54 protein-coding genes (1 of these 54 cut by a window edge) are annotated in these 56488 nt (G+C 66.2%); 19 read left to right on the forward strand and 35 right to left on the reverse strand.

Annotated features, from left to right (window positions below; genetic code table 11):
• From selD to VH499_RS21300, 4 genes are all read right to left on the reverse strand, one after another.
• Positions 1-353, reverse strand: a 353-nt coding sequence (gene selD, locus VH499_RS21285) for a selenide, water dikinase SelD (protein ID WP_332054768.1), incomplete at its 3' end; no start/stop codon positions are given.
• A 94-nt stretch (positions 354-447) separates the two neighbouring features.
• On the reverse strand, positions 448-1251 hold the full coding sequence (locus tag VH499_RS21290; protein WP_332054769.1) for an N-acyl homoserine lactonase family protein: 804 nt from the start codon (positions 1249-1251) through the stop codon (positions 448-450).
• 59 nt (positions 1252-1310) lie between these two features.
• Positions 1311-1691, reverse strand: a complete 381-nt coding sequence (locus VH499_RS21295) for a hypothetical protein (RefSeq protein ID WP_332054770.1) — start codon at positions 1689-1691, stop codon at positions 1311-1313.
• Positions 1692-1712: 21 nt separating this feature from the next.
• Positions 1713-1940 (reverse strand): hypothetical protein, encoded by a 228-nt coding sequence (locus VH499_RS21300; protein ID WP_332054771.1) that lies wholly within the window; start codon positions 1938-1940, stop codon positions 1713-1715.
• A gap of 319 nt (positions 1941-2259) precedes the next feature.
• Between VH499_RS21300 and VH499_RS21305 the strand changes: the two genes are divergently transcribed.
• From VH499_RS21305 to VH499_RS21340, 8 genes are all read left to right on the forward strand, one after another.
• Entirely contained in the window at positions 2260-3336 is a 1077-nt protein-coding gene (locus VH499_RS21305; RefSeq protein WP_332054772.1) for an ABC transporter ATP-binding protein, read from the forward strand.
• A 23-nt stretch (positions 3337-3359) separates the two neighbouring features.
• A complete protein-coding gene (locus VH499_RS21310) occupies positions 3360-4442 on the forward strand; it encodes an ABC transporter substrate-binding protein (protein ID WP_332054773.1) in 1083 nt (360 codons plus the stop codon).
• Between the two features lie 61 nt (positions 4443-4503).
• A complete protein-coding gene (locus tag VH499_RS21315; protein WP_332054774.1) occupies positions 4504-5337 on the forward strand; it encodes an ABC transporter permease in 834 nt (277 codons plus the stop codon).
• Between the two features lie 13 nt (positions 5338-5350).
• The gene (locus tag VH499_RS21320) at positions 5351-6139 is read left to right on the forward strand and encodes an ABC transporter permease (RefSeq protein WP_332054775.1); all 789 of its coding nucleotides are present in this window, start codon (positions 5351-5353) and stop codon (positions 6137-6139) included.
• Positions 6139-7743, forward strand: a complete 1605-nt coding sequence (locus VH499_RS21325; protein ID WP_332054776.1) for an amidohydrolase — start codon at positions 6139-6141, stop codon at positions 7741-7743. Before VH499_RS21320 ends, VH499_RS21325 begins: the two co-directional genes overlap by 1 nt.
• Entirely contained in the window at positions 7743-8750 is a 1008-nt protein-coding gene (locus VH499_RS21330) for a dimethylarginine dimethylaminohydrolase family protein (protein WP_332054777.1), read from the forward strand. The genes VH499_RS21325 and VH499_RS21330 overlap by 1 nt, the downstream gene beginning before the upstream one ends.
• Positions 8751-8924: 174 nt before the next feature.
• Positions 8925-9827 carry an ABC transporter substrate-binding protein gene (locus tag VH499_RS21335; RefSeq protein ID WP_332054778.1) on the forward strand — a complete coding sequence of 301 codons (903 nt, stop codon included), beginning with the start codon at positions 8925-8927 and terminating at the stop codon, positions 9825-9827.
• A gap of 62 nt (positions 9828-9889) precedes the next feature.
• Complete coding sequence (locus VH499_RS21340) at positions 9890-10627, forward strand: class II aldolase/adducin family protein (RefSeq protein WP_332054779.1); 738 nt, start codon at positions 9890-9892, stop codon at positions 10625-10627.
• 7 nt (positions 10628-10634) lie between these two features.
• Here VH499_RS21340 and VH499_RS21345 read toward each other — a convergent pair whose 3' ends face one another.
• The 9 genes from VH499_RS21345 to VH499_RS21385 form a co-directional block, all read right to left on the reverse strand.
• A complete protein-coding gene (locus tag VH499_RS21345; protein ID WP_332054780.1) occupies positions 10635-11117 on the reverse strand; it encodes a nuclear transport factor 2 family protein in 483 nt (160 codons plus the stop codon).
• 124 nt (positions 11118-11241) lie between these two features.
• A complete protein-coding gene (locus VH499_RS21350; RefSeq protein WP_332054781.1) occupies positions 11242-11373 on the reverse strand; it encodes a hypothetical protein in 132 nt (43 codons plus the stop codon).
• Positions 11374-11577: 204 nt separating this feature from the next.
• Entirely contained in the window at positions 11578-11808 is a 231-nt protein-coding gene (locus VH499_RS21355) for a hypothetical protein (RefSeq protein ID WP_332054782.1), read from the reverse strand.
• Positions 11809-11847: 39 nt separating this feature from the next.
• Positions 11848-12459, reverse strand: coding sequence for a TPM domain-containing protein (locus VH499_RS21360; RefSeq protein ID WP_332054783.1), 612 nt, complete (start codon positions 12457-12459; stop codon positions 11848-11850).
• Complete coding sequence (locus VH499_RS21365; RefSeq protein ID WP_414709822.1) at positions 12459-13220, reverse strand: TPM domain-containing protein; 762 nt, start codon at positions 13218-13220, stop codon at positions 12459-12461. Before VH499_RS21365 ends, VH499_RS21360 begins: the two co-directional genes overlap by 1 nt.
• Before the next feature lie 84 nt (positions 13221-13304).
• Positions 13305-13904: a LemA family protein gene (locus tag VH499_RS21370; RefSeq protein ID WP_332054785.1), complete on the reverse strand. Its 600-nt coding sequence runs from the start codon at positions 13902-13904 to the stop codon at positions 13305-13307.
• A gap of 60 nt (positions 13905-13964) precedes the next feature.
• Complete coding sequence (locus tag VH499_RS21375) at positions 13965-14828, reverse strand: TauD/TfdA family dioxygenase (RefSeq protein WP_332054786.1); 864 nt, start codon at positions 14826-14828, stop codon at positions 13965-13967.
• Between the two features lie 143 nt (positions 14829-14971).
• Entirely contained in the window at positions 14972-15232 is a 261-nt protein-coding gene (locus VH499_RS21380) for a hypothetical protein (RefSeq protein WP_332054787.1), read from the reverse strand.
• A 216-nt stretch (positions 15233-15448) separates the two neighbouring features.
• Positions 15449-15724 carry a hypothetical protein gene (locus VH499_RS21385; RefSeq protein ID WP_332054788.1) on the reverse strand — a complete coding sequence of 92 codons (276 nt, stop codon included), beginning with the start codon at positions 15722-15724 and terminating at the stop codon, positions 15449-15451.
• Positions 15725-15917: 193 nt separating this feature from the next.
• On the opposite strand from VH499_RS21385, the gene VH499_RS21390 reads away from it, so the two are divergent.
• From VH499_RS21390 to VH499_RS21400, 3 genes are read left to right on the forward strand one after another with little or no spacing between them, the layout of a single operon-like run.
• Complete coding sequence (locus tag VH499_RS21390; protein WP_332054789.1) at positions 15918-18110, forward strand: penicillin acylase family protein; 2193 nt, start codon at positions 15918-15920, stop codon at positions 18108-18110.
• Positions 18107-19642, forward strand: coding sequence for a GH3 family domain-containing protein (locus VH499_RS21395; RefSeq protein WP_332054790.1), 1536 nt, complete (start codon positions 18107-18109; stop codon positions 19640-19642). Before VH499_RS21390 ends, VH499_RS21395 begins: the two co-directional genes overlap by 4 nt.
• A 33-nt stretch (positions 19643-19675) precedes the next feature.
• Positions 19676-20218 carry a sugar O-acetyltransferase gene (locus VH499_RS21400; RefSeq protein ID WP_332054791.1) on the forward strand — a complete coding sequence of 181 codons (543 nt, stop codon included), beginning with the start codon at positions 19676-19678 and terminating at the stop codon, positions 20216-20218.
• A gap of 576 nt (positions 20219-20794) precedes the next feature.
• On the opposite strand, the gene VH499_RS21405 is transcribed toward VH499_RS21400, so the two are convergent.
• The 8 genes from VH499_RS21405 to VH499_RS21440 all read right to left on the reverse strand — a co-directional run bounded on the left by VH499_RS21405 (position 20795) and on the right by VH499_RS21440 (position 31210).
• Entirely contained in the window at positions 20795-21883 is a 1089-nt protein-coding gene (locus tag VH499_RS21405) for a serine/threonine-protein kinase (RefSeq protein WP_332054792.1), read from the reverse strand.
• A 154-nt stretch (positions 21884-22037) separates the two neighbouring features.
• On the reverse strand, positions 22038-23522 hold the full coding sequence (locus tag VH499_RS21410; protein ID WP_332054793.1) for a hypothetical protein: 1485 nt from the start codon (positions 23520-23522) through the stop codon (positions 22038-22040).
• A 206-nt stretch (positions 23523-23728) separates the two neighbouring features.
• Positions 23729-24067, reverse strand: coding sequence for a hypothetical protein (locus tag VH499_RS21415; RefSeq protein WP_332054794.1), 339 nt, complete (start codon positions 24065-24067; stop codon positions 23729-23731).
• A 135-nt stretch (positions 24068-24202) separates the two neighbouring features.
• Positions 24203-26587 carry a peptidoglycan-binding protein gene (locus VH499_RS21420; RefSeq protein ID WP_332054795.1) on the reverse strand — a complete coding sequence of 795 codons (2385 nt, stop codon included), beginning with the start codon at positions 26585-26587 and terminating at the stop codon, positions 24203-24205.
• A gap of 102 nt (positions 26588-26689) precedes the next feature.
• Positions 26690-28636: a serine/threonine-protein kinase gene (locus VH499_RS21425; RefSeq protein WP_332054796.1), complete on the reverse strand. Its 1947-nt coding sequence runs from the start codon at positions 28634-28636 to the stop codon at positions 26690-26692.
• A gap of 169 nt (positions 28637-28805) precedes the next feature.
• Positions 28806-29747 (reverse strand): hypothetical protein, encoded by a 942-nt coding sequence (locus VH499_RS21430; protein ID WP_332054797.1) that lies wholly within the window; start codon positions 29745-29747, stop codon positions 28806-28808.
• Positions 29748-29997: 250 nt separating this feature from the next.
• Positions 29998-30222, reverse strand: coding sequence for a hypothetical protein (locus tag VH499_RS21435; RefSeq protein ID WP_332054798.1), 225 nt, complete (start codon positions 30220-30222; stop codon positions 29998-30000).
• Positions 30223-30361: 139 nt separating this feature from the next.
• The gene (locus VH499_RS21440; protein ID WP_332054799.1) at positions 30362-31210 is read right to left on the reverse strand and encodes a TauD/TfdA family dioxygenase; all 849 of its coding nucleotides are present in this window, start codon (positions 31208-31210) and stop codon (positions 30362-30364) included.
• A 262-nt stretch (positions 31211-31472) separates the two neighbouring features.
• Here VH499_RS21440 and VH499_RS21445 point away from each other — a divergent pair, with 262 nt between their 5' ends.
• The gene (locus VH499_RS21445; protein ID WP_332054800.1) at positions 31473-32111 is read left to right on the forward strand and encodes a hypothetical protein; all 639 of its coding nucleotides are present in this window, start codon (positions 31473-31475) and stop codon (positions 32109-32111) included.
• Between the two features lie 157 nt (positions 32112-32268).
• Here the strand turns inward: VH499_RS21445 and VH499_RS21450 are convergent, their stop codons facing one another.
• The 4 genes from VH499_RS21450 to VH499_RS21465 form a co-directional block, all read right to left on the reverse strand.
• Complete coding sequence (locus VH499_RS21450) at positions 32269-32652, reverse strand: DUF1330 domain-containing protein (RefSeq protein ID WP_332054801.1); 384 nt, start codon at positions 32650-32652, stop codon at positions 32269-32271.
• Positions 32653-33042: 390 nt separating this feature from the next.
• Positions 33043-33816, reverse strand: a complete 774-nt coding sequence (locus tag VH499_RS21455) for an ABC transporter ATP-binding protein (protein WP_332054802.1) — start codon at positions 33814-33816, stop codon at positions 33043-33045.
• The gene (locus tag VH499_RS21460) at positions 33806-34675 is read right to left on the reverse strand and encodes an ABC transporter permease (RefSeq protein WP_332054803.1); all 870 of its coding nucleotides are present in this window, start codon (positions 34673-34675) and stop codon (positions 33806-33808) included. The genes VH499_RS21455 and VH499_RS21460 overlap by 11 nt, the downstream gene beginning before the upstream one ends.
• Positions 34676-34757: 82 nt before the next feature.
• Positions 34758-35837, reverse strand: coding sequence for an LLM class flavin-dependent oxidoreductase (locus VH499_RS21465; protein ID WP_332054804.1), 1080 nt, complete (start codon positions 35835-35837; stop codon positions 34758-34760).
• 135 nt (positions 35838-35972) lie between these two features.
• On the opposite strand from VH499_RS21465, the gene VH499_RS21470 reads away from it, so the two are divergent.
• Both VH499_RS21470 and VH499_RS21475 read left to right on the forward strand, forming a co-directional pair.
• The gene (locus VH499_RS21470; RefSeq protein WP_332054805.1) at positions 35973-36677 is read left to right on the forward strand and encodes a phosphatase PAP2 family protein; all 705 of its coding nucleotides are present in this window, start codon (positions 35973-35975) and stop codon (positions 36675-36677) included.
• 58 nt (positions 36678-36735) lie between these two features.
• A complete protein-coding gene (locus VH499_RS21475) occupies positions 36736-37488 on the forward strand; it encodes an FkbM family methyltransferase (protein WP_332054806.1) in 753 nt (250 codons plus the stop codon).
• Here VH499_RS21475 and VH499_RS21480 read toward each other — a convergent pair.
• Positions 37466-38689 (reverse strand): hypothetical protein, encoded by a 1224-nt coding sequence (locus VH499_RS21480; protein ID WP_332054807.1) that lies wholly within the window; start codon positions 38687-38689, stop codon positions 37466-37468. The two genes, VH499_RS21475 and VH499_RS21480, sit on opposite strands and share 23 nt — an antisense overlap.
• A gap of 109 nt (positions 38690-38798) precedes the next feature.
• On the opposite strand from VH499_RS21480, the gene VH499_RS21485 reads away from it, so the two are divergent.
• Genes VH499_RS21485 through VH499_RS21500 form a run of 4 tightly spaced genes read left to right on the forward strand, consistent with a single transcriptional unit; the run spans position 38799 to position 43517 of the window.
• Complete coding sequence (locus tag VH499_RS21485) at positions 38799-39986, forward strand: glycosyltransferase family 4 protein (RefSeq protein WP_332054808.1); 1188 nt, start codon at positions 38799-38801, stop codon at positions 39984-39986.
• Between the two features lie 19 nt (positions 39987-40005).
• The gene (gmd, locus tag VH499_RS21490; protein WP_332054809.1) at positions 40006-41097 is read left to right on the forward strand and encodes a GDP-mannose 4,6-dehydratase; all 1092 of its coding nucleotides are present in this window, start codon (positions 40006-40008) and stop codon (positions 41095-41097) included.
• Positions 41069-42031, forward strand: a complete 963-nt coding sequence (locus VH499_RS21495; RefSeq protein ID WP_332054810.1) for a GDP-L-fucose synthase — start codon at positions 41069-41071, stop codon at positions 42029-42031. Before gmd ends, VH499_RS21495 begins: the two co-directional genes overlap by 29 nt.
• Entirely contained in the window at positions 42000-43517 is a 1518-nt protein-coding gene (locus tag VH499_RS21500; protein ID WP_332054811.1) for a lipopolysaccharide biosynthesis protein, read from the forward strand. Before VH499_RS21495 ends, VH499_RS21500 begins: the two co-directional genes overlap by 32 nt.
• A 13-nt stretch (positions 43518-43530) precedes the next feature.
• On the opposite strand, the gene VH499_RS21505 is transcribed toward VH499_RS21500, so the two are convergent.
• Together VH499_RS21505 and VH499_RS21510 are read right to left on the reverse strand one after the other, a co-directional pair.
• Positions 43531-44382, reverse strand: coding sequence for an FkbM family methyltransferase (locus VH499_RS21505; protein WP_332054812.1), 852 nt, complete (start codon positions 44380-44382; stop codon positions 43531-43533).
• Between the two features lie 170 nt (positions 44383-44552).
• Positions 44553-45575, reverse strand: coding sequence for an acyltransferase (locus VH499_RS21510; protein WP_332054813.1), 1023 nt, complete (start codon positions 45573-45575; stop codon positions 44553-44555).
• A gap of 340 nt (positions 45576-45915) precedes the next feature.
• Here VH499_RS21510 and VH499_RS21515 point away from each other — a divergent pair, with 340 nt between their 5' ends.
• Positions 45916-47067 carry a hypothetical protein gene (locus VH499_RS21515; protein WP_332054814.1) on the forward strand — a complete coding sequence of 384 codons (1152 nt, stop codon included), beginning with the start codon at positions 45916-45918 and terminating at the stop codon, positions 47065-47067.
• Positions 47068-47116: 49 nt separating this feature from the next.
• Here the strand turns inward: VH499_RS21515 and VH499_RS21520 are convergent, their stop codons facing one another.
• From VH499_RS21520 to VH499_RS21550, 7 genes are all read right to left on the reverse strand, one after another.
• Positions 47117-48448: a glycosyltransferase family 4 protein gene (locus VH499_RS21520; protein WP_332054815.1), complete on the reverse strand. Its 1332-nt coding sequence runs from the start codon at positions 48446-48448 to the stop codon at positions 47117-47119.
• Between the two features lie 19 nt (positions 48449-48467).
• Entirely contained in the window at positions 48468-49829 is a 1362-nt protein-coding gene (locus VH499_RS21525) for a hypothetical protein (RefSeq protein WP_332054816.1), read from the reverse strand.
• Positions 49826-51022, reverse strand: coding sequence for a glycosyltransferase (locus tag VH499_RS21530; RefSeq protein ID WP_332054817.1), 1197 nt, complete (start codon positions 51020-51022; stop codon positions 49826-49828). The genes VH499_RS21525 and VH499_RS21530 overlap by 4 nt, the downstream gene beginning before the upstream one ends.
• Positions 51023-51041: 19 nt before the next feature.
• Positions 51042-52454: an undecaprenyl-phosphate glucose phosphotransferase gene (locus VH499_RS21535; RefSeq protein ID WP_332054818.1), complete on the reverse strand. Its 1413-nt coding sequence runs from the start codon at positions 52452-52454 to the stop codon at positions 51042-51044.
• A gap of 80 nt (positions 52455-52534) precedes the next feature.
• The gene (locus tag VH499_RS21540) at positions 52535-53770 is read right to left on the reverse strand and encodes a glycosyltransferase (protein WP_332054819.1); all 1236 of its coding nucleotides are present in this window, start codon (positions 53768-53770) and stop codon (positions 52535-52537) included.
• Positions 53771-53943: 173 nt separating this feature from the next.
• Positions 53944-56253 carry a polysaccharide biosynthesis tyrosine autokinase gene (locus VH499_RS21545; RefSeq protein WP_332054820.1) on the reverse strand — a complete coding sequence of 770 codons (2310 nt, stop codon included), beginning with the start codon at positions 56251-56253 and terminating at the stop codon, positions 53944-53946.
• Between the two features lie 11 nt (positions 56254-56264).
• Positions 56265-56488, reverse strand: partial view of a polysaccharide biosynthesis/export family protein gene (locus VH499_RS21550; protein WP_332054821.1) — the 3' end only. The gene runs 412 nt beyond the window's last position; the window shows 224 of its 636 coding nt (coding positions 413-636); its start codon lies off the right edge, out of view; the stop codon is at positions 56265-56267.

The raw sequence follows: 56488 nt of genomic DNA on the forward strand, positions 1-56488 counted from the left end.
ACCATCTCAGCGGGAATCTTGTCGACCGGCATTCCGAGAATTGCCAGCGCCATGATCGGCGAGCCGCCCATGGCATAGATGTCGGACAGCGCATTGGTCGCCGCGATGCGCCCGAAGTCGAATGGATCGTCCACCATCGGCATGAAGAAGTCGGTGGTCGCGATCACGCAGGTGCCGTCATCGAGTTGCCAGACGGCGGCATCGTCCGCGGTCTCGGTGCCGACCAGAAGCTGCCGGAACGGCGCGGCCGCCGGAGCGTCGGCCAGCAATTGCTGCAGCACCGCCGGCGCCAGCTTGCAGCCGCAGCCGCCGCCATGGGCGAGGCTCGTGAGCCGGACCTTGTAGGTGTTCATGACATTCACTCCCGTTCGCCCGCGAGCATAGCACCGGATGATGGCAATGACGTCAGGTCAGCCCGGCGCTGCCAGCCACGGGCGACAAGGGCGACTACTCGTAGAATTGGGGCGAATGCTTCACGCTTTCGAAAGTCGGCAGATCGTGGTTGATCCAGAGCAACGCCTTCTTGTCCGCGACGACCTTGGCAAGTCTTGCATGCGAGGCATGCGTCTGTTCGGCGCTGGTGTTCAGCGATGGCACGCGGTCATTGTCCCAGTTGTCCTTGAAGTGCGCGGCGTCGCCGGTCAGCACCACCCAGCCGGTCCTGGCCAGGTGCACCAGCAGCGACTGATGCCCGGGCGTATGGCCCGGGGTGGAGAGGATGGTGACGCTGCCGTCGCCGAACACATCGAGATCGCCGGAGAGCTCGCGCATTGGCCGGTCCCTCTTGAAGGGCGCGGGCTTGCCCGGCGCGAATGCCCAATCGAGCTCGGCCTTCTGGATCAGGAGCGTCGAGGTCGGAAACATGTCGACATTGCCGATATGGTCGCCGTGCGTGTGCGAGATCGCGACGAAGCTGATGTCGGCCGGCTTCACCTTCACCTCGTCGAGCTGCGCCGCAAGCTTCTTCGCCCGTGTCGCCGTACCGAGAGCGTTGGTTACGGGCTTGTCAGCGAGCGCGTCGGGAAAACCCGTGTCCCACAGGAACCACTGTGTGCCGTGATGAATGAGATAGCAGTTGTCGGAGAATTCGATCGGCTTGCCGACATTGACGCCAGGTGACCAACGCGACTGATCGAGCGCGGAATTGTGGCCGCAATCCATGACGTAAAGCCGGTCGGCGGTCTGCGCCGCCGCCGGCAGGCTGATGGCCATGATGATCGCGACGCCAAGAAACAGCGGTTGCAGGCGCATTTAATTCCTCTCCCATGCCGGCTGGCCGAAAGCCTAACGGACGCGCAACGGTCCGGTATTCACTTTTGCGGGATCGGCTGGGCGTCGAGCCAGCGCCGCGCCGCGTGCATCTCGCGGAAGATCGCGAGCGGGCGGCGGACCTGCGCTGCGTCGGCGAAGATCTGCGCCTGGGCATAGCTCTCGTCGGTGGCCGCCACGATCGCGACCGGTCCGATCTGGCCATGCTGTGCATAGTACGAGATACGTGCGCCCAGCGCCTTCAGGCTCTCCTCGTTGAGCGCCATCGGCGTGTGCGTGATCTCGAAGATCTTGCGATAGGAGATGCCGCCCTCGGCGGTCACGCCCGTGAAATACTGCTCGATATCCGCGACGGTGACCTCATCCCGGGCGACCGCGACGACCAGTCGGGAGGGGTGGGAAATGGTCCAGTGAACCGGCATCCGCTCCGCGGATCTGCACGCTCAGGCCGCAGGCGCGCGCGGCGGAGCGGCGGGCGTCTCGACACGGCAACGCTGCTGGCCCAGCGCCGTCAGGCGGATGCGGCCGTCGCTCTCCTCGACAAGGGCCAGTTGCTTCAACCGTTCAACCGAACTCGAGCGCAGGTGCTTGGGCTTGGTGATTCCGTTCGCCACGCGCTGAAGCGCCGTCTGTTCGTTCGGGCTGAGCGGGGCGAGCAAGCCGCGTTCCATTGGCACCTCCTGCTCATCGGGAAGGCATCAAAGCGCGTCGCTGCGGAAGTGGCAATAGACTCAATATGAAGAGACTGTGGCATGTGAAGCGACTGTGGCGCTGGCAACCGACGTCGTCGATTGCTGGCGACAGAGGGTCGACGTCCTGTTCACTTGTTGCCTCGCAGGTGCAACAATGAATGGCTGCGACTCGGGGGCATGCTTGTCGTTTGCGACTTGCGCGCGGTCTTTTTTCTGTCGAGTGGGAAGTGGAACAGGCATGATGCCTTCGGGGGACATGGGCACCGTGGAAGTGGGCATCGTGAAGCGGAAAATCTGAATGGCGGGGTTGCGGGCTCTGTCACTCGACAGGGTGTCGAAACACTATGGCCCGGCCAGGGCGCTGGACGACGTATCGCTCACTGTCGCAGGCGGCGAGTTCCTGACGCTCCTGGGCCCGTCCGGCTCGGGCAAGACGACTCTGCTGATGTCGATCGCGGGATTTGTGGCACCGACCGGCGGCCGCATCCTGCTGAATGGCCAGCCGATCCAGCACCTGCCGCCGGAAAGGCGCAATTTCGGCATGGTGTTTCAGGGTTATGCACTGTTTCCCCATCTCAGCGTGGCGCGCAACGTTGCCTTTCCGCTCGAGGTACGCGGCACACCGCGCGCCGAGATCGCGAACAAGGTGAAGGAGGCGCTCGAGCTGGTGCGGCTTGGTGGCTTCGCCGATCGTCTGCCACGGCAACTCTCGGGCGGCCAGCAGCAGCGCGTCGCGCTCGCCCGTGCACTGGTCTTCGCGCCGCATCTCCTGCTGCTCGACGAGCCTCTGAGCGCGCTCGACCGCAAGCTGCGCGCCGACATGCAGATCGAGCTGAAATCCTTCCACCGCCAGATCGGCCTCACCTTCATCTATGTGACGCACGATCAGGAGGAGGCCCTCAGCATGTCCGACCGCGTCGCCATTCTGCGCGAGGGCAAGGTGCTGCAGCTCGGAGCGCCAACCGATCTCTACGAGCGGCCCGCCACGCGTTTCGTTGCGGAGTTTCTCGGTAAGAGCAATTTCCTGTCGGGAACGGTCGAGCGGCGCTCGGGCGAGAGCTTCGCATTCCGCTGCAATGGGCTGCTCTTCGAGCAGCAGGGCGGAGAATCACCCGTGGGCGCGTCGGTGCTGGTCGCCCTTCGTCCCGAGCGCCTCCGCGTGGTGGGCGACGGCAGCCAGCCGCGCAACCAGGTGGAAGGCACGACCGCGGAATTCAGCTATCTGGGTACCTCGTTCCACCTCCTGGCGGACACTGCCATCGGGCGCCTCGCCGTCACCATCCCCACCTGGCGCCATGGCGCATCGCCCGTGGTTGGAGGCAAGATCACATTGGGCTGGGATCCGGACGCATCGATCCGGGTCGAGGACGACTGACGTCGCGAGAAGGGAGACATCACATGAGCAGGCTGCAGACATTCGCGGAGGATCAGGCGGAGATCCTGGCGGCATCGCGCCGCACTCTGTTGAAGGGCGGCTTGGCGCTCGGCGCCGCGGCTGCGGGATTCGGCGGACCGGCGCAAGCGGCGCCCAAGGAAGTGGTGCTGGCCAATTTCGGCGGCGATGCGGTGAAGGCGATGACCGAGGCTTTCGTCGTGCCCTACGAGAAGGCGACCGGCGGCAAGATGGTGATCGACGGCTCCGGTCCGTCGAACGGCAAGATGAAGACCATGGTGCTGGCCAAGAACGTCACGTGGGACGTTGTCGATTCCGGGCTGGGCGGCACCGGCGAGCTGGGCCCGGCGGGCCTCCTCGAGGAGATCGACTATTCGGTCGTCGACAAGGCGAAGGTGACACCGGGCTTCGCCTACAAGTACGGCGTCTGCAACTACATGTTCTCGACCGTGCAGGCATGGGACACGAGCAAGGTGAAGGAGAAGCCCACGCTCGCCGACTTCTTCGATACCGGGAAGTATCCGGGCAAGCGGCTGATGCGCAAGGACAGCCAGGCCATGCTCGAGCTCGCGCTGATGGCCGACGGCGTGCCGGCCGACAAGCTCTATCCGCTGGACGTGCCGCGTGCGATGAAGAAGGTCGCGGCGATCAAGAAGGACCTCCTGTTCTGGTCGACGGGCGCCGAGAGCCAGACCATGCTGCGTGAGGGCGAGGTGGTGATGGGCTGGCTGTGGCACACGCGCGCCGTGCTCCTGCAGAAGGACACCAACAAGAAGGTGACGTTCTCCTTCGACGGCGGCCTCCTGCAGCCCGGTCTGTGGGTGGTGCCCAAGGGCAACCCCGCCGGCAAGCAGGCAATGACCGCCATTGCCTCCATGCAGGCGCCGGAGGGCCAGGTGAAGCTCCTGGCCGCCATGGGCAACGGGCCCGCCAATCCTGCCGCTGCGTCGCTCGTGCCGTCCGAGCTCAACGCGATCAATCCCGGTGCGGCGGAGAACGTGAAGGTGCAGGCCAAGATCGATGCCGACTGGTACGAGAAGAACTACGCCAAGGTGCGCCAGGGCTTCCTCGACATGATCGCGTCGTGATCGCTCGTCGGACCGCGGGCTTCCGCCTCGTGCACGGGTGCACCGGCAGCACGCGGTTCGGATGATTTCCGACCGCCGCACCTCCTGGCTGATGATTGCGCCGGCGCTGGCGCTGGTCACGGTGCTGTTCTTCGCGCCGCTCTTGCGCGTGCTGGTGATCAGCGTCACCGAGCCGTCGTTCGGCCTCGGCAATTATGCTCTGCTGCTCACCAGCGCTTCGATCCAGCGCACATTGCTCACGACCTTGCGCATATGCGTCTTCACCACCGCGATTACCCTGGTGCTGGCTTATCTCGTGGCCTATGTGCTGACCCATGCGCGGCCGGCGGCGCAGCGCCTGATGCTGCTCGGCGTGTTGCTGCCGCTCTGGATGTCGGTGCTGGTGCGGGCTTTCGCCTGGGTGACGCTGTTGCGTCGCGAGGGGCTGATCAACAAGGCACTGGAGGCGCTGGGCCTGATCGACCACCCGCTGTCGCTGATGTGGAACGAGACCGGCGTCACCATCGGCATGGTCCACTACATGCTACCGCTTGGCATTCTGCCGCTGTGGTCCGCCATGCGCGCCATCGACGGCCGCGTAGTGGCCGCCGCGCGCGGCCTGGGCGCAGGACCTGCGCAGGCCTTCTTGCGCATCTTCCTGCCGCTCAGCCTGCCGGGCGTGATCGGCGCCGGCCTGCTCGTCTTCATTTTCTCCCTCGGCTTTTTCATCACTCCGGCGATCCTGGGCGGTGGCAAGATCATCATGGTCGCCGAATATATCGACGGCCAGATTCAGGAGACGCTGCGCTGGGGCGTCGGCACCATGGTCGCCTCGACCTTGATCGCCACCATCTTCCTTCTGATGGTCGTGCTCGGCCGCATCGTCGACTTGCGCACGCTGTTCGGGGCCAAGTGACGGAGCGGCCGTGATGGAGCGCATGCTGCAACCCGGCCGTTCGGTCCGCACGCTGGGCTGGAGCGTGATCTGCTTTCTGCTGCTGCCGGTCCTCGTGATCTTCCCGATCTCGGTCACCGACCGGCGCTTCCTGTCGATGCCGCAGCACGGCATCTCCTTCGAGCACTATGCCAATCTCTTCACCAGCCCCGACTGGCTGGGCAGCATCGGCCAGAGCCTGGTGATCGGCATCGTTTCCTCGGCGATCGCGGTCACGGCCGGCACTCTGTGCGCCATCGGCTGCTGGCGACTCTCGTCGCGTGCCGGTGAGATCGTGCGCGGCCTGATGCTGGTTCCGATCGTCGTCCCGACCATTGTCTACGCGATCGGCATCTACCGCTTCTGGGTCGATCTCAGGCTGCTCGATACCTATACCGGCGTGATCCTGGTGCATGCCGTCACGGGCGTTCCGTATGTCGTAATCACCGTGTCGACGGCGCTGGCGGGTTTCGATCAGCGGCTGGAGCAGGCAGCGCGCAATCTCGGCGCCTCCATGCCGCAGACCTTGTGGCGGGTCGTGCTGCCCTCCATCCTGCCGGGCGTGGTCTCCGGTGCGATCTTTGCCTTCATCCAGAGCTGGGACGAGCTGGTCATCGTGCTGTTCATCGCCAGCCGTGCCATCTTCACGCTGCCGCGGCGCATCTGGGACGGCATCAACGAGCACCTCGACCCGACCATGGCGGCGGTCGCAGCGATCTTGATCCTGCTGTCGGCGCTGCTGCTGGTCGTCGACCTCAGCATTCGGCGAAAAAGAGAAGGGTGATGGAGAGCAAGACGAGCGCGATCGGATGGGTGGACGACAATCTCGAGCGGCTGTCGAACGACCATCTCACGATCTGGAACTACCACGAGCCGTCGTGGCGCGAATACAAGTCGGCCAGGTGGTACGTCGAGCGACTGCGCGCCGAGGGGTTCGCGGTGGAAGAGGGCTCGGGCGAGATGCCGACGGCGTTCTGCGCGAAGTGGTCGAACAAGGCCAATGGCGGGAAGGCTGGTCCCGTGATCGGCGGCTATGCCGAATACGACGCCATTCCCGGCCGCAGCCAGGCCGCAGTGCCCTACCGAAAGCCGCGGGCAGGCGTGAGCAAATACGCCGCCGGCCACACCGATCCGCATTCCGGCCTGGGCATCGGCGCCCTGGCCGGCTTCCTTGCCGCCAAGTACGCGATGGAGAAGCACGGCATCGCCGGGACGCTCGTATTCCTGGGCGAGCCGGCGGAGAAGATGTGCGGCTCGAAACCGGTGCACGCGGCCAAGGGCTACTACGACGAGCTCGATGCAGCCATCAGCTTCCACCCGCATTCCTTCCAGGCGCTCTCCAACGGCTGCTTCTGGGACACGCATTCGGCCCCGTACTGGAGCCGGATCTACACCTTCGAATGCAACGAACCCGAGACCTGGCAGAGCCAGCAATCGGCGGCAGCAGTGGCGCATCTGCACTCTGCCGCCCGCGCGCCCGGTGCGATCGATGCGGTGTGCCTGATGTACACCTCCTCGAAGTACCTCAAGGAGGCGATGCTGCCTCACACGGGCTCGTGGAGCCTGAACGAGTTCATCCCGATCGCGGGTCTCGCAGCGGCGGACAACATCGCGCCGGTCCTGTCGCAGATCCAGTACTCCCTGCGCGCGCCCGATATCGAGATGTGCGAGCGCGTGTTCGCCGTGCTCGACAACAATGCCGCGCATTGTGCCGCCATGACCCACTGCAGCATGGAGAGCGCCTGGATCACCAAGACGCGGGCCGGGTTGCCCAATCATGCGATGGCCGAGCTGACCTTCCGGAACTTCGAGCTGGTCGGACCGCCGAGGTGGAACGACGAGGCGCGTACCTTCGCGCGGGAGATCCAGAAGAACCTCGGGATCGCGCCGATGGATGATCCTTTCGCGCCCGAGACGCAACGTCTTTCGCCGCCATGGGAAGCGGAGAAATCGTTCCGCGCGCAACTGCCGCCCTGGCAGAAGAACCTCGCGGCCGACGATTACGTCGAATACACCTGGCATGCGCCGACGGTGCGGCTCTATGTGAGCCGGCCGACATTGGTGCCGCCAAATCCCGGCTACCGCTACCCCGACTGGTGCCGATACGCCATGATGGGCACCCCGGCCTGCATCGATCCCATGTGGTCGACGGCGGGCAAGGTGATCGGCGCCACCATCCTCGACCTCGTGACGGACAGGACCGGGTTGGAGCGCGCCCGGGCCGAGTTCAGGGAGCGCACCGGCGGCGGCGTCGGCGGCTCGAGATGGGTGTCGCCGCTCTTGCCCAGGGATTTCCGGCCGCCGATCCATTACCGCTGGCCCGAGTACGTCAGCACCGTACGCGGCGAGGAATGGACCATACCGACGGAGAAGAAAGGAACTGCGTAATGGGGATCATCTCCGAGGCGGAATACCGCTACAACATGCTGATCAAGACCTTCGCCTCGCGGCCCGAGCCCGCCTTCGAGACGGCAAGCGAGCAGACCGGCGTCTGGGGCCAGCAATGGGGCTGCAACAGCGACGTCGGCAATCTGCGCAAGGTGATGATGCACCGGCCCGGCGACGAGCTGCAAGTCGTCGATCCGGCCAAGAAGCTGCCCGACATCGGTGCCTACGGCGATCCCGAGACCGGCTGGTATTGGCGCGGCGATACGGTGCCCGACCTCGAGTCGATGCAGGCGCAGCATGACGGGCTCGTCGAGGCACTGCGCGAGGAGCAGGTCGAGGTCGTGTTCCTCGACGAATGCGCACCGGGCAAAATGAAGTCGGTCTACACGCGTGACTCGGTGATCGCGGTGAATGGCGGCGCGATCGTGACCCGTATGGGACCGCCGGTACGGCGCGGCGAGGAGCTGCCGGTGACGCGCACGCTGGCGAAAATGGGCATGCCGATCCTGCGCACGATCCATGGTACCGGCATCCTTGAAGGCGGCAGCTTCGCCTTCATCACTCCCAAGGTCGCGGTGGTCGGCATCTCGAGCCGCGTCAACGAAGAGGGCGCCCGCCAGCTCGAGGAGGTGCTGAAGGTGCAGGGCATCGAGCTCCTGCGCGTGCATCTCACCGGCTATCGCCTCCATATCGACGGCAACTTCGTGATGATCGATGTCGACACGGCGCTCATCAATCCCACGCAGCTTCCCTTCACGTTCCTGGAGAAGCTGAAGGAACTCAAGGTCCGCACGATCGAGGTCTGCCCCGAGGATCCGATCTGGACGATCAACTGCCTGGCGGTACGGCCGGGTCGCATCCTGATCGCCGACCAGGTCAGCAACCGCACGCTCGACAAGCTGAACGACGCCGGCGTCTCGATCAGGCTGGTGCCCTACGACAAGGTCTACCTCGGCGGTGGCGGCATCCACTGCTCGACAGGACCGCTGGTGCGCGATCCGATCTGAGAGCGGGCGACGGCAAGCGGACAGGTTCACATACGCGCGGCCAGCACATAATATCCGCGGGTGGCCATCGGTAGGCGCGTAGAGTCCTGAGCTGGGGGGCCCGCTTTGAAACGCCGTGATCTGTGGCCGTTGGCCGTCTGTGCAATGTCCAGCCGTGCCTGGGCGCAATCGCCGATGCCCGCTATCGGCTTTCTCAACCCGACATCGCCCGACACCTACGCCTTCACTGCCATAGCCTTCCGGACCGGACTGAAGGAAGCGGGCTACGTCAACGGAGAGAATTGCAGGATCGTCTATCGCTGGGGCCGCGGCGCCTACGATCGCCTTCCTGTCCTCGCCGCGGAGCTCGTCAATGAGAAGGTGGCAGTGATCGCGGCGACGGGCGACGTCGCTTCGGCCAGGGCGGCTCAGGCGGCCACAGGCACCATACCGATCGTGTTCACCATCGGCGCGGATCCCGTCCGGTTCGGGTTGGTGGCCAGCATGGCCCGGCCGGGCGGCAACACGACCGGAATCAGCCTGCTTTCGGCGATCCTGAGTGCGAAGCGCATCCAGATTCTGAAGGAACTCGCGCCGCGTATCGACCGGATCGGGCTGCTGATGAATCCCGACAACTATACGGCAGAGGCCGAGCAGCGGGACGCCGAGGTGGCGGCCGCGAGTCTGGCATCGACAACGCTCGCGATCCCTGTCCGGACAGCGCAGGACATCGACAAGGCATTCGGGCGTTTCGCGCAGGAAGGTATGCAGGGCTTCGTGGTCGCCACCGATCCCTTTCTGATCAATCGGCGCATGCAGATCGTCGAACTGGCCGCGCAGAGTCGAATGGCGGGAATCTATCCCGTGCGCCAGTTCGTCGATAGTGGGGGGCTCGTGAGCTACGGCCCCAGTCTCAGCTGGATGTACCGTCAGGCCGGCCGCTACGTCGGCCAGATTCTCCGCGGTGCCCGACCGGCCGAGATGCCGGTTCTGCAGCCGACCGAATTCGAGCTGGCCATAAACGTCAAAGCGGCCGAAAGTCTGGATATCGGTGTGCCTCCGGCCATGGCAGTCTTGGCGGAGCTGGTCGCCGAGTGAGGAAAACCGGCGGCGATTTGGTCCACATTTCGGCCAGCTGTGCTGTGCGGCAGGAGGCAGGCATGCGCAACATCGATCCGCAGGAGTGGGAGATCCGCTGCGATCTCGCGGCGGCCTATCGACTGATCGCCCATTTCGGCATGGACGATCTCATCTTCACGCATCTCAGCGCGCGCCTGCCCGGCAAGGAGCATCGCTTCCTGCTCAATCCCTACGGGCTGATGTTCGACGAGATCACGGCCTCGAGCCTCGTCGTGGTCGATCCCGAGGGCCATGCGGTCGAGAAGGAGGAGGAGTCGAGGATCAACAATGCGGGCTTCACGATCCACTCGGCCGTGCACATGAGCCGCGACGATGCGCAGTGCGTGATGCACACCCACACCACGGCCGGCATGGCTGTGGCAGCGCAGGAGGAGGGGCTGCTGCCGCTCAATCAGATGTCGATGGAATTCTACGGCCGCGTCTCCTACCACGACTACGAGGGCGTGGCGCTCGACCTCGACGAGCGCGACCGGCTGGTACGCGACCTCGCCGACAACGACGTGATGATCCTGAAGCATCACGGCCTGTTGACGACGGGGCGCACCGTCGCCGAGGCCTTCTACAACATGTACTACGTGGAGCAGGCCTGCCGCATCCAGATCGCCGCTACGCAGGGCGGTCAAAAGATCGCGTTGCCGCCGCCCAGGGTCGCCGAGCACACGGCCCGGCAGTTCGAGAATTTCGACGGCAAGGGCGAGCGACCCTGGAAGGCGCTGCGCCGCATGCTCGACCGCGACAGTCCGGCCTACGCGAGCTAAACGCCAATCAAGCCTTGAAGCCCTGTCTCGCCAACAGCTTCCAGCTCGATCCCTGCTTCTGCCAGACCTGCAGAACGCTGATCTTGGACATGGTCCAGTTGCTGTCGCCGCTGCCGCTTTCGCTCATCCAGGCATGGCGCACGATGGCGTCGGTTCCGGCGATGGCGACGGTCTGCTTGGAAAGCTCGATCGACTTGTAGACTGTTTTCTTGCTGACGATCACGTCGACGAAGGCGGCTTTGTCCTGCACCGCGCCACTCGAATGGCCGTAGCTCAACTGATCGGCGACCAGCGATTCGAGCTTGGCCTTGTCGGCGGAGAGCATCGCCTTCGTGAGCTCGATGACGGCATCGCTGACGGCGGCGAGGGCTTCCTTGTCTTTGTCCTTCTCTTTTTCCTTTTCCTTGTCCTGGGCGCGCACCTGGGGAACCGTCGCGACGCCGGAGGCCAGCAATGCGGTAATGGCCAGAGTGCGGCGGCTGATCGTCATCACGTCCTCCAGAGGCTTGCCGACTTCGGGCGACCGGTCGCGACGTTAGCACAGGACAAAGCTGTCAGACCCCGTGAATGTTCGTGCGGTCCGGAGACTGCCGCATGTCGACGATGCGCCGCTATCAGGGCGAACCGCGATTGTTCTGGCCGTGGTCGTGGGTGGCATATCGACCGTCGGCGCCCGGCAAGTCCTTGCAACCGGCGGAGAAAGCGACCGCGAACAGAGCAAGCGCGACGACGGCCAGTGTTCTCATCCCCCACCTCCTTGGTAAGGCCATGTAACGTCGATGTCGGCACAGGCCAGATCTCCCGAGGCGAGGCGTGCGCGACCACCGGGCAAGCTGTCTCGCTACCGAGCCTTCGCCGTGAACGGGACATGCCGCGTGTCTACCGCTGTCCCGGTCGCGCCGGTCGATCAATTCTCGTTGATTGGCATGGTCGGCGGGCAAGGCCGGTGGTCAGTGTGCGAGGAGAATGTAGGCGAGCCAGGCGATGGGGAGGGCGGCGTAGAACGCCAGCAATCCCCAGAACAGGACAGGCTGCCGCACGCGGTCGATGACGTGCCGTCCACGCAGGTCCATCTGCCCGCGCCGCAGGGCACGCACAATCAGCCAGCCGCAGAGTGCGGCGAGCGCGACCAGGACGATGAAGGCATCGCCTGACAGGGTGTCATCGACCGGCAGGGCCATGGCAGATCAAGGGGGCACGGTTCAAATCAGGTAGAGGGGTCAAATCAAATAGATGCGGTCGGGGAGCTCGTCCTGGTGCTCCTCGGTCCGCGGGAAGTGCACGGCAAGCACGTTGGCGCAGCGGTCGATCGCGGCGACGAAGCCGTCGGCGATGCGGCCCTCGCGCATATGTACGATCAGCGCGTCGACAGCCTGCTGCCATTCCGCTTGCGACACCCGGGCGGCGATCCCGTCGTCGGCGATGATGCGTGCGTAGCGCTCCGCCAGCGACACGAAGATCAGGATGGCGGTGCGGTCCCTGGTCCGCGTGATGCCGCGCAGGACGAACTGCTCCATGGCGACACGATGCGCGATGGCGCGGCGCGTGGCGGGCGGCAGGAGGAGGGCTCGTATGCGCGGCTGGCAGAGCAGCAGCGTCAGGGCGACGAAGACGGCCGCCTGCACCAGCAGGATCTGCTGCACGGCGAGCGGCGTCCACTGCACGAGGAGCCAGGGCAGCGCCAGCGCGGCCACGGCCGCGATGAAGACCGGCAGCGCGGTCGCGTCGGCCGATCTTCGCGCCAGCACGCAGACGATCTCGCCAGAGGTCTGCGCCTCCGCGGCATGGATGGCGGCCGAGATGCGCGCGCGATCTTCCGGCAGGAAGGCCATCACCAGCTCCCCGATGCGCCGCCGCCGCCCGACGACCCGCCTCCGCCGGAGAAGCCTCCGCCCGAGAACCCGCCGCCCGAGAAGCCGCCGCCGGTGGAAAACGTGCCGCCCCGGCCGGAGGAGCGGCCCGAACTGATCATGCTGGACAGCAGGACATTGAAGAAGAAGAAGCGAAAGCCGGGCGAGACGACGAGCAGGACGACAAGGCCGATCAGGCCCGCCACGACGATCCAGCTCAGCGGGCCCGGTTCATCCTGGCGATCGAGCCGCAGCGAGGGCCGTTTCTGCCACTCCGAAGCGTCGGTGGTGAGGACGGTGATGATGTCGTCGACACCCCGGACGATGCCGTCGCCGAAATCGCCGGCCTTGAAGCGCGGCGCGATGGCGTTGGTGATGATCACCTTCGACAGGGCGTCGGTCAGCGTGCCTTCGAGGCCGTAGCCGACCTCGATGCGCACGCGCCGCTCGTTGGGGGCGACCAGCAGCAGCACGCCGTTGTTCTTCGCCTTCTCGCCCAGCTTCCAGGTACGGAACAGGTCGTTGGCATAGGGCTCGATCTCCAGGCCGTCGAGCGACTTGACCGTGGCGACCACGAGCTGGATGCCCGATTTGGTCTCGAGATCGGCGAGCTTGGCGTCGAGCGCACGGCGGGTCTGCGGCGGGATGATGCCGGCCTGGTCGACGACCCGGCCGGTGAGCGGCGGGAAGTTCGCGGCCAGCGCCGCCATCGCGAGGCACAGCAGTACCACAAGCGACGCCATGACGGCCGGCGTCGAGCCCGCCCGTCCGGCTGGGCAGGAGACGGCGCGGCCGGCGCTCATGTCGGGGCTGTCACGATGCGTCGATCAGAACTTCACTTGCGGCGGCTTCTGCGCCTCGTCGCCCGCCGTGAACTCAGCCATCGGCTTGGCCGAGCGAAAGAAGATCGCCGCCCACAGCATCCCGGGGAAGGTCTTGAGTTCGGTATTGTAGGCGCGCACCGCCTCGATGTAGTCGCGCCGCGCAACGGCGATGCGGTTCTCGGTCCCTTCGAGCTGGGACTGCAAGGCCAGGAAGTTCTGGTTCGACTTGAGGTCGGGATAGTTCTCGCTGACCACCAGCAGCCGCCCGAGTGCGCCGGTGAGCTGGTTTTGTGCATCCTGGAACTGCTTCATCTTCTCCGGATCGGTGAGCTGCGAGGCGTCGACTTTCACCTGTGTCGCCTTGGCTCGTGCCTCGACCACCGCCGTCAGCACGTCCTTCTCCTGCTTGGCGTAGCCCTGCACGGTCGCCACGAGATTGGGGATGAGATCGGCGCGGCGTTGATAGTTGTTCTGCACATCCGCCCAGCGCGCCTTGGCCTGTTCCTCGAGTGTCGGGATGGTGTTGTAGCCGCAAGAGGCGACGGTGAAGAGAGCGAGCACCGCCGCAAGAACGGTGCCGATGCGGCTCTGCGACGAGGTCATGGAAGCTCCTGCTCGATTTTGGAGTCGAAAACGTGCGTTCCCGCCTCGCCTGGGCGCGACTCACGCCGCGAGTGCGGCCTCGCTCAGCGGATCGCCGGCAATGCGACTGTGCCACATCACGCGCGGCTGCGTCATATCCCACGGCGTGGCCTGATGCAGGAGACAGCGATTGTCCCACACCACCGCGTCGCCCGGCCGCCAGTCGTGATGATAGACGCGCGGCGGCTGGCAGGCGAAGGCGACCAGCCTCTCGAGGAAGCGCTCCGATTCGGCCTTATCCATGCCGGGAATGTCGTGGGCGTGCCGGCCGATCAGCAGCGACTTGCGGCCGGTCTCGGGGTGCACCTTCACCAGCGGACGCAGCGGCACTGGACCGTCATGCAGGCCGTAGCCGCTATATTCGCCGTCGGCCCTGCGCGTCTGGTGGCCGAGCTTGGACTGGCTGTAGTGCAGCGAGTGATGGGCGGAGAGCCCGTCGACCTTGGCGCGGGTCGCCGCGTCGAGGGCATCGTAGGCCGCGCGCATGTCGGCCCAGCCGGTGTGGCCGCCGACCGTCGGCACCACCTCGGCGGTGAACACCGCGCCCTTGGCCTGCACCGGCATGTAGGTCGAATCGGCGTGCCAGCCCATGTTGCCCTTCAGGATCTTCATCATGTCGTCGTTGTCTTTCTCGAGTCTCAGCGTGCCGTCTGCCTTCACGTTGCTGAGGGCCGCCATTTCGAACTCGAGCGGGCCGAAGCGCCTGGCGAACGCGATCTGCTCGTCGCGCTTCAGGAACTGGCCGGGAAAGATCAGCAGCGCATAGTCGAGCCACGCGGCATGCAAATCCTGCCACGTCGCCTCGTCGAGCTCGGTGATGCGAAAGCCGGTGACGATGGCGCCGAAGGTCGCGTGCAGCGGCTGGATCGAGAGGCCCTGGGGCATGTTCTGTCCTCCGCACTTTCCTGCTTCAAGTATAGCAGGCCCGCCACAGGCCGCACCCGGCCCGGCGGCGACGCGGATCGCGAACTTGCCCCTGCGCCCTGCGCCCACCGGCCCGAAAGGCGGGTGCGTCGAGACAGCCGGCGCTAGCCGCTCTGCGCCGAGCCGCGGAGCACGAAGCCGACGATCATCGCGAGGCTGCCCGCCACGCCAAGCAGGAATGCGATCAACGGTGAGTCACCGAGGAAGGCCAGGGCAAGGCAGGCCAGCACCAGAGCGATGTGCAGCACGGCGAACAGCACGAGGCGCTCGAAAGTAAGATAGGAGCGGCGATGGGCGCGCATCTCCTCGGGAGGGACTCTGGAATCGGCGGCCAGGTCGCCGGGAAACGCAGTGACATCAGCCATGATATGACCTCGTTGCGGCAATTGCCTCGGACACTCATTCAACGCCGCCTGTCGCGCCGGGTTTCCGGCCGGCCATCTCACAAGGCGCAAGCCACTCCGATGACGAACAGGCAGGCACCGACGATCACCATCCAGCGCGGGCCCGAATGGTCGATTGAACGGTGATCGGACGGGCCGAACTCGCGATCGCCCGGCATCGCCATTCTCCTGCCGGGGTCATCGACCGTTGAGCGGGCCGCTCGCCGCCGGCAGTCCGGGCGGTGTGGGGTTGCTCCAGTCGGGGAGCTGGCCGCCCGCGACGGCATTGGGCGTGTTCACCGTGCTGCTTCCGGTGCCGGCATTGTTGGGCGCCGGCGGCAGATACGCCGTCGTTCTGGGCCCGGGACTTCGATCGCTGGGCAATGCCCGGTCATGTCCGGCGGGCCGGTCGCAGGCACCTGCCGTGCAGACGGCGAGAGCGGCGAGCACCAGGCCGGCGGACCTCACGACCATCCTCCCGATGATACGTTCGCGCGGCACGCGGCGGCCGCGAGCCTCTTCGTCATGACCTTCTCCTCTCGATTCCGGTGAGACTTCAACTCGGCGCCGTGAGACAAGGTTGCGCGGCGGAGAGCCCACCGGGGCGCTCGAGCGGCGGCAATGGGACGTCAGCAACGGCAGGAGGGCCGCATCGTTGGCTCGGCGAATGGATTGGCGCATGGTCCTCGGCGCGCTGCGGTTCGCCGCCTGGCTCGGCATCGCGGCGCCGCGCCCGTCCAGGCCGGGAACGATCGGCCTTGCCGACCGCCTTGCTGCCCTGCCATTGCAGGATGCGCCACTGCGACAGCCGGCGGCGGTTCGCTGGAATGACTATGCCGTGCCGTTCATCGAAGCCGGTCATGACGACGATCTTCCTGTCCTGATCGGCATGGTGCATGCCCATCTGCGTCTTGGACAAATGGAGCTGTTCCGTCGCGTCTCGGCCGGCCGGATGAGCGAGATGGTGGGTGTCGCCGCCCTCGAGCTCGATCGCACGGTGCGGATCATCGGTTTCACGCAGGCGGTGCCTGAAATGATGAGCGCCCTGCCGCCGGCGACGCGTGCCTGGGTCGAGGCCTATGTGCGCGGCATCAACCACGTGTTGACGAAGGCGCGGCCGCCGCTCGAGTTCGAGCTGTTCGCTCTCGAGCGCGAACCGTGGAGCGTGGCGGACGTCCTGACGCTGGGGCGCCTCTATGCTTTCGACAACGCCTGGCTCGTCTGGCGGCGGCTGCTCGGCGTCTACGGCAGCCCGGGGTGGGAAGCGCTGTGGGACCGGATCTCGGCGCATACCGCGCCGCCGGGCGAGCAAGTGCTTGGTGTCAACAACCGCGCCGGCAGCAACGCGCTCGCGATCACGGCCGAGCGCGCCGGCAAGCCCTGGATCGCGGCCGATCCGCATCTCGGCCTGTCGTTGCCCAACAACTGGCTGATTGCGGGCTATCGCGCGCCGAGCCACCGTGCCCTCGGCCTGATGATTCCGGGCATGCCTTTCATGGCAACCGGCCGCAACGACTGGATCGGCTGGGCCGGCACGAGCCTGCATGCCCATGCGAGCGAGCTGTGTGACGTCTCGGGACTGGCAAAAGAGCGGATCGAGGTCCGATCCGAGACCATCCGCGTGCGCTGGGGCAGGCCGCGCACGATCGCCGTGCGCACCTGCGCCGTCGGCCCGATCCTGTCGGACTCGCGTCTCTTCCGGACGGCGGACGCACGCACGCTGGCGCTGCGCTGGGTGGGGCATGCGGCAAGCGACGAGATGACGGCGATGCTGCAGGTCGAGCGTGCGCACAATTGGCGGGCCTTCCGTGCGGCGCTGCGGAGTTTCGCCGTGCCCGGCCTGAACATGATCTATGGCGATTCGGGCGGCCATGTCGGCCACCAGCTCGCGGCGTGGATTCCGAAGGAGCTGCGGCCAGGCGATCTGATCGCATCCTGCGATGCTCCCTGGACGGATTTCGCCAAGAGCGACACGCTGTCGAGCTGGTTCGATCCCGAGCGTGGCTTCGTGGTCTCCGCGAACGACCGGCCGAACAGCGAGCGGATCATCGGCCGCTTCTTCTCGCCGTCCGGCCGGGCCGACCGCCTGGCGGCGCTGATCGAGGGAATGCGACGGTGCGATCCGGCCGCGCTCGCCGGGTTGCAGCAGGACGTGCGATCGACCTCGGCGCAACGCCTGGCGCAGCTTCTGTGCCGGGCGCTGCGTGCGTCCGGCAGGCTTCCAGCCTCCCTGGAACGCAGCGCTGCCCGCCTCGCCGCCTGGGATGGCGGCTACGAGACGACCTCGAAGGCCGCGGCGCTGTTCGAGCGCTTGCTGTTCCATGTCGCGCGACGGTTCTATCGCAACGACGTGCTCGCCGCCTACGGCGCCTCCTGGGCCTTGCGCGATCTCATCCTGAACGATCTGGAGGCGAGTACGCCCGAGCAACTCGCACCACTGGTGCGCCAGGCCCTGCAACGGAGTGTCCGGCATTCCGGCAATGCGGCGTGGGGAGACCTGCATCGGCTGCGCCTCGATCATCCTCTGGGTGGCATTCCCGTGGTCGGCCGGCGCTATCGCTTTCTCGATCTGCCCGCCGCCGGCACCAGCGACACGGTGATGAAGACCTCGAACCCGCTGGTGAAGGGACGCCACGCCGTGCGCTTCGGCTCCAACGCGCGCTTCGTGGCCGATCTTTCGGTCCTCGAGGCAAACCATGTCGTGCTGCTGGGCGGCCAGGACGGCTGGTTCGGCAGCGCCAACTTCATCGATCAGGTCGAGCTTTGGCGGCGCGGTGCCTATATCCGCCTGCCGCTCACGGACGAAGGCGTGCGGCGGGAATTCCCGCTGGTCACGACCTTCGTCCCGGCGAAGGAATGATCGCCTTGCTCGACGGCACACCCTTCCTGCGAATCCATGCCCGCTGGCGGGGGGCCGAGCTTGCGCGACTGGATCCGGTTGCCGCGCAGGAGAAGGTCCTGCGGGACCTGCTTCGGCGCGCGAGCGGCACTCGTTTCCATCGCGATCATCGCCTGGCGAAGGCGATCGGCGTTGCCGACTATCAAAGCGCCGTGCCGCTGCGACACTACGAGGATTTCTGGAACGAGTACTGGGGCGGGCGTTATCCGGTGCTGGACGATGTGACCTGGCGCGGCCGGATCCCGTTATTCGCAAATTCCTCGGGCACCAGCACGGGCAGGACCAAGCACATTCCCGTCTCGACGGCGATGGCCGCCGCCAATCGCCGGGCCGCGATCGACCTCCTGGTGCATCATGTCGCAAACCGGCCCGCGAGCCGCATACTCGCCGGCCGCAACTTCATGCTCGGGGGCAGCACGGCGCTCGAACGCGTCGCCTCCGGCGTGGCTGCGGGCGACCTGAGCGGCATCGCTGCGGCGGGCGTGCCGTGGTGGGCGAGGCCCTACTTCTTTCCCTCGGGCGCGCTCGGCGCGATCGCCGACTGGGAGGAGAAGACACAGCGTCTCGCCGAGCAGTCGCTTGCGGCGAACGTCCGCAGCCTGTCGGGCACGCCGAGCTGGCTGCTGCCCTTCTTCGACCGGTTGCGGGCGCTGCGGCCGGGCAGCTCCCGCCTGTTCGACTGGTATCCGGACATGGAGATGATCGCCCATGGCGGCATTTCCTTTGCGCCCTATCACGCGCACTTTTCCGAGCTGATGAAAGGCGGCCATGCCGAGACGCGCGAGGTCTATCCGGCGAGCGAGGGTTTCGTCGCCCTGGCCGATGCCGGGCCGGACGATGGGCTGAGGCTGCTGGTCGACAACGGCCTGTTCTTCGAGTTCGTGCCGCTCGACGAACTGTCGGCGGCAAGCCCGACGCGGCATTGGCTCGACACCGCCGAGATCGGCGTCAACTACGCGCTGGTGCTGACGACTTGTGCGGGTCTCTGGTCTTACATCCTCGGCGACACGGTGCGCCTCGTGAGTCGCAACCCGCCGCGGCTGGTGGTGACCGGCCGTATCTCCTGGGGTCTTTCCGCTTTCGGCGAGCATCTGATCGGCGAGGAGATTGACAAGGCCGTCGCGGCCGCGGCGGCGGAGGTGAAGGCCGGTGTCGCCGACTTCACCGTCGGGCCGGTCCATTCCATCGACTCGGGCCGCAGCGGCCATCACCTCTATGTCGTCGAGTTCGTGCGGCGACTGACGGAGGGCGAATGTTGCCGCTTCGCCCGGGCGATCGATCGCGAACTTGCCGCCCTTAACAAGGACTATGCCGAGCATCGCGCCGGCGACTTCGGCATGAGGCCACCGGAGGTGCGCGCGGTGGCTGCCGGCAGCTTCGCCCGCTGGATGAAGGCGCGCGGCAAGCTCGGCGGCCAGAATAAGGTCCCGCGCGTCATCGCCGACGCCTCCGCGTTCCAGGCGGCCGTGGCCGCGATCGACTGCCGCGACTGAAGTCCGACTTTTCATTCGTGCGAGGGACCGTGCATGACGCAAAAACAGAAGATGCTGGCCGGCCAGCTCTACAACGCCGCCGATCCCGAGTTGCAAGCCGATCAGGCACGCGCGCGAGCGTGGATGGCGCGCTACGGCGCGGCGCTCGCCATGACCGATGCCGAGAGACTCGCGCTGCTTCGCGAGCTTCTTGCCGAGGCGGGTGAGGGAACGGTGATCCGTCCGCCGTTCCACTGTGACTACGGCTTCAACATCCGGCTGGGTGGCGGAGTCTTCCTGAACTTCGGGTGCGTGATCCTCGATGTCGTGGCCGTGACGATCGGCGCCGGCACGCAGATCGGTCCGGCGGTGCAGATCTACACCGCCGACCATCCGCGCGACGCGGCACTGCGCAAGTCCGGAGTCGAGTTCGGTCGTCCGGTTTCGATCGGTCGCAACGCGTGGATCGGCGGCGGCGCGATCCTGCTGCCCGGCACGACGATCGGCGACGACGCGATTGTGGGTGCCGGCAGTGTCGTCACTCGCGGCGTCGCGGCGGGCGCGATGGTCCATGGCAATCCTGCGCGCCCGCGCTGACCTCGTACCGTTTGGGTCGGCCAAGAATGCGGACATACTATCCGCATGCAAATCCTGCCGGTGGTTGTGCATAAGTCCGGACGCCACGAGCCGTGCCGTAGCCCGGCCATTGCACGCTGAAGCGCGGTCGAGCATCGTTTTACGCAGGGGCAGCGCAAGAAGCTGGTGGGAGCGCGGGTGCTGATCATCGATGACAACTTCCTCATCGCCGAAAGGTTGAGTCGTCTCGTTCGCAGTGAGGATGGTCTGGGTGTGGAACCAGCCACGACATGGCAAGGGGCCTGCGCGTTCATTCGCAGCAGGCCGGCCCTCGCCGGTCCCGCGGCTGCTCGAGGAGAGGCATGTCCCATTCCTCGTCGTGCGCTGGCCACGCTCGGTTCGGAGGCTTTCGGCACCGCCTGACGCAACGGGACGGAGCAAGCAGTTTTGGGGTGGGAAGGTGAAGGCGCCGGCGACAGGTCAGTATGTCGCCGGCGCCGCTGCCGACACAAGGTTGGGGTGTGTGCCGGCAACGCCCGCAAGGTATCTCGGCGGCGCGCGATGGCCAGTGACCAAATGAAGAAGCACGGGCTCACCCTATGGTTCGTGAACTCGCTGTCCCGCGCCGTTCATTTGTGCGCCGTCGGCCTGCGCGTCGGCCGATCGTGATGGTTGCGGCGCAGGCGAAGCCGGCGGCTCGATGCTGCTGGACGGCACGGCAACCAGCACCGCGGCGGCCGCCGCCGTCCATAGGCGGATTGAAAGAGCCTTCCACGCGGGCGGCCGTGCTGGCGCTCTCGGCCTGAGCAGCGCGCGCAAAACACTTATCGTCTGCGGCCGGTCGCCGGGATGGAGCGCCAACGCCCTGTCGATGCCCGCCAGAAGCTCGCGCGCCAAGCCTGCGGGGGCGAGGCCGATCAAGGGTTCGTATCGATCGGCGCGCAGGCGTTCGACGGCATCGGGCGGCGCGCGCCCGGTGATGGCGTAGTAGATCGTGGCGGCCAGCGCATAGATATCGGTGGCGGTGTCAGGCTTCTCGCCGCGCACAAGCTCGGGCGCGGCATAACCCGGCACCCGCAGCGATGCCGCCGTCTCGGGCAGCCGCGATGCCATGGCCGCCCTCGCGTTGGCGAAGCCGATCAGGGTTGGCCGGCCGATCAGGTCAAGCATCACGTTGGCGGGGCGGATGTCGCCGTGGAGCAGGCCTTCGTCGTGCAAGTGCGCCAGGGCCTCGACCAAGGCACTCACCAGACGTTGCACGGTCGCCGGACGCAGTGCGCCTCCGGTGCGCACGCGCATGTCGAGGCTGATGCCGGACACCAGATCGAAGACCGCGCAGGACGTGCCATTGGCGTCGAACAGGTCGATTGCCCGGACGACGGACGGCGCCGGCGGGATCTCGCGGAGTCGCATGGACTCCTCGACGAAGCGCGCGCGAATGAAGTCGAGATCGGGGGCCAGGGTCGCGGGCTGCGCGACGACGTTCGTGCCATCCAGCCGCAACGCCAGCGTCCAGGGCAGGAATTCCTTGATCACGACGTTGCGGCCGAGCGTGGGATCGCGCGCGCGATAGGTAGGCCCGAGCACACCGCAGCCGAGCAGAGACATCACCTCGTACCGGCCGATCATGTCGCCCGGCCAGAGCGTCACGAAGGCGGCATCGCTCAGATGCCGTGCCTGGCCCATCGGCAAAGTCTCCGCACTCCGGGACGAGTCGGATGATCTGGCGGCGGGAACGAGGACCATTCGATGCGACCTTAAGAGCCGATGGCATTGCCGACGGTGACAAAGTTGAGCCTTAATCGGGGCGCGGCGCCAATGATGGGTCTGCAAATGGCCGTCAATGCGCCGCCGGCTTCCAGGGCGGCTCGCGACGTTCCGGCCGACGCGCACGACGCCCCGGCGGACGTTTGCGCAGTGGAGAGATGATGCCCTCCAGGCGGACCCGGAGGTCCGGAAGCCGGGCGTAGCGCAGGCGCGCGGGCTCGAGGGCCGCCCGCTGATGCAGCACGGCTGCGCCGCCGCAGAGGAACATGACCGCCCAGCAGGTCGGACCGACATAGGCGCCGGAGGCCTGACCCAGGATCGCCCACGCCATCCAGCAGAAGGCGGCGCTCGGAATGCCGAGGGCGAACAGCCAGGTCGTGAGGGCCGCGGTGATGACGATGCCGAAGAACAGGCCGAGATAGATCCAGTGCAGCCAGAAGTAGTTGATCAGGAGCTCGGTCGCCGGCGAGACGATCTGCCAGGCGGTCGAGTAGGCGGGCGACTGCACGTAAATGTTGGTGACGCGGGCTTCGATGAAGGGCTCGCCCGTGAGCCCGGCGCCGGTGATCGGGTAGTCGCGCAGTATCTCCCTTGCGGCGATCGCCGGTCCCTGCACCCGGTAGAAGAAACTGGGATCGTTGCCCGCAGCCACCTGCTCGATCCGATTGTGAAATACCGACAGGCCGACCACGACGAATGCCACCAGGAAGAACACCGCGACGATTGCGACCTTGAACAGCCTGAGGAAGCTCAGACGTCCGTTGTGACGGCTGGCAAGGAAGAGCAGGTAAGGCAGGATCAGGACCAGCATCAGCAGCAGCGTCGGGCCCGGCATGGCGAACAGACCGAGCGCCACCAGCGCCACGTAGAGGACGAGTTTCCAGCGCCAGCGGCTCACCACGAACCAGACGAAGGTGAACAGCGAGAAGCAGAAGGTGACGCTTGCCGGCTCGGAGGCGAAGAACTTCGGCCGCACACGATGGTACAGGACCATGTCCCGCAGGTCGTTCTCGTAGACGCCGCGCTGATAGATGGCCTGGCGGACATGGTCGCTGATGTCGCGCAGGCCGGTATAGTCCTCGAGCAGGCAACCGATCACGATGACGAGGGCGATCGCCAGGAACAGGCCGGCGATCTGGGTTCGACGCGCCTGCACGACGGTGAGGAAGAGCGCGTAGCCGATGGTGAGCGAATAGACGAGCTGGACGAGCCCATTCAGTCGGCGCGACAGGAACGACACGTTCGGCGCCACGAGGATGGAGACGAGGTAGAGGAAGAGGATGAAGAGATAGCCGATGAACGCCTTCTCCGAGATCTGCTGCCGGCGCCGCCACAACAGGGTCAGCCCGGCAATGCCCGATGGCACCGACGGGAACGGCACCTTGGCCGAGATCATGATGGTGTAGTGGGTATAGAGGCCGATCAGAAAGACCAGGATGAGCGCCATGTCGGCGCCGCTGATGCCGGCGCCTTGTCGAATCCGGGCGGCGTTGGTCCTCGTCGCTCCGAACCAGTCCAGGTGGGAAACGCTTCGCCGGTAGTCCAGCGCATGAGCCATCGTCTGAATCCCTTCAGACCCCCGAGTTTCCTCCTCTCTGGTATTTTGTCGTCGAGCCCGGCCCGCCGAACGGCGCTCTGCTGACACCGGGATGGCGCGATATGGCCGACGACTAGCACCCGGCGCGGCAGGTGGCCCGTGTCATCGGTGTGGCGCCGGCACGAGGCAGGACGCGCAGGGAACGCGCAACTTTTTCGCAGGCGCGGCTACGGCTCGTGAGTCAGTGTAGGACGCTCCGGGGCAGGATGATGCGCGCGAAGGACGGCCAGCCGTGCCTGCAAATCGCGCGGCAATTCCGGCACCGGCCGCCGCTCGGGTTCGGTCGCCTCGGCGCGCTGGTGCAGGACGGCCGCGGCCGGCGAGCGCACATGGAGATCGACGACGCGCCCTTCGATGTAGGGCGCGCCGGTGAGGCCGGCGCCGGCGACCGGCAAGTTGACGATCGAATCAAGTCCGGCGATCGCCGGTCCCTGCACGCGGTAGAAGAAGCTGGGATCGTTGCCGCGCGAAATCTCGTTCAGCCGCGCCGCTTGCGCCCATATCACTCGTCTACCACCGCGACAGCGCTGGCGTGCGTGATCTCGAGGTGGCGGCAGGCTGTCATCCTTGTGATCCTGCACAGCAAGACGCGACCCCGATGGCGTGAGCATCACGCGCCAGCCGCGTGCTGGCGGCGTCGGTCAGCGCGTGGTGTCGGGTTGAGCGAGGGAGGCATCGGCCGGCGGGCCGTCATCGCGCCCTTTGGCGGTCGCCGTCTTCCTGGCGCTGTCGAACCTGGCAAGCGCCGCGGCCGCCTCGTCGAGAAGCGTCCGCACCTGGCGCTGAGTCAGGAAGCCGCTCGCCGGCTCGTCGTGCGCCTTCTGCCAGGCCGCGATCATCTGCCGCGTGCGCGGCCCGAACCGGCTGTCGGTGCCCAGGGTATCGAAGCCCTGCGCGGTCAGCGCGACCTGCAGACGCTGACGGTCGAGCGGCGACAGGTTGAGCGCGACCTCGCGCGCCTCGGCGCGCGTCGGCTCCAGCGTGTCGTCGTAGGTGGCGATCGCCGCCGCGCCGTCCTTCGCCAGCGCCTGCAATTGGATCGAGGTAAGAAAGCCGGTCGGCGCGTCGTTACGGGTGATTTGCCAGGTCGCGATCATCTGCCGCGTGCGCGGCCCGAAGATGCTGTCGATGTCGCCCGGGTCGAAGCCGAGCGACGCGAGCGCGACCTGCACGTGCTGGCGGTCGAGCGGGCTGAGACGTAGCGCCACCTCGTTCGCTTCGGCGCGGCGGGGATCCTGCAGGGCGTCGAAATCGGCGATGGCTTCCTGAGGCGCGTCCCTCAGCATGGTCTCGATCTGTGCCGAGGTCAGGAAGCCGGTCGGCGGCTCCTTGTGGCGGCGCTGCCAGTCGGCGATCGTCCGCCGCATCTGCGTACTGAACGAGCCGTCGAGATTGCCTACATCGAAGCCGAGGGCGTTGAGCGCCACCTGAACATGCTGACGGTCGAGCCTCGACAGGCGGAGCGCACTCTCCCTGGCCTCGGCTGCCTTGAGGTCGAGGGTGTCGGCCTGCTGTTTGGCTTCCGCCTCGGCGAGGCGCTTGGCTTCGGCTTCCGTGTCGGCGCGGCGCTTGGCTTCCGCCGCGGCGTCGGCCTGCCGCTTGGCCTCCGCCTCGGCCTCGAGCTTCTTCAGGATGGCCTGCTCTTCTTCCTGTCGGCGGCGCAGAGCGGCGGCCGTGGCGTCGGCCTCGGCCTGCTTGCGTGCAGCCTCCTGCTGGCGCATCTCCGCCTCGACGGCGTCGAGAGCCGCCCTTTCGGCCGCCCGATTGCGGCGAATCTCGTCGAGCGCCGCCTGGTGCGCCATCGCTTCGGTATGCTCCAGGGCAAGCCTGGTGCGTTCGTCCGTGCCGGCAGGGCGGACCGACTTCGGTGGCGGCGAGAAGGCATCGAGGAGAAGTTGCGTTCCTCCGAGCTCGTGAAATCCGCCCGCTGCGGCGACACCGATCGAGACGGCGGCCGCCGCGGCGATCCAGAAGGCGGGGCGGCGGCCACTCGACACGCGTCGTGGCTCGGGAGGGAGCACCCCCACCTGCGAGGGCAGCGCCGCCATCACCGCACGCGGCCCGCTGGCGGGCCATAGCATGGCCTGCCATTCGGCCACCGATTGCGGCCGGTCGTCGTGAGCGAGCTCGAGGCCTCTGTCGATGCCGGCCAGCAGGGCGGGCGCGAAGCCGCTCGGCGCCAGCGTCGTCAGCCGCCGATAGCTGTCCGAATGTGCACGTGCTGCAGGGCCGGGCGGAGGGTGTCCGGCGATTGCGCAATGGAAGGTGGCGGCAAGGCTGTAGATGTCGGTCCATGGCCCGGGCGTGTCGTCGTCGACTTGCTCCGGCGCCGCATACTCTGCGCGCGAAAGCGCCGCCAGGGCCGGCATCCGGACGGCGCTCGCGAGCCGCGCGCCACCGACGTTGACCAGGGTCGGCCGGCCCGACATGTCGAGCATGATGTTGGCCGGGTTGATGTCGCCGTGCAGGAGACCGGCGTCGTGCAGCTGCAGCAGCGCCTCGAGCAGTGCGCGCAGCAAGCGGTCGACTTCCCCGGGACGCAGACACTTGCCGCCATGCAGCCGGTCCTCGAGCGATATCCCGGCGACGAGATCGAGGACCACGTAGAAGGTGTCGTTGGCGTCGACCAGATCGACCACGCGGGCGAGGAAGGGTGCGCCCTGCAGCGTCGAGAGATTGCGCGCCTCCTCGATGAACCGCTCGCGGGCACGGTCGAGGTCGGCAGCAAGTTCGGGCGAGCGCGGGGTCATCCTGGCGCCCGCGGATCGCGTCGCCAGTGCCGGCGGCAGGAACTCCTTGATCATGACCTCGCGGCCCAGCTCGCGGTCGCGTCCGCGATAGGACGGACCGAGCGAGCCTTGACCCAGGAGGGCCACGATCTCGTAACGACCGACCGTCTCGCCGGGCGACAGGGGCGCACATTCCGCCTCGGCGACTGCATGCACCATGGCCGGTTCGGGCTGTGGATGCCCGTCGTCGCCGGACGGGCTGGCGCCCGGCATCGATAAGTCGTCGGAAAGCGGCATGGCGACGCAAGTGTAGGGATACGGCGTTGCGCCGTTCCAGCAACCCGTCCGTGACAAAGCTAAGGCCGCGCGGTGGCCGGCCGTCGCGTCGCGGGATTGGTCCTATTCCTGCCGCGTCAGCGTCAGCCCGCCCGCCGGGTCACCATTGCCGCCGAACGTGAACTGAACCGTGTTGCTCGCCATCTGGCCATCGTAGTGCTGGCTGAGCGGCTCGCACTGCAGGTTGTAGCCCTTGAGGTCCAGTCCGACAGCGCCGTCGGGCGTAATCGAAAGCGTGAATGTTGCCGTCCCGCAACCGCTGACCTTCCACCGGCCCGAACCCTTGCCGCCAACCACGCGCAGGGAAACGGGCTGGTCGCCGGTCGACACGTTGACGGCGCCGGCGTAGTCGCCGTCAAACGGGTTGTTCTCCTTGGCGGCTGCCTCGGCTGCCTTCTTCTGCTGATCGTCGAACGCGGCGATCGTCTTGGCGCCCTCCTTGAACAGGGCATCCTTCTCTCGTGCGGTCAGGAAGGTGGTCGGCGGGTCGTTGCGGTTCTTCTGCCATGCCGCGATCGCCTGACGGGTGCGCGGACCGAACGCGCCGTCGATGCCGCGCGTGTCGAAGCCGAGCCCGCTCAGGGCCGCCTGGACGTGCTGGCGATCGAGTTGCGTGAGCTTGAGCGCCGCCTCTGCCGCCTGGGCGACCTTGGGATCGGCCGCCTCGGCCTTGCGCCTCGCCTCGGCCGCCGCCTCCTGCTTTCTGTGGAATTCGGCTTCGATTTCCCGGCGGAGGGCGGCCTTCTCGGCCTCGATCCGCTGCCGCTCCGCTTCTTCCTGTTGGCGCTTGGCTGCGGCCGTGGCTTCGGCGATGGCCTTCGCCTGCGCGGCAGCCTGCTCGGCGCGACGGTGCTCGAGATCGACCGCATGCTGGCCGTTGACGGGCGCCGTCGCCTCGGTGGGCACAGCCGAGGGAATGGCGAAAAGGAAGTAGGTCAGGCCGCCCAGTGCGAGCGCTGACGCTGCCGCGACGCCGAGCCAACCGGCGCGTCTGTGGGTCCGCGTCGCGTGGTGCGGGATGTCCGAGTCGGCAGTCTCGGCCGGGGGCCGTGTGCGCGGCGCCCGGAACGCCTGCGCCGGTGCCGTCGTCGTCGTGTCGGTCTGCGACGCAGCGGCTGATGCGCCGAATTTTCCGGTCCGCCAGAGGATTGATCGCCACTGGGCAATCGATTGCGGCCGGTCGGCCATGCGCAACGCAAGTCCCGTGTCGATTCCCTCGAGCATCGCCGGCGAAAAACCTGCCGGCTTGAGCACACTCAGGGGCTGGCAGCTGTCCTCCGGCAAGCGATCGCGCACGCTGGGAGGCGGATGACCGATCAGCGCGTGATAGAAGGTCGCTGCAAGGCCATAGATGTCGGTCCACGGCCCCTGCTTGCCGCCGCCCATCTGCTCCGGCGCGGCGTAACCCGGCGTGACGGCAGCAGCCGACGGCGTGCGGGCAGTGCCGACGTCGATCAGCGTCGGCTTGCCGACCGCGTCGAGCACGATGTTGGCCGGATTGATGTCGCCATGAAAAAAGCCACGGCTGTGAACCCGCTCCAGGCTCTCGAGCAGCGGCCACAGCAAGCGATCGAGCTCGGCGGGCGACAGGCGATTGCCTTCTCTCAGCCGGCGCTCGAGCGTGACGCCCTGGACCTGCTCCATGACGATATAGGCGGTCTCGTTGGCCTCGATGCAGTCGAGCACCCGCACCACGCAGGGAGCGAGCTGAAGCGAGGCCAGCATGCGGCCCTCGTTCAGGAAATGCCGGCGGCCGCGGACGAATTCGTCAGCCGTCTTGTTGGAGCGCGGCACCACGGTCGCGTTCGCCTCGCGCATTGCCAGCGCCGGCGGCAGGAATTCCTTGATCATGACCTCGCGCCCCAGCCGCATGTCGCGGGCGCGATAGGTCAAGCCGACGGCCCCTCCCGCGAGGAGCGCCTCGATCCTGTAACGGCCAATCGCCTGCCCCGGCCGCAGCACGACGTCGGCGTCGCGCGGGCCCGGCCCCATCTCATCTGGAGGAGTCATTGCTGGCGCGAGTGTAGTTACCGAGCGCCGGGGTACCAGTGGCGTTGCCCGATATCCCGTGACAAAGTTGGGTCCATCGGTCGAAACGTGCTGAATTGCCGTGCTAAAGGGTCGCGGCGTGCGGCAATCCGGCTCCTCCGGCCGGGCGGTGTTGCGTGATCAAGTCCCTCTATGCAGCCGACCCGGCTTCGCTCTCGTCATCCCACGTGTTCAGCACGCCGAGCTGCTGCAATGGCTCGAACAGGCGCAGCAGGCTCGTATAGTTGAACTCCAGCAGGGTCATGATCTCCGGCTGCTGGACGTAGGCGGTGGCGACGATCACGCCACCCCTGCGCTTGAGGCAGCGGCCTTCGCGTACCAGGCGGGTCAGCCGGCGGCTGACCGTCGATTCACCCAGACCCAGAACCGCCGCGATCGTGGCAGCGTTGGTCGGAACCTTGAGTTCGTCCGGCATCAATCCGTTGCTCACGACGACGGACGGCAGGTCGGCCGTGTGCTCGGAATTCTCGCGCAGCGTCGCCAGCAGGATCAAGGCGGTGGTGAGGTCGCCAATGGCGCGCACGAGGCCCGCGACCATCCGCAGGAAGTGGCTGAAGGCGAGGCGGGTCACGGCCCGGACAGGTGGCGCGCCGCTGGCGGCGGGAACATGCCTGTGCGCGAGCTCTCCGAGGCAACCGTTCGCCTTGAGCCGCCGATAGAGCGTGCGCGTCAGCTCGTAGGTCCGCTTGACCACGGCCTCGTGTTCGGCGCGGGCGATCACGCGTGACGGGATGCGGATGCCCTCGTCGCTGAGCTCGCACAATCCTTCGGCCACGAGACGCCGGATGCGGCGGCGCACCGTTTCGAAGGCCACGCCTGTCCTGGCCGCTACGGCGCTGATGCTCACGGGACGGCGCAGCTCATCGGGCGGCAAGGCTTCGAGCGTGCCGTAGCGGCAGAGCAGGCCGGCGTCCGTGGCCAACGCCTCGACGTTGGCCTGGGCCACCGCGGCCAGGATGATGCGGTCGAGCGGATCCTCGCCCGAGGTGATCTCGGCGAGCAGGTCGAGCAACAGGGCATTGGACGCGCGCATCGCCGCTGCGATCGTCGACAAGGGGACGGCAGTCGTCATCGGTAGAGCCGAGGATTCCGCATATCGGACGGTCACGCCCTCCACCATGCTTCAACGATGTCGATGCGGCCAGAGTATCACGGATCGCGTGTGGAAGCCTCGGGCGATCAACCGTCACGCTGTCGAAAGTGGCGCGTGGTGGTGAACGTCCTGACGGTGCTGGTGCCGGACCGTCATGTCACGAGCTGCCAGCCCGGCGAAGCCGGGAAGCGTGCGCAGCGTGTCGAAAGTTCGTCGAGGTCGGTGACCTTTACGCGTTGCTGGCGCCATGATCCTCGAGGAAGGCCCGGCCGCGCGCCGTCAGTTCCACCATCCGTCCCTTGCGTGCGACGAGGCCGTGGTCGGTCGCCTCCTCCCACACCGGCAGGCGCGGGCAGGAGGTGCGCCAGCCGTCGATGACCTCGGCGTGCGTGCGCGGTTGCTTGGCGATCCATTCGAGCAGGTCGCGGATCAGCGGTGTGAGGGTGTCGGCCATAGCAGCCTCCGGTCGCGGTCGCCCGCCATAATGCGCCGGCTCGCGAGGTTGTTCCAATATATCGGATCGACCTCGGCCATATGCCGAACATCTGTCGGGAGCTGATGGGCCTCGCCCTGCCCGGATCGGTCCCCGGGCATCAGCATGGCACGTCGCCTTGCAGCATGACGCGGTAGAGATAGCGCGTCTCGCTCATGTCGTAGTCGCCGTTGGCTTTGTGCAACAGGCAGCGATTATCCCAGATCACGAGGTCGCCGGGCCGCCAGACATGGCGGTACTGGAAGCGCTCCGCGGTCGCGTGCTCGAGCAATTCGTCGAGCAGCGGCAGGGCCTCCCTGTGATCGAGGCCCAGGATGCCTTCGATGCGGATCGGGTTGATGTAGATCGACTTCTTCCCGCTCTCGGGATGAGTGCGCGTGATCGGATGCAACACCGCGTTCGGCACGCGCTCCATGCCGGCCTGCGGCAGCGCCATGAGTTTCCGCGCGCTGTGGCTGCTCTGGTAGACGTGGATCGCCACAAGCCCGGCGATCCGCCGCTTGGTTTGTTGCGGCAGCGCCTCGTAGGCCGCCGCCATGTTGGCGAATTGGGTGTCGCCGCCGCGCTCGGGCAGGGCAACGGCATGGAGCGCCGTCGCCTTCGGCGGGCGGCTGTCGTTGGAGTGATCGGTGTGCCAGCCCTCGCCGGGAACGTAGCGCCGTCCGTCGGGGAAGCGGTCCTGGTTGGAGAGGTAGTGGATCTGCGGACAGTCGGGCAGGGCGAAGCGCGTATTGTGTTGCTGGAACACCGACCCGAAGATCTTGACGGCCTCGAGCATTTCCCGGGGCGCGAGCTTCTGATCGCGGATCACGAGCACGCCATGCTCGACGAATACCCGGTTGAGGCGGGCTTTGTCCTCGGCGCCCATCGGCTGCGAGAGCTTGACGCCGGACACCTCGACCCCCGTGCGGTGGCAGGCCCCGGGCTTCGTCAGAGGGTTGATCTCCATGGGAGCGTCTATTCACATCGAATGCAATATCGCGATGCAAAGCGAGACAGATTGCATTCTTCTTGCGATATGATACAGATGGCCGCAGATTCTGGCCCAAGTTAAGGCATCATTGCCTGAATCGGGGCGATCTGGTATGATTTTTCTGTGACCTTTATTGGTAGTTTCGCGACCCACGAATTTTTCCAAGTCTCGTGAATTTCAAGCTCAGGCGGGTTTTCGCCTCTGTCGATCAAATTGATTCATCGGAAGGTTATTTTTCATGAAGCGCGATATTTTGCTGATTGAGAGCGACGACGGGCAGCGCGTCGCCCTGGTGCAGGCCCTGTTGAAGGAAGCCTACCGCGTCACGGTGTGCAGTTCCCTGGAAGAAGCTGACGAAGTCCTGCGCTACGTCGATTGCGACGAGGCGGCGCCCGATACGGTGCTGTTCGGCAACAGGCTCGGCAACCGCGCTGCGGCCCGGTTCGAGCGGGCGCTGATCGATCGGTTCTGCGACACCAAGGTGATCCGCCTGCCGCGGCGATGCGAGCCCGAGTCATTGGTCGCGATGCTGGCAGAGGCCGGCGTGTCGGCGCGGTTCGTGGCCCGGAATGCCCTGGAAGCGCGAACGCTCAATGTGCTCCTGATCGAGGCCGATCGTGCGCAACGCATCGCCATCGAGGACGATCTGCGCCTGCGCGGCGACGATGTGGTCGGCTGTGCCTCGGTCGGCGAGGCGGCTGCCGTGTTCGATCATCTCATGGCTCAGGGAATGTCGATCGATGCGGTGGTGTCGGCGACCGAGACGCTCGATGCGGAAGGCCTGCGCTTCTGCGCTTCCGCCACGAGCCGGATGCCCGATCTGCGATGGATCTTCCTGAAAGAGCCGGCGCCGCTCAGCGAAGCGGTGGCATCGTAGCGGGATGATCGCCCGGGCAGTGGCGCCGCCCATCGTCGGCGCCGCGTTGGCCCCGCGGAAATGGGTGCGGCGGTCCGTCGACGAACCGGGCGCGCACCAGCCGACCGGCGTGCCCGCGGGGAAGGGGACGTTGTCGCCATAGCGCGGGCGCGCCGCGTCAGTCGCGCAGACCCTCGACCGCGTAGATGCGAAGATCGGCGTTGCGGTCACCGGCCTCCTTGGCCCGTTTGTATGCTTCGGAATTGTAGGCCGCCTCGGCCTTGGCAAGACTGTCGAAGCGTACGATGGTGATGCGCTTGGGCGGCACGCCATAAAGCGACTCGGCCTTGCCGTTGCGGGCGACGAAGGTGCCGCCGGCGGCGATCAGCGCCTTGGCAGCCGATGGCAAATAGTCCTTGTCGAACGACGCGACATCCATCACGTCGGCCTCGTTCACGACGTAGGCCGGAGGCCGCGCTTCGGCATGGAGCATCCCTACCGTGGCGGCGCCGAGGGCCGCGCCCATCAGCATGGACAAGGTGACGCTGTAAAAGGTTCTCAAAGAGCTCTCCGCTTCGAAACGACGATGCAGCCTCCCATCTTACGCCTCTCCTGGCCATGCGGCGGAAGATGAGCACAAGCGAATGCGGTCACGCGGCGGGCCCAACAAGGTCACTGGTGCGCTCCGGCGGGGCGCGGGAGGCTGCTCGCGCCGCGAGCCTTCCTTGACCGTTGCAAGCGCGGCGCGGCGCCGGCGAGGATCGGTGTGGGTTCTCCCCGGGCGCCGCCAACGGCGAGCGAGCGAAAGAAGGCCGCCTGCGCAGGCAGGCGGCGAGGTTTTGGGGAAGAAACAACAGGCCGTCACAGGGAGGGGCACGACCCGCCCTTTCTCAACGACACGTTCGACGATCGGGTTGCAGCGCCCGGCCAGGCGGTGCGTGTTCCAGCGCCGTCACACCGCCGAGAAACGCTTCATGTCGTCGTGCTCGACGCGCGAGGCCTTGCTGTAGGCGCGGATGACGTCGAGCGTGTCGCCGTGCGCGCGCACGCGGCCGTCGTCGATCCACAGCGCCTGCTTGCAGAGTCGCAGGACCTCCGCCGTGGAATGGCTGACGAAGAGGAGCGTGCCGCGTTTGCGGAAGGCGTCGATCCAGTCCATGCACTTGCGCTGGAAAGCGGCGTCGCCGACCGCCAGCGCCTCGTCGACCACGAGGATCTCCGGATCGATATGGGCGCAGATGGCGAAGGCCAGCCGCATGCGCATTCCGGTCGAGTAGAGCTTGACCGGCTGATTCATGAAATCGCCAATGCCGGCGAACTCGGCGATCGAGTCCAGGCGCGCAAGGATCTCCGGCCGCTTGAGGCCCAGCACGGCCCCGCCGATCAGCACGTTCTGGCGTCCCGTGGATTCGGAATCGAAGGTACCGCCCAGCGCCAGCACCGGTGCGATGCGGCCGCTGACCCAGATCTCGCCGCGTGTCGGGCGGATCATGCCGCATACGATCTGGAGCAGGGTCGACTTGCCGCAGCCATTGCGGCCGAGAATGCCGAGCGACTGGCCGCGCCGAACCTCGAAGCTGATGTCCTTCAGCGCCCAGAACGATCGGTAGTAGGTGTGCCACGATCCGAACAGGACCTGCTTCATCCACTGCTGCTCGTTGCCGTAGAGGCGATAGGCCTTGCTGAGATGGCGGGCGCGGATGATGACGTCTGGCTCAGATGACATCGGCGATGCTGTCCCGTTGCTTGCCGAAGAACCAGAAGCCGAAATAGAAGGTCGCGAGCGAGCAGAACATCACCCACAGGCAGACCAGCGGATCGGGCAGCCGCCCGAAGACCACGATGTCGCGCAGCACCTCGATGAAGCCCGTCAGCAGGTTGAGGTAGAAGACGAGCTTCAGCGTCGGCGAGAAGCTGTCGGTGGAGAAGAATACCGGCGTGGCGAACATCAGGAGTGGCGCCACGGTCATCATCAGATAGGCAGTGTCGCGAGTGAAGGCGCCCGCCGCCGAAAGCGTCCAGGTCAACCCGATCAGGAAGGCCACGAACGGCACGTACCACAGCGGCAGCAGCAGCACGGTGAGATGCAGCGTACCGGTCAGCACCAACTGGGCCAGCAGCATCAGTATCAGGCCGATCGTGGCGTAGGCCGTCGCGCGCAGCGTCGATATGATCGGCAGCATCTCGGCCGGGAACATGGTCTGCTTGATGAAGTGGGCGTATTCGTGCAGCAGCGACGGCGCGCGATAGGCCATCTCGGTGAAGAAGTTGAACGCGATCAGCCCGCCGAAGATGAACAGGGCATAGTCGAAGTTCGAGCCGGAGGCGCTGCCGCCGGGAAGCTGCACCGGGCCGCCGCTGAAGGCCACCGTATAGACGATCAGCGACAGCAGGGGCGCCGTGATGGCCCAGACCCAGCCCGCGACCGAGCCTTTGAAGCGCTCGGCGAGTTCCCGTCGCAGAATGGCGTCGATGAGGTCGCGGTGCCGCCAAGCCGATACGAAAGGATCGCAAAGGAAGGAGGCAAAGCGCGCAAGAATCGTTCGCTTTCCTGCGTCGACGGTCTTGCCATCAACTATGTGCAATAGCGGCAATTCTTACTCGCTTGGCCGAAGGACCTCCGAAGGGTCGACCTATCTATAGCATCAGGCCGGTGGCGCAACTGTTTCAGCGGGCAGTTTTGTCCCCGAACCGCGACATCACTTGCTCGCCGAAACGACGCATCGAGGCGACGTTGCGGTCATGGCTCATGGCACCGAAACCGGTCTGGCAGAGCAGGTGCCGCACGCCGGCTTCCTGTAACTCGGCGACCTGCTCGGCCACGCGCTTCGGCGTGCCGTAGAGCGAGCCGGTCTCGAGCACATAGGGGATGGCGACGTCGTCCTTCACCGCAGGATCGGTCCACGGGTTCAACGTCTCGGGTGCCGGAGAGAAGTGGGGCGGGTTGTAGGCTTCGCGCACATGCATCATGTGGGCGCGCGTCTCGACCAGGAGGGCGGCGAGCTCGTCCTCCGCCTGCGCGTCGGATTCCGCGACATAGACATTGCGCCAGAGGGCGCTCTTGTCCAGCAGCCGGCGGCGCATTGCCGCCGCGTGGCCACCCGCCTGCAGGCCCTTGTCATAGAGCCCCCAGCGTTCGCGGACCTTCGCCACCGGCAGCCGCGCCGTCAGGATCGGCAAGCCGAGCCGCCCGCATTCCTCGAATGACGTGGGTGAGATCACGCTGCGCCACAGCGGCGGTCCTGGCCGCTGCACCGGCCGGGGCCGCAGCGCCGGGACCTGCACGCGATGGAACTTGCCGTCATAGCGGAAGGGCTCGCCGTCCCATGCCCTTTCCAGGATTTCGACGGTTTCCGCCATCCGCTCGCGGCTGTCGGCGCTGCTGAGCCCGTGGCCCACGAACTCGTACTCGTTGTACACGGTGCCCTTGCCGAGGCCGACATCGATGCGCCCCGCTGAAAGGTTGTCGAGCAGCGCAAGCTGCGTGGCGAGCCGCACCGGATGATGAAACGGCGCCTGGACGACGGCGAAGCCGATGCGTACGCGTTCGGTCTTCATCGCAAGGGCCGCCGCGAACAGCAGCGAGTCGTTGTAGACGCTCTCGCCGGTGAAATAGTGCTCGGTGAGCCACACGTCGCTGAAGCCCAGGCGCTCGGCGAGACAGACCTGCTCGATCTGCTGGCCGATGCGCACGGCGTCCTCGTCGGGCGACGGCGACAGCGCCAGGGTAAGCCAACCGAACCGCATGCTTTGGAGTCCTTGGGCGAAGGCGAGACGGCGAAGGTAGCATCGGACGACCGACGTTCACACGAATGTCACAGTGCGACCCTGCTCCTTTCACGCTACGGTTGACTTACGTGGGGTGTGAATCGTGGGCAAGTCATGGACAAGCTTTTGGATTGGGACCGTTCGCTGCTGCTGTGGATCAACTATCCGGCCGGCCAGAACGGCGTCATCGACAAGTTCGTTTTCGATATCACCGATTCCAATCTCCTGAAGGGCGGCATCTTCCTGGCCTTCTATTGGTGGTTGTGGTTCTACCGCGACGGGATCAAGCGGCGCGAGGTCGTGGTGACGCTCAGCGCCGCGATCATCACCGCCATCCTCTCGCGCGGCCTGCAGGTCGCTCTGCCGTTCCATCCGCGGCCCATCCACACACCGGCGATCGGCATGCACATGCCCTACGGCGTCGACCGCGAGATGCTCAACACCTTCAGCTCCTTTCCCAGCGATCACGCAATGTTGTTCTTCGCGCTCAGCGTGCCGATCTGGTGGCGCTCGCGCTGGCTTGGGGCCGCGGCTATGGTGTGGACGGTGTTGATCATCTGCGTGCCCCGCGTCTATCTCGGTTATCACTTTCCGAGTGACTTCGTTGCGGGTGCCATACTGGGTGTCGTGCTGATGATCGTTCTCTGTCGCCTGATCGGCCGCATGCGCCTGCCCGATCGGGTGGTCGATTTCGCGGCGGTCCATCCGGTCTTCTATGCGATTGCCTTCGTGCTCACGTTCGAGCTCGCCTTGCTGTTTGCCGACTTGCGGCACCTCATGCTCGATGTGATACGCCTCGGCCACATGCTGGTGGCGTGACCGGTTAGCCACCGAATGATCACTGTAAAAGCACGGGGCGCTGGCGAATGCTCGCGTGATGCTGAAGATCGTCAAGGACTCCGTGCTGAAGGTCAGCCGCGCGTTCGGCTATGACATCGTTCCCCTGCGCGAGATGAAGGAGCGCGACCTCGCCCTCCATCTCCGTGCCCTGCTCGATTACCTGAAGGTCGACTGCGTCCTCGATGTCGGTGCCAATGCCGGCCAGTATCACGACTTCCTGCGCGACAAGGTCCTGTACACGGGGCCGATCGTGTCGTTCGAACCGGTCGGCCGCCAAGTCGACTTGCTGCGCGAACGCGCCCGCGCCGACGGGGGCTGGCACATCGAAGGCTATGCGCTTGGCGCCCGCGACGGCAACCTGCCGATCAACGTCATGGTCGCCGATCAGTTCAGTTCCTTCCTGCAGCCGGATCACAGCCGGGTGCACGACTATGACGGGCTGAACGTGCCCTGCCATGTGGAGAACGTCGCCGTGCGAACGCTCGACGTGGTGATGCCGGTGCTGCACGAACGGCTGGGCTTCGAGCGGCCCTATCTCAAGCTCGACACGCAGGGCTTCGACATGGAGGTCCTGCATGGTGCGCGCGACAGCCTGTCCGAGATGCGCGCGCTGCAGACCGAAGCCTCGGTGATCGGGATCTACAAGGACATGCCGGGCTACATGGACACGATCCGCTACCTCGACGGGCGGGGCTTCGATATCACCGGGTTCTATCCCGTGAGCCGCGACGCCTCGCTGCGCCTGGTCGAGTTCGACTGCGTGATGATCAACCGCGCTGCGGCCGCGTAAAGCCTTCCATCAGAGTGCAGAGCCGGGTCGCGTCGTCGCTGGCGACGAACATCTCCTGCGGCACGGCGCGCAGCCGCGCGCGGATGTGCTCGTAGTCGCTCACCGTCAGCGTCTCAAAGAAGTGCACGAGCTGATCCTCGAGCGGCCGCTCGAAGGTGAAGCCGATATGGTGACGTTCCAGCACCGAGCCGACCTCGAAGCTGCGCACGGCGAGGCACGGCACGCCGAAATAGCCCGACTCGTAGAACCGGCAGGGCATCAGCCAGCGCGAATTGTGGTCGGTATGCTCGAGGTCGAGCGCCCAGGCGAAGTCGACGTCACGGTACAGGGCCTCGAGATCCTGGTGTGGCAGGTAGGGGCCACCGAATTCCATGTTGGGCAGGCGCGCGATGGCGATGTCGAACTTGGCCGGATCGACCGTGGTGAGGGCGCCGCGGAACCTGAAGACGACACGACCCTGCAGGCGTTCGGCGAGCCGGGTCATGAGATCGAATGTCCCCTGGCCGCGGATCAGGCCGAAGTAGCCGACGACCCACGGACGTCCCTTTTCGCGCGACTCGCTCCCGGCGGCCGGGCGACCGACCGCGGCGATCGACGGATGCAGCTTGTTCTCGAGCAGGAACCACGGCCCGCGGTACTTCTGCGTCGCCGCATAGTACTGGCGATGGAACGCCGGCGAGGAGAGCACGAGGAGCCGCACGCCGCGCAGGCACAGCCGCTCGATCCAGCGCAGCACCATGGAGCCCGGACCGCGGCCGGCGAGGAACGGCGGAATGTCGAGCACCTCGTAGACGATCGGCGCGCGGCTCATCGCAATCAGACGCGCGAACAGCGCCAGCATGAGCTGATCGAGATTGCGCGCGTAGAAGAGCGCGGCGTTCTTCAGGCGCCGCCGGTTGGCGATGATCGCGGGCAGGGCGCCGGCCATCGCGCGAAGCCGATGCCAGTACCTTCCGTCGACGGTGAGGCCGAGCGGCACGTAAGGCCACGCCGGCTCGTAGCCGGTATTGTAACGGGTGCGACGGAAGCCGAAGACGGTGATGTCAAAGCCGTGATCGATGAACTGCTGAATGCGCTTCAACGTCGTCGCATCGCTCACTTCGGAGCAGAAGTAGAACAGCTTCTTCTTGAAGCGTACCGCAGATGCGACGGCGCGACCCGGCACATCCTCACGCAGCAATTCGTGGGCTGTTCCGAACATGCGAGCGAGTATCGACGTTAAGCTTTCAGACCCGATGTGACCAATCTGTGGCGTTCGCACTTGCGAAAAGGGCGTCACAGGTTGATCACTGGCCCAAATGGCAGGCTCAATGTCTTCTGCTTACATGGACGCGCACATGGACACGACGCTCTCCTTCGACGCCGTGAGGACCTCCCGCAAGCCCCGTTTCGAGCAAGTCGCGATCACTTCGGTCTTCGGCAATCCGCTCGATCGGCGGACATGGTCGGGCGCGCCCGCCAATGTTGCTGCAGGGCTCGCGAAGCTCGGAGTGGACATCAAGGGCATCCATCCGCGCATCAGCAAGCTTACCAAGATCGGCATCGCCGCCGGCGACCTGCTGGCCGGCCGCGGCCGGCCCAGGAGCAGCGAGCAGGTGCTGCGCAGCCTGACGACGCGGCGCCGGCTTGCCGCACGCGTCTCGGAGGCGGCGCGGCAGATGGGTGTGCGCCATGTGCTCCACTGCGGAACTCTCGACCTGCTGCCGCGGATCGATGCGGGGTCCGACATCCGGCACTATCTCTACTGCGACCACACGTGGGCGCTCGCCGCGCTGCACCATGTGCATGCGCCCTACTTCACCCGTCGCGCACTTGAGGCCTTCGATGAGGCCGAGCGCCGGTCGCTCGACGGCGTCGCCCATGTCTTCACCTTTGGCCGCTATGTGCGCGACAACCTGATCGCCCACTACGGGCTCGCGCCCGACCGCGTGACGGCGGTGGGGTCGGGCATGGGCGCGATCGAGCCGTGGCACGGCGCCAAGGACTATTCCCGGCCGAAGCTGCTGTTCGTCGCCAAGCACCTGTTCCAGGCCAAGGGCGGGGTGCTGCTGGTGGAGGCTTTCCGTCGCGCACGCCAGCGCCGGCCCGACCTCGGGCTCACGATCGTGGGCGACCAGCGCAGCCGCGCCCATGTGGAAAACTGCCCCGGCATCGAGCTGCGGGACCACCTGCCATGGGCGGAACTGCAGCAGCTCTACCGCGACTCGACGCTGCTCGTTCAGCCGATGCTCAACGATCCGTGGGGTCAGGTCTACCTCGAGGCGATGGTGTCGCGCACGCCGGTGATGGGCCTCGCCCGCAACGGTCTGCCGGAACTGGTGGACGGCGGCCGGCATGGCTTCCTCGTCGACCGTGCCGATCCTGATGCGCTGGCGGACGCCATCGTGAGTGCCCTTGCCGATCCCGATCGGCTGCAGCGCATGGCAGCGGTCGCGCAGCACCATGCGATCGAGACCTACTCGTGGGACCGCGTCGCCGAGCGAATCCTCTTCTCCTGAAACAGGAAGGCTGAGTTACATGTTCAAGCAAGCGGACAAGGTCGCTCTGATCAGCGGCATCACCGGCCAGGACGGCGCCTACCTCGCCGATCTGCTGCTGAGCCAGGGCTACATCGTCCATGGCATCAAGCGCCGGTCCTCGTCGCTCAATACCGAGCGCATCGACTACCTCTATCGCGACCGGCACGACGCGGGCGTGCGCCTGTTCCTGCACTACGGCGACATGACGGACTCGACCAATATTCTGCGGCTGATCGGCGACATCCGGCCGACCGAGATCTACAACCTGGCGGCGCAGAGCCACGTGCAGGTGAGCTTCGAGACGCCGGAATACACCGCCAACACCGACGCGCTCGGCACGCTGCGCATGCTGGAGGCGATCCGCATTCTGCGCATGGAGGACCGGATCCGCTTCTACCAGGCCTCGACTTCCGAGCTGTTCGGCAAGGTCCGCGAGACGCCGCAGCGCGAGCTGACGCCGTTCTATCCGCGAAGTCCCTATGCGGTGGCGAAGCTTTACGCCTACTGGATCACGGTGAACTACCGTGAGGCCTACAACATGCACGCCTCGAACGGCATCCTGTTCAATCACGAATCGCCGATCCGCGGCGAGACCTTCGTCACGCGCAAGATCACGCGCGCCGTCGCGGCGATCGAGCGCGGCACCCAGGACCGGCTCTATCTCGGCAACCTCGACGCCAAGCGCGACTGGGGTCATGCCCGCGACTATGTCGAAGGGATGTGGCGCATCCTGCAGCAGGACGAGCCCGACGACTATGTGCTCGCGACCGGCGAGACGCATACGGTGCGCGAGTTCGTCGAGCTGGCGTTCCGTCGCATCGACCGCCACATCGAATGGCGCGGCAGCGGGGCCGACGAAACCGGCGTGTGCAAACGCACCGGCGATGTTCTGGTGGCGCTCGATCCGGCCTATATTCGGCCGACCGAGGTCGACATGCTGCTGGGCGACCCGGCCAAGGCCGCGGCCAAGCTCGGCTGGAAGCACCGCACCACGTTCCCGGAGCTGGTCGCCGAGATGGTCGAGGCCGATCGTGCGATCCTGCGTTCCATCGGAGCCCGCCATGAACCCATCCTTCACGCTGCGCAATAAGAAGGTCTGGGTCGCCGGTCATCGCGGTCTCGTCGGCAGCGCCCTGATGAGGCGCCTGCAGAGCGAGGACTGCGAGATCGTGACTGCGCCGCGCGAGTCGGTGGATCTGCGGCGGCCCGACCAGCTCGAAAAGTGGATGCGCGACGTGCGCCCGCAGGCGGTGTTCCTCGCCGCCGCGCGGGTCGGCGGCATCCACGCCAACAGCACGCGCCCCGCCGAATTCATCTACGACAACCTCGCCATCCAGACGACGGTAGTCGAGGCGTGCCGGAAGACCAATGTCGAGAAGCTCCTGCTCATGGGCTCCTCTTGCATCTATCCCCGGCTCGCGCCTCAGCCGATTCCCGAATCGGCGCTGCTGACCGGTCCGCTCGAGCCGACCAACGAGTGGTACGCCGTGGCCAAGATCGCCGGTATCAAGCTCGGCCAGGCCTATCGCCGCCAGTACGGCTGCGATGTCATCTCCGTCATGCCGACCAACCTCTACGGCATCGGTGACAATTTCGACCGCATGCAGAGCCATGTCGTGCCGGCCCTGATCCTGAAGGCGCATGAGGCAAAGCTTGCCCGGGCGCCCAACATCGAGGTGTGGGGCACCGGCGCGGTGCGACGCGAATTCCTCTATGTCGACGATGCCGCCGACGGCATGGTCTTCCTGATGAAGAACTATTCGGACGAGGGCATCGTCAACATCGGGACCGGCCGCGACGTGCCGATCATCGATCTCGTCGGGCTGGTCTGCAAGGCCGTGGGCTACCAGGGCACACCGCGCTTCGACTCTTCGCGGCCCGACGGCACGCCGCGCAAGGTCGTCGATGTCAGCCGCGTCAATGCGCTGGGATGGACCGCCAGAACCGCCTTGAAGGATGGGCTGGCGCTTACATATCGCTGGTTCCTCGAGAATGTCGCTTCGGAAAAGCGCCGCGTCGCCTGACGCGGAGCTTGACGTCGGTCATCTGGTCGAGGACGCCGGACGTCGCTCGCGACGCGGCGGGGCCATCCTCCTCTCGGCGCAGGCGGTCCGCGTGCTGGGCCAGATCGGCACGCTCGTCGTGCTCGCCCGGCTGCTTCCGCCCTCGGCGTTCGGCCTGCTGGCGATGGTGGGTGCGATCAGCGTCATCCTCGACCTCGTCAAGGAGTTCGGGCTCTCAGCCGCCACCATCCAGAAGCGCGACATCACGCAGGCCCAGGTGTCGGCGCTGTTCTGGATCAATTCGGTCGTCGGCGCCGTTCTCGGCGCAGCCTTGTTCCTGTGCGCGCCGATACTTGCCCATTTCTACGACCAGCCCGAGCTCACCGAGGTGGCGCGCTGGATGTCGCTCGCCTTCGTTGCCAGCGGACTTGCAGTGCAGCACTGGGCACTGCTTCGCCGCCAGATGCGGTTCGTCACCATCGCCAGCCTCGAGACGACGAGCGACTTCGTGGGCTTCGCCGCCGGCATCGGCCTCGCGCTCTGGGGTGCGGGTTACTGGGCGCTGGTCGCCCAGCGCCTGTGCGGGCCGCTGCTCCAGCTGGCGGGAAGCTGGCTTCTGTGCCACTGGCGCCCGGATGCGCCGCGTCCGACGGCCGGTGTGCGGGCGCTGCTCGCCTACGGCGCCTCGTTCACGGGCAGCCAGCTCGCGGTCGCTTTCGCGCGCAGCATCGATCAGATCCTGATCGGCTGGCTGTGGGGTCCCGCGCTGCTCGGTCTGTACGAACGCACGACGCGGCTCCTGATGATGCCGGTCAACGCCATCGGTGCTCCGGTCTATGCCGCGGCGATGCCGGCGCTCAGCCGCCTGGTCGACCAGCCGGCGCGCTACCGGTCGCTGTTCGGGCAGGTCATGCAGAAGATCGCGCTTCTCACGATGCCGGCCTTCGCCCTCTCCGCCGTCACCGCCGACTGGGTCGTCGGCATCCTGTTCGGGCCGTCGTGGCAGCGGGCGGTGCCGCTGGTCACCCTGTTCAGCATCGCCGCCACGTCGCTGCCGGTGGCCCAGTCGGCCGGGCTTCTCTACCTCACCCAGGCGCGAACCGCCGAGATGTTGCGCGCAAATCTGATCGACGCCTCGATCTGCGTCATCTCGATCCTGGTCGGTCTGCATTGGGGCGTGACCGGTGTCGCGGCGGCATTGGCCGCGGTCGGCGTGTTCGTTCGCATGCCGCTCACCTTCTGGCTGGCGACGCGCCGCGGTCCGGTAACGGTCGGTGCCATCTGGCGCGCCGTCGCCCCGCCTGCCTCGGCGGCCGTGGCGGTCGCCCTGTCGGTGGGCTATCTGCGCGAGTTCCTGCAGGCGCCGACCGTGGCAGCGCTTGCGACGACGGCCGCCGTCGCCCTGTCGGTCACGCTGCTCGCCTTGCTGGCCTGGCCCGAGACGCGGCGCGAGATCCACGCATTGCTGTCGTCGGGCAGGTTCGCGCCACCCTCGGCCTCGAGCTGATCGCCGGCCGGGATCAATGCCCGGCGAGACGCTCGCGGATCCGGCGTACGGTCGCGTCCGGTTCGCCGGGCGGCAGGAACAGGAAATTGTAGATGTAATTGTCGAGCTTGGAGCGCGCGCGCAGCGGGACCGTCATGTCGGGAACATCGCTGCGCTGCTGCAGCTCCCCGGCGGAGAAGCTTTCGATGTCCCGGAGCCGGCCGGCATGGACGTAGTAGCCCCGGTAACCGAGCCTGGCGAAGAACGCCGCGGCACGGGCCACGCCGCCGGCCGACATGCGCTCCTCGATTTCGACCAGCATGCGCGGCCGACAGCGGCGGATCGTGGCGACGGCGCCTTCCAAGACCGCCTGCTCATGACCCTCGACGTCGATCTTGATGAAGCCGACGGTCCCCTTGTACACGTCGTCGAGACGGTCCATGCGCGCCTCGATGACGTCGTGCGCGGCGTAGGTGGCCGACGCTCCCGACGAAATGGTCGAGCAACCACCGACCTTCACGCCATCGATCAAGGGAACATAGAGCTTGACCTCGCCGGCGCTGTCGGAGAGCGCGATCGAATGGACGACGACGTTTTTCGCGAACTTGCCCCGCAGCAGGCGCGCGAAGTCCGGCATCGGCTCGAAGGCGATGACGCGCCTGGCGTGGCGCTGCATGAAAAGCACGTAGCCGCCGCAGTTGGCGCCGATGTCGATGGCATCCTGATCGCGGCGACACAGGAGATCGACGAGATGCATCTCGACCTCGCCGTATTTCTCGAAGTAGCGCGCCTCGCGCCAGTTCAGCACCGCCTGTGGGAGCAGCGAGCGCACGGCCTGTTTGGTCTTGCTCTGGAGGACACCACCGTCGGCCTCGACAGCCACCATTGCCCAATCTCCAACCGCCCTGCGCGTCAATGCTCCATTGTAGGCGCGCCGCCGTTGGAAGGGGCCGCATTTCGCGGTGATCATGCAGTGATCAAGATTCACGCCTGCTGCACCGATGCATCCGCGCCATGGCGCATCGGCCCGGGGAGACGGCGGATGTGCGGGCGGGCCTATGCAGCGCGGGTCACGGTGCGCGGAATATAGCGGCGCAGCCAGTTGTTGGTCGGCTTTTCGAGCGTCAGATAGCTGAAGATCGCGACGGCGAGGCACGCCACGATCGTGACGATCGATGCGACGATCGCCTGAACCGAATAGGTCGTCAGCGGTACGAGCGCTTCCTCGACGGCGCGCACGACGTAGGGATGCAGCAGGTAGAGCGAATAGCTGGCATCGCCGACCAGGATCACGGCAGGCGCGATCCTCACGCGCCCTTCCAACGACAGGGCGGACAGGACGAGGACAAACGAGAGCGGGGCGCAAACAGCGACGTCATAATGCTTCGAGCCCACCGTCGTTTGAATAGACATCAGGACGACGGATGCTATTGCAAGACCAAACGCCAACCCGCCCGGCACGGCCTTCAGCCATGCGCGCTTCCTGGAGAAGAGGTGGAAGACGACAATGCCGGCCACGAATTCCAGAATTCTGGCATTGCACCAGAAGCTCCACGGCAAATCGAGTGTGGCGATCCGGCCCAGCAAAGAGAGGGCGATCAATATTGCGGAACAGGCCAACGGCCCGTGTTTCGGCCAAAGGATGAGGCACAGCGCAAACAGGACGTAGAAGAACATCTCGTAGTTCAGCGTCCATCCCAGAAAGAGGATGGGCTGAACCATTCCGGTGGGACGCTCGTAGGGGATGAACAGGAACGACTTTATCGCCGCCACTGCATTCACATCCGTGGTTTGCAGGAGAGCAGGGAAGGTGACTGCCATTCCGATCATCACGGCCGTCGCCACCCAATAAAGTGGCACGATCCTGATGAGCCGCTTTGCCAGGAAATGATCAGGCTGCCGCTGAGAAACGTAGCAGACTATGAATCCACTGATTACGAAGAATATGTCGACACCGAAGTAGCCGACACCTATCAGCCGAATATGAAAAAAAAGTACGCTCAGCGCCGCTATCGCTCTCAGACCCTGAATGGTCTCCAGTCTTTCAATGCCGATTGCTACCCCCTGGCTGCTGCTCATCCTATACACGTCGTCATCAACTGCTGCAATGTTCGCAGGAAGCCGGAAGCTGGCTCTACTCACTCGCGCATTTGATCGCTGTCGCAATCCATGCGTGCTTTCGACATCGTCTGAGGCCGACCGGAATGGCGCGCTTCCGGCCATCGGCGCGTCGACACGATCCGTGAAAGATCAAATCACATAATAATGTCACGACAGGGCTGTTTCCCGCCTTGGCGGCATGGGCGAAGAAGGCTACCAGCGGCCTCCAGGATCCTGTCCTGTCGAGCCTGCTGCCGATGGACAGGTTCGGCGGTTGGTCCGCCTGTCACGTAGATCGAAGGCAGCCAGGGAGAGTCTAGTGGACCGGAACAGACGCGGTTTTGTGGGCGGAGCATCGGCTGTCGCGCTGATCGCAGGCTCGGTCGGCGCACTGGCACAGCAGAAGGAGCTCGCGGGCGCCCAGCCGGCCCCGCAGGCAAGATCGGGAATGGCAAAGCCGACCTCGCGCGCCGAACTTCTGGCCATCCTGCAGGCGGCGGCGGACTCGCAGACCGTTGCCGTGCTCGATCCGGCGACCGACGTCACCGTGGAAAAGACGGTCGAGATCGTGCAGCGCGTCTCCACCAGCCAGGTGTGGGGCGTCATCGGCAACGGCGCCAAGATCCGCTCCGCCATCCGCGACCAGAAGCCGGTCATCAAGTACACGGTGCTCGCCACCGACCAGCCGAACGGCACGTCCTGCCGCGGCCTGATGATCCAGACCCTCGACATCATCGGATCGCTCAAGGACGGCCCCGGACTGATGCTGCATGCGCCCTCGAGCAGGGGCGCGATCTACCGCGCGATCGTGCGCGACAACGCAACGTCGTGCTCGGCCGGGCTTGGCGCGCTCCACATCAAGGGTGCGGTGTTCGAGCTCCTCGTCGCAGGACACGTCTCGGAGAACAACAGGCAGCATGGCGTCGCCATCGAGCACGAGGGTCAGGCCATCGTTTCCAATTGCATGGTTCACGCCCTGAACAGCAGCCGCAACACCGGGGCCGGCCTCTATACCTCGTCGAATTCGGTCGATGTCGTGCAGGGCTCGTTCGTGAACAACGGCGACTCCGGCATCAATGCCCCGGTCGGCATCCGCACGGTCGCGTTCATCAACGGCGAGAACACCGGGCAGTTCGTCATCCGCGTGGGCGGCTTTGCCAACCTGCACAATTGCGAAGTGTCGACCGACGGACAGACCATCCAGCACGACAACGTCACCGGAAAGCCGGCCGGTGTGCCGACCGAGGCGCTCGTGGACTATTATGCGTTCAATCAATATTCGAACGACCTGAAGCTCACCGGCGAATGCAAGGTCACGCCCTACGGGAGCGGAACCGGATATCTCGCCCGCGTAAGGCAGGCCTCCGGCTCGTCGAATGTCTGGCTCGAGCCCTGGATGGACAAGACGTCGATCAGGCGCACCGAGCGCAACGACCGCTTGCCGGTCATCAGGCAGGTGACGGCCACGTAGAACGGCGTGACCTGACGCGCGGCACCGGGGCGCTGGCGTGCGGGGCTTCCTACGCCGCCCTGGCCGCTGCCTGGGCGAACATCGCTTCAAAACGATCGGCGACACGCGAAATGTTGAAGGCACCTTCCGCGTAGGCACGACCGGCGGCGCGGAAACCGGCGCAGGTCTGCGGCTCGGTCCGCAGGCGGTCGGCCGCCGCCACGAAAGCCTGTTGCTGTCCGGCGGGCACGCAAAGTCCGGCAGCAGCCTTCTCGACCAGCCGCACCGACAGGTTGCTGGGCGGCGCCGACAGGAGGATCGGGCGGCCCCCGCAGAGATAGCTCAGGACTTTCGAGGGAACGGAGAACGGTCCCGCATCGTCTTCGAGCAGCGCGACCAGAACATCGGCCGCCCCGAGAACATCCGGAAAGACGTCCATGGGCTGCAAGGGGAGAAACAGCAGATTCGACTTCGGCTCCGAGGCATTGCGGGCCTTCAAGGCGTCGTAGCTGACGCCGGACGCAGCGACGGCGATGACGACCGACGGGTCCTTTTCGAAGTGCTCGGCGAGCGCCCAAAGCAGATCCGGATTGTGCTTCAACGCGAGTGTGCCGGAGTACAGGAACACGAACTTGTCCGAAAGCCCGTGCCGCACTGCCCACGGATTGTCCTTCGGACGCAACGGCAACGTATCGAGCGCGCCCCAGTTCGGGATGACGTCGATGACGACTTCCTCGACGCCGAAGCCTCTGAGCGCCGGCTTGAAATCCTCGCTGGCGAGAACGATGCCATCGCTTCGGCGCAACATGCTGGCTTCGAGGTGCCTGTAGTAGGCGCCGATCATGTGGCCGAGGACGGGAATCTTGCGGCTGAGGATTTTCGCCGCCGCCAGGCTGTAGAAATCCTGCATCCAGAAGACGAACGCCGAGCCCGCACGGTGAACACTCTTGAGAATCGATGCCTGGGCCTCGAGCGGCGTGTTGCCCGAGATCGTCACATCGGGCGCAAACGAGGCAATCCGGCGGCTGGCAAGCTCGCCGTAGAGGATGTCCGCTTCCCGTCTGCGAATGAGGTTTTGCTTGGAATAGGCTCGCCCGATCGAAATAGGCTCGATCGAAAAATTGGCCGGATCATCCGACAACCGCCCGGTATTGCCCTTTGGTCCCATATCCTCGGCGAAGAAGAAATGGCGCACCTCATGTCCGCGCCGCGCCAGCTCGCGCGACAGCTCGAACTGAAACGGGTGACCGCAATAGTCATGAAGCGCGATCCGGCGCAGAAGGCGCGCCCTTTGGCCTGGGCGTGCCCCGACCTCGACCAGATGCTCCCGGCGGCGAAGGCCGGACCCCGTCCCGTGAACGTGCGACCGGACCGCAGATCCGTGGATGCTTTCGCTGCGCATTACTCGCGACTCCGAATCGTCATGTCGGCCCTGCCAGCCGCGGGTACGAGCGACGGGTGAACAGGGGTTGGGGCTGTGGGGCGGCGTAGGGTCGCTCCTCCCCCTTTTCCGGCTGCGCGACCAGCACCGAGCAGGCGGCGGCGATCAACAGCACGGCCCAGGTCTTGGGTCCGACATAGGATCCGGAGGCCTGCCCAAGGATCGCCCATACGGCCCAGCAATAGAGAACACTCGTCGCGCCGAGCACGCGAAGCCACCAGCTGAGGCCGATCACGGTGATCGTGCCCCATATCGCGCCGAGATAGATCCAGTGGGTCCAGAAATAGTTGGTCAGCACGTCCGAGACCTTGGGAATCCGCCACGCCGACTGGAACTGGGCCGAGTTGTTGAAGACGGTCAGCACCCGATCCGCGATATAGGGCTCGCCGGTCAGGCCCGAGCCTGCCCACGGATGGACACGGAACATGTCGAAGGCCACCAGCATCGGGCCGGTGAAGCGATAGAAGAAGCTCGCATCCTGGCCGGCCTGGAGCTGCTGGAGGCGGGCGGCGAAGATGGTCTGGCCGAGGACGACCGCCACCACGAGCACGATCGCCGATGCCACCGCCGCCCCCATCAACCGGGTCGGCGAGGCGCGCCGCGCGCCGCCCGCGAGAAGGACGACGTAGGGGATGGCGAGCAGCAGCATCAGCATGAGCGTCGGCCCCGGCAGTACGACCAGCGCAAGGCCGAGGAGGCAGGCGAAGGTCAGATACTTGAAGCGCGAGCGGCTCAGGACCAGCCAGATCGAGGAGAAGTGCGTATAGGCGAAGGTGACGGCGGAGGGCTCGGAGGTGAAGAGCTTGGGCCTGATACGGCCATACAGGATCTCGTCGCGCAGGTCGGCGTCATAGACGACGCCCGGGTTGTAGAGATAGCCGCGCACCTTGTCGCTGATCGCGCGCAGGCCGCCATACTCCTCCAGCAGGCAGCCGACGATGATGGTGAGGCAGAAGGCGAGCAGGATGGTGGCGAGCTGATCGCGATCGCCATGGGTCATGGTGAGGAAGACCGCGTAGCCGATCACCAGCGAATAGACGAGCTGGAGAAGACCCGTGAAGCGCTTGTCGAGGAAGCTGATGTCGGAGGCCGACAGGATGGAGCCGAGGAAAAGCACCACTACCAGCAACAGTCCGGCGAGCTCGCGCGACCGCATGTCGTTGCGCCGGCGCCACAGCATGATCAGGCCGGCAAAGCCCGACGGTGCACAGGTGAGCGGTATCTTGGACGTGATCTGCAGTGCCACGCCGAGATAGAGGCCCAGCAGGTAGATCACGAAAAGGAAGGCATCGAAGCCATCCATTCGCCGCTGGCCGGCCGCAAGTGCGTAGGCCGGTCTCATGACGCGGCGATGGCGGACAGGATCTGCCGGCCGCGACTTGCCCAGTCGAACCGATCGCGGCAGGCCGCGAAGGCTCGCTCCTGCAGCCGGTTCAGCCGCTCGACGTCGTCGATCGCCTCCATGACGCCGTGCGCGAGCGCCGCATGGTTGGGAAAAAGCATGACGCTGTCGTTGTGGATCAACGGCACGCCGGCGAACGAGCCGGAAAGCGCGAACACCGGGATGCGGTTGAAGACATATTCCAGCACCTTGAGCTTGAAGCCGCCACCGTTGCGCTCCGGCACGATGGCGATGCGCGCCTCGTCGAGGTAGCGGTTGAGGTCGGGAACGGTCCCGGTGAAGCGGGTTGCCGTCGTCCGGCGCCGGAGCTGCTGCAGGAACCGCTCGTCGGCGCTGCCGACCGCCTGCAGCTCGATACGCTGCTCGGCGAACAGGGGATCGGCGACGTCGACGAATTCCTCGAGGTTCATGCGCTTGGCGATCCAGTCGAACGAGCCGACGATGATGGCGCGCCGCGGCAGGTCGGGCGAGATCCGTCGCTCGGCAAGGCGGCGGCCGTGATAGCCGGGCGTGATGACGCCCATCGGCTTGTCGTTGCGGCGGCGCCGGTAGAGCTGAAGATCCTCGGGCGTGATGGCGGTCACGAAGTCGACCGAATCGACGAGCTCGCGCTCGAGCCGCGACACCTTGACGGCGTCCAGCCGCACCGCCTGGCGGCGCAGAAAGGCGCGCTGGCTTTCGGCGACCTGCGCGCGAACACTTTCCTCGTGGTTATGCGAGACATAGATCAGCCGTGGCCGGTCGGCACGTCCGGCGTAATGGCGGCGCACCAGCCGAAGCGCCCAGCCGACCGAGATGCCGTCGAACACGATGCCGTCCCATCCGGGGCGGTTGAGCAAGTCGCGCAGCGTGCGCCGCATCTGCAGGGTGCTGCCGCGATAGGCGATGTGCGGCAACGGCGAGACCAGGCTGCCCCAGCGCGACTGCGTGGGCTGGAACGGATCGCTCGGCAGCCACCACACGACATGCTCGTCGCGCGTGCCGTTGCAGCGCGCCGATTCCGGCCGGCGCAGCCCCAGCACCTCGATCTCGCTGCCCGTCGCCGCCACCGAATCGATTAGCCCGCCGGAATAGACGTACTGTCCGTTGTGCTGCGGTTCGGGGTCGGCGAGCGTCAGCCACAGGCAACGCATCGGCCGGTCCTTCGTGCGGTCAGAAGGCGTGCTGACCGGTGAAGCCGCCGACGATCGTGCGGGCGATGATCTTGAGGTCGAGAAGGATCGACCAGTGTTCGATGTAGTAGAGGTCATATTCGACGCGCTTCTTGATCTGCTCGACGGTGTCGGTTTCGCCTCGCCACCCGTTGACCTGGGCCCAGCCGGTGATGCCCGGTTTCACGCGATGACGGGCGTCGTAGTACTTGACGGCGTCCTGGTAGAGAAGGGTGCCGGCCTTGGCGGAAAGCGCGTGCGGACGCGGACCCACGATCGACATCTCGCCGCGCACCACGTTCAGGAACTGCGGCAGCTCGTCGAGGCTGGTGCGGCGCAGGAAGGCGCCGACCCGCGTGACACGCGGATCGTTGCGCCGCGTGAGCTGTTCGGCGTTGGCGTCCGTCTGGTCGGTGTACATGGTGCGGAACTTCAGCACGTCGATCAGCGTGTTGTTGAAACCGTACCGCTTTTGCCGGAACAGGACCGGCCCGGGGCTGTCGAGCTTGATCAGGAGCGCGATCGCCAGCAGGAGCGGCGCGATCGCGGTCAGGATCAGGGCGCCGAGCAGGCGGTCCTCGATCCCCTTGACGATCCAGCGCCAGTCGTTCAGCGGCCGGTCGATCACGTTGAGGAAGGTGTGTCCGGCGATATGGCTCGTCGCCACCGCGCCGAGGCGCAGGCCGAACGCATCCGGGCAGAGCCGCACGTTGACCGGTACCAGGCACAGCCGGTTCAGCGTATCGACGAGCTGGCGGTCGGCCGACAGCGGAAGGGCCACGATCACCGTGTCGATGTGATGTTCGCGCGCGTCCTTCACGAGATCGTCGACGGTGCCGCGGATCGGGTGGCCCATGCATTGCTTGGCCAGACGGCTCGCGCCGTCGTCGTAGACGCCGATCACACGCAGGCCGCTGTGCCGGGTCGCGAGATCGCGCAGCAGGCGTTGCGCGATCGGGCCCGCGCCGACGACCGCCACGATCTCGCCGAGACGGCCAGCGCGACGCCACGCGCGCATGAACTGCCAGAGCACGAAGCGGTTGATGCCCATCAGGGCCAGAGCGCCCGCGAGCCACGCCATGGCCCACGGTCCCTCGACCGCCGTCACCGGCTCGAAATAGCGGGTCGCGAGGAACAGCGCGGCGACGGTGCCGATCCAGCCGATCAGCAGACGGCCCACCGCGCTCTCGAAACGGCCGAACAGCGAGAACTTGTAGGCGCCGGCGAGGTGCAGGAAGTTGATGCCGAGGATAGTGCCGAGCAGAACCACCAGACCCGCGAGGTGCCAATCGACGCCCGACGCGTCCCAATGCATCGCCGCCGCGCCTGCGCCGGCGATGGCGAGGACGTCGAAGGCGCCCACCGTACGCTTCACAATGGCTTCAGAAACGGTGGGGGTACCGTTACGGATCATGAGGAAGACCGCTCCTTTTGAGACGATTCTCGCAATTCAAACGCCATCGTGTTGTGATCAAAGTGCGACTGGCACTTTGGTCACACAGAAAGCACAGCCGACGCGAAATGATGTGGCGTTTGTGTGGCGACGAAGCGGGCCGCCGCCGGAAGGTCGATGAACGTGGCCGGTCCGCGCTGGACCATGCGGGCGATCTCGTAGGCGACTTGCGCGGGGTCGCACGAATCGACGGACACCCCCAGGCGATGCTCGCGGGTCAGGCGGCCGACCAGGCCGTAATCCTGCGCCAGCACGGGTCGGCCGTTGACCGCAGCCCACATCAGCACGCCGCTCGATCCGACGAACTTCTGATACGGGGCGAGGATGACATCGCTTCGTCGCACAAGGGCTGCGAGCTCGCTCCTGTCCAGGCGACGATCATCGATGCGCAGCCAGAGATCGGGACGCTCCCGGGCGAGGGCCTCCCGGCGGCGCTCGAGGCGCTCGCGCAACGGCGGGTCGACCTTGCCGGCAAACAGCACGGCGATGCGCGACGTTATCTCTGGCGGCAGCAGCAGCAGCGCATCCAGCACCGCGAGCGGTCCCTTGCGCTCGGCGAGATAGCCGAACAACAGGAAGCCAACCCGGCCGGCCGGGACGAAATCGCCTGAATTGTCGTTTACCGCCGGGGCCATGCGGGGCGGGCAGGGCTCGGGGAGAGGCGCGACTTTCTCGCCCCCGCGATAGTAGGTTCGGGCATGGACGGGAAAGAACGGGTCGAGGGTCAGGACGCGCTCGACGGCGGGATTGCGCAACATCAGAGGGTAGAGCACCGACTTCTGGAGGTCGCGCACCCGATCACCGAGGCTCGGGCGATAGGGTCCGATCTCGCGGTAGTGCACCGACGGCCTGAAAAGGACGCCCGACAGGCCCTTGCCACCGGCGCCGAGACCAAGGGCCAGGGGCAGCGACAGGAGATCGATCGTCAGGAAGAGCCCATGTTCGGCGCCGGTCTGGCGCAGATACTTGCGCATCGTCCACCAGCGCCAGAAGCCGGCCCGCGCCAGCGGACGTCCAATGCAGCGCCGCGACTCGTTCGCCGGCAGGGCCACGATCCGGATGCGATCGCGCGCGTCGGCCGGAAGCAGGTGCGCCAGCGGCGTGCACAGTCCCTCGGCCACGACCAGCCAGAGGCGGAGGTCGGCGCGCTCGGTAGCGGCCAGGCGAACGATGGCGTCCAGCCATTCGAGCGTATGGCCTTCGGCCTCGGGCTCGAAGATCAGGATCTCGCGCGGCTTCTGTTGCGCGACCGGCAGGTTATCGGGCGACCAGGGCATCGAGTCGTCTCGCGAAGCTCCCTCGGATCAACCGCTCGGCGAGGTGTCCCCCGACGGCCCGGCCATGGCGGCCCAGCCCACCGGCCGGGTCGCCGGCGACGGGCGCGGGGCCGATCAGCCCCCGCTCGTCCCGACGGGTGACGAGCAGGGTGCGCGACGCCCGGCTCATGGCCTCAGCCGTAGGTCGCCTTGATCGGCCGCGAATATTCGTAGAACGGATCGCGATGGCCATAGCGGCGGTACTCCTTGGACACCACGCGCGAGAGCACCACGCCGGCCACGTCGCCCTGGGCATCGATGATCTGCTTCAGCGCCTCGACCACGGCGTCCTGCCGCGTGTGGCCCCAGCGGACCACGAACGCGACCTTCTCGACGAGCCGCGACAGCGCCAGCACGTCGGCCGTGACCAGCGCGGGTGCGGTGTCCAGAATGACGAAGTCGTAGTGCGGCGTCAGCGCGTCGAGCAACTGGCGCATGCGATCCGAGCTCAGCAGATGGGCCTGGGCCGGGCTCCAGTTGCCGGACGGCAAGACGTCCACACCCGACAGCGCATCGTGATGGATGAGATCGTCCAGCACCACCGACTTGTCGCCGAGCAGGCTCGCCAGGCCGTCGCGGTTGGAGCAGCGGAAGATCTGATGCAGCCGGGGGCTGCGCCAGTCGCAGTCGATCAGCAGGACGCGCCGCCCGTTGCTGGCGAGGAGCCGGCCGAGCGAGGCCACCATCACCGACTTGCCCTCCGCAGGCGTCGCCGAGCTGAACAGCATGGTGCGGGGCGACGAGGCGGCCTGGGAGAGCTCGATTCCGATCTGCACGCGACGCAGCGACTCGCTGTAGGGCGAAGTCGGGTGGCGCAGGACCTGCATGGCGGGCGGCACGCGGCCGGACAGCTGTGGCACCATGGCCAGCACCGGCAGTCCGGTCAGTGCTTCGACCTGGTCGGCACGGCGGAAGGTGTGGTCGCCGCTCTCACGCAACAGCGCGATGGCTGCGCCGATCAGGAAGCCGCCAACCAGCCCGAGGAAGGCGATCAACGACTTCGGCGGGAAGCCCGGCGCCTCCGGCGGCGCCGCCGGCGACACGAGCTTGGCGTCGGCCTGGAGGATGGCCTCGGCGCCGTTGCTCTGCTTGGCGCGATTGAGCATCGCCTCGAGCAGGTTGCGGTTGACGGTCGAGTCGCGCTCGAGCGCATCGAGCTGGATCGAGGCGTCGTTGACCGTGCCCATCTTGTTCTTGAGCCGCTCGAAGTCCTGGCGGACCGCCTCGTAGCGGGCATCGGCAGTGCGCGCCTCGCGCGCGAGGCCGTCGACGGTCTTGGCGATCTCCGCCGCGATCTTGGCGCGCGCGTTGGCGACCTCGGCGCGCGCGTTGATCATCGCGGGATAGCGCGGGCCATACATCGCCCCCATCTCGGCCATCCGGCGCTCGGCATCCGCTTCCTGCTGCTTCAGCGACGCGATCAGTGGCGACTTCAGCACGTCGGGCACGCTTTCGTTGCCGAGGCCGCTCTTGCTGAGCGACTGCGCCTCGTTCAGGCGCGAATCGGCTTCCGCCTTCGCGGTCTGCGCGGCGATGAGCTGGCTGTTGAGCTCGGTCAGCTGCTGGGCGGTAACGTTGCTGCTCGAGCTCTTGTACAGGCCGTGGCTGCGGCGATAGTCCTCGACTGCCTGGTCGGACTTGCGGACCTGCTCGCGCAGCTCGTTGATGCGGTTCAGCAGGAATTTGTCGACCTTGTCCATCGTCGCGATCTTCTCGGCGCGCTGGTAGTCGAGGTAGGTCTTGGCGAGCGTGTTGGCGATCGCCGCGGCCATGTTGGGATCCTGCGAATCGGCCTTGATGCTGAGCACGTACGACCGGCCGAGCAACGACACGTCGATATGCGACAGCAGGATATCGATCAGCCGGTTGTCGCGCTTGCTGAGCGCCTGGTCGGGGGGCGGGGTGCCGGCGGCCGGCTTGGCATGCAGGCCGCTCAGCCAGTCCTTGAAGCCCTCGGGCAGCCAGGCGCTCAGGCTGAAGTTGCGCGCCCAGAAGGACGGCTTCTGCAGCTCCGGATTGAAGTTCGGGTCGGTCGCGAGGTGCAGCTTGTCGATCACCTCCTTGGCCAGCGTGCGCGACTGCAGGACGAATCCCTCGTTCTGCACCCGCTCGGCGTCCGGATTGGTGTCGGTGATGATCGCCTCGGCGCTGAAGACGCGCGGGTTCTGCACGCCCACCTGCACGCGCGCCTCGGCGACGTAGTAGGACGGCAGCGACCACGCGACCACACCCGCGATGCCGCCCAGGATGACCGTACATGCCGCGATCATCCGCCGATGGCGCCACAGCTTGCGCATCGTTTCGAGCAGGCCCTCGTCGGGCGCGACCTGCGGCCGAAGGATCGGCGCAGGCGCGGGTACGGGGGCGGCGACGAAACGCTCGGTGCTGGGAACCGCCCGCAGCGAAGGACGCCGCTGCGGGAGACGGGGATAATCGTCGGGCATGTGGGCAACCATCAGAAGTAGCGCTCGCGTACGATGACCGTATCGCCAGGCTGGATTTCACTCTCTTGGGTGGCGGCAACGCGCACGATCTGGCCGTTGACGCGCCGCTTGATATAGAAGCTCGACATATTGGCGCGATAGGTCTCACCGCCCGCCGTCGAGATCGCCTGAAGCAAGGTCAGGTCGGTGACGAACGGGTAGCTGCCGGGCTTCTGCACCTCGCCGACAACGTAGA

Source organism: Reyranella sp. (genome assembly GCF_036558665.1).
Classification (GTDB): Bacteria; Pseudomonadota; Alphaproteobacteria; order Reyranellales; family Reyranellaceae; genus Reyranella.

Bases quoted from the DNA above. Each gene is read 5' to 3' on its own strand.
- VH499_RS21480 (WP_332054807.1), bottom strand. From the start codon at position 38,689: ATGTTCGGAACAGCCCACGAATTGCTGCGTGAGGATGTGCCGGGTCGC.
- gmd (WP_332054809.1), top strand. From the start codon at position 40,006: ATGTTCAAGCAAGCGGACAAGGTCGCTCTGATCAGCGGCATCACCGGC.
- VH499_RS21360 (WP_332054783.1), bottom strand. From the start codon at position 12,459: ATGGCCTTCCTGCCGGAAGATCGCGCGCGCATCTCGGCCGCCATCCAT.
- VH499_RS21370 (WP_332054785.1), bottom strand. From the start codon at position 13,904: ATGACCTCGTCGCAGAGCCGCATCGGCACCGTTCTTGCGGCGGTGCTC.
- VH499_RS21315 (WP_332054774.1), top strand. From the start codon at position 4,504: ATGATTTCCGACCGCCGCACCTCCTGGCTGATGATTGCGCCGGCGCTG.
- VH499_RS21320 (WP_332054775.1), top strand. From the start codon at position 5,351: ATGGAGCGCATGCTGCAACCCGGCCGTTCGGTCCGCACGCTGGGCTGG.
- VH499_RS21330 (WP_332054777.1), top strand. From the start codon at position 7,743: ATGGGGATCATCTCCGAGGCGGAATACCGCTACAACATGCTGATCAAG.
- VH499_RS21295 (WP_332054770.1), bottom strand. From the start codon at position 1,691: ATGCCGGTTCACTGGACCATTTCCCACCCCTCCCGACTGGTCGTCGCG.
- VH499_RS21380 (WP_332054787.1), bottom strand. From the start codon at position 15,232: ATGGCTGATGTCACTGCGTTTCCCGGCGACCTGGCCGCCGATTCCAGA.
- VH499_RS21500 (WP_332054811.1), top strand. From the start codon at position 42,000: ATGTCGCTTCGGAAAAGCGCCGCGTCGCCTGACGCGGAGCTTGACGTC.
- VH499_RS21520 (WP_332054815.1), bottom strand. From the start codon at position 48,448: ATGCGCAGCGAAAGCATCCACGGATCTGCGGTCCGGTCGCACGTTCAC.
- VH499_RS21405 (WP_332054792.1), bottom strand. From the start codon at position 21,883: ATGGGCCAGGCACGGCATCTGAGCGATGCCGCCTTCGTGACGCTCTGG.
- VH499_RS21495 (WP_332054810.1), top strand. From the start codon at position 41,069: ATGAACCCATCCTTCACGCTGCGCAATAAGAAGGTCTGGGTCGCCGGT.
- VH499_RS21305 (WP_332054772.1), top strand. From the start codon at position 2,260: ATGGCGGGGTTGCGGGCTCTGTCACTCGACAGGGTGTCGAAACACTAT.
- VH499_RS21465 (WP_332054804.1), bottom strand. From the start codon at position 35,837: ATGCGGTTCGGTTGGCTTACCCTGGCGCTGTCGCCGTCGCCCGACGAG.
- VH499_RS21420 (WP_332054795.1), bottom strand. From the start codon at position 26,587: ATGCCGCTTTCCGACGACTTATCGATGCCGGGCGCCAGCCCGTCCGGC.
- VH499_RS21310 (WP_332054773.1), top strand. From the start codon at position 3,360: ATGAGCAGGCTGCAGACATTCGCGGAGGATCAGGCGGAGATCCTGGCG.
- VH499_RS21485 (WP_332054808.1), top strand. From the start codon at position 38,799: ATGTCTTCTGCTTACATGGACGCGCACATGGACACGACGCTCTCCTTC.
- VH499_RS21385 (WP_332054788.1), bottom strand. From the start codon at position 15,724: ATGGTCGTGAGGTCCGCCGGCCTGGTGCTCGCCGCTCTCGCCGTCTGC.
- VH499_RS21350 (WP_332054781.1), bottom strand. From the start codon at position 11,373: ATGAGAACACTGGCCGTCGTCGCGCTTGCTCTGTTCGCGGTCGCTTTC.
- VH499_RS21510 (WP_332054813.1), bottom strand. From the start codon at position 45,575: ATGAGCAGCAGCCAGGGGGTAGCAATCGGCATTGAAAGACTGGAGACC.
- VH499_RS21375 (WP_332054786.1), bottom strand. From the start codon at position 14,828: ATGCCCCAGGGCCTCTCGATCCAGCCGCTGCACGCGACCTTCGGCGCC.
- VH499_RS21435 (WP_332054798.1), bottom strand. From the start codon at position 30,222: ATGGCCGACACCCTCACACCGCTGATCCGCGACCTGCTCGAATGGATC.
- VH499_RS21505 (WP_332054812.1), bottom strand. From the start codon at position 44,382: ATGGTGGCTGTCGAGGCCGACGGTGGTGTCCTCCAGAGCAAGACCAAA.
- VH499_RS21290 (WP_332054769.1), bottom strand. From the start codon at position 1,251: ATGCGCCTGCAACCGCTGTTTCTTGGCGTCGCGATCATCATGGCCATC.
- VH499_RS21475 (WP_332054806.1), top strand. From the start codon at position 36,736: ATGCTGAAGATCGTCAAGGACTCCGTGCTGAAGGTCAGCCGCGCGTTC.
- VH499_RS21530 (WP_332054817.1), bottom strand. From the start codon at position 51,022: ATGCGTTGCCTGTGGCTGACGCTCGCCGACCCCGAACCGCAGCACAAC.
- VH499_RS21300 (WP_332054771.1), bottom strand. From the start codon at position 1,940: ATGGAACGCGGCTTGCTCGCCCCGCTCAGCCCGAACGAACAGACGGCG.
- VH499_RS21440 (WP_332054799.1), bottom strand. From the start codon at position 31,210: ATGGAGATCAACCCTCTGACGAAGCCCGGGGCCTGCCACCGCACGGGG.
- VH499_RS21525 (WP_332054816.1), bottom strand. From the start codon at position 49,829: ATGAGACCGGCCTACGCACTTGCGGCCGGCCAGCGGCGAATGGATGGC.
- VH499_RS21400 (WP_332054791.1), top strand. From the start codon at position 19,676: ATGACGCAAAAACAGAAGATGCTGGCCGGCCAGCTCTACAACGCCGCC.
- VH499_RS21410 (WP_332054793.1), bottom strand. From the start codon at position 23,522: ATGGCTCATGCGCTGGACTACCGGCGAAGCGTTTCCCACCTGGACTGG.
- VH499_RS21340 (WP_332054779.1), top strand. From the start codon at position 9,890: ATGCGCAACATCGATCCGCAGGAGTGGGAGATCCGCTGCGATCTCGCG.
- VH499_RS21540 (WP_332054819.1), bottom strand. From the start codon at position 53,770: ATGCCCTGGTCGCCCGATAACCTGCCGGTCGCGCAACAGAAGCCGCGC.
- VH499_RS21425 (WP_332054796.1), bottom strand. From the start codon at position 28,636: ATGACTCCTCCAGATGAGATGGGGCCGGGCCCGCGCGACGCCGACGTC.
- VH499_RS21365 (WP_414709822.1), bottom strand. From the start codon at position 13,220: ATGGCGTCGCTTGTGGTACTGCTGTGCCTCGCGATGGCGGCGCTGGCC.
- VH499_RS21355 (WP_332054782.1), bottom strand. From the start codon at position 11,808: ATGGCCCTGCCGGTCGATGACACCCTGTCAGGCGATGCCTTCATCGTC.
- VH499_RS21345 (WP_332054780.1), bottom strand. From the start codon at position 11,117: ATGACGATCAGCCGCCGCACTCTGGCCATTACCGCATTGCTGGCCTCC.
- VH499_RS21390 (WP_332054789.1), top strand. From the start codon at position 15,918: ATGGATTGGCGCATGGTCCTCGGCGCGCTGCGGTTCGCCGCCTGGCTC.
- VH499_RS21535 (WP_332054818.1), bottom strand. From the start codon at position 52,454: ATGATCCGTAACGGTACCCCCACCGTTTCTGAAGCCATTGTGAAGCGT.
- VH499_RS21445 (WP_332054800.1), top strand. From the start codon at position 31,473: ATGAAGCGCGATATTTTGCTGATTGAGAGCGACGACGGGCAGCGCGTC.
- VH499_RS21335 (WP_332054778.1), top strand. From the start codon at position 8,925: ATGCCCGCTATCGGCTTTCTCAACCCGACATCGCCCGACACCTACGCC.
- VH499_RS21430 (WP_332054797.1), bottom strand. From the start codon at position 29,747: ATGACGACTGCCGTCCCCTTGTCGACGATCGCAGCGGCGATGCGCGCG.
- VH499_RS21455 (WP_332054802.1), bottom strand. From the start codon at position 33,816: ATGTCATCTGAGCCAGACGTCATCATCCGCGCCCGCCATCTCAGCAAG.
- VH499_RS21325 (WP_332054776.1), top strand. From the start codon at position 6,139: ATGGAGAGCAAGACGAGCGCGATCGGATGGGTGGACGACAATCTCGAG.
- VH499_RS21470 (WP_332054805.1), top strand. From the start codon at position 35,973: ATGGACAAGCTTTTGGATTGGGACCGTTCGCTGCTGCTGTGGATCAAC.
- VH499_RS21545 (WP_332054820.1), bottom strand. From the start codon at position 56,253: ATGCCCGACGATTATCCCCGTCTCCCGCAGCGGCGTCCTTCGCTGCGG.
- VH499_RS21395 (WP_332054790.1), top strand. From the start codon at position 18,107: ATGATCGCCTTGCTCGACGGCACACCCTTCCTGCGAATCCATGCCCGC.